Raw genomic sequence first — 56,621 nt, 5'->3', positions numbered from 1 at the left:
GCTGCACTCTCTCAACCGGCCACGGGAGTGCAGAAACAGGTGCTGCCCGCTGCCACTTCCTGCCTCGACGGCCAGCCACCCTTCGGGCGGCTGGCCGTCCCGACGTTCGCATCCACGCAGTGCCGTCATTTCTCATCCACATTCCAGAGCCGGTTGATCACGAACTGCCTCCGGAAACCGTCGACAAACGCTGTCCTTGGAGATCAACGAAGCCAACCGAGCGATCAGTGGTGGGCCAGGACTGCGATGTCCGAGCCGAAACCGACCACCAGTCGCCCGTCCGGCGCCACCACCAGGCTCCAGATACCGGCCGGAAAGGCGTACTGGCCGATCTGCTGCCCCGTGGTTGCGTCCCACAGCCGCACGGCTCTGTCGTCGCCACCGGCGGCGACCACAAGGCGGCCGTCCAGCATCCCCGCCGCCGCTGCCCACACGTCGCCGGTGTGTCCCGTCAAAGGCGGCCCTATTGGTTCACCCGTGGCCATGTCCCACAGGCGGACCGCTTTTTCTGTCCCGCAGCCGGTCAGGATGATGTTCCGGTCTTCGACCGTTTCCAGGGCCAGAGCGTGGGCGCGGTCTTGCTTCGGCTGCACTCCGATCCATTGGCTCGCGGCCAGGTCCCACACACGTCCTTCCCAGGTCACGGCAATGAAGCGGCCCTCCAGCACCGCGAAGAAATGGATACCGACGACGGTGTACTCCCTTGTCGACCGTCCGTGCAGCTCTTCCCGGCTGGCCAGATCCCAGATCCGTACTGTCCTGTTCATGTCGCGCGTGAGGAGAGTGGATCGTCCCGCCACCATCCCCACCGTCAGCAGGTCCACGGCGCCGGTGTGACCGGGCAGGTGTTTACCGAGCTGTCCCCCGTCGTCGAGGTCCCAGATCCGCACTTTTTCATCCGAGTCGCTGGTGACGATGACGGCACGGCCATCCACGACGGCCGTGGCGAACCTTCGTATGGTCTTTGCGTGACCAGTCGGCCGACTGCCCGTCTCTCTGTGACCATCGAGGTCCCAGATCCGAACCGATCTGTCGTCGCCCCCGGTGACGGCGAGGTGACGCCCCTCCACCACCGCCGTCGCCGTTCCCCGCACCGTGCTCACGTGGCCGATCAGCGGCGGGTACAGATGCTTGAGGGTGGACAGGTCCCACACCTCGACCGGCCCATGGCCGCCGACGAGGGCGACGGGGCGGCCGTGGAGCACCTTCACGGCCGCCGTTTCCACGAACCTGGCCGGAACGGGCTCGCCCACCTGCTCGCCCGTGGCCAGGTTCCAGACACGCATCTCGTAGGCGTTGGCACTGACAGCCATCGGGCACTCCAACGTCTGATCCGTGACCAGGAACTTCGCCTGTGCATTGAGGCTCAGGCTGACGCAGTGCCGTGCCTCCCCGTCACTGTCGCCGTCGCCGTCGCTGTCGGCTGCCATCGTCCGGTCGGGCATCGGGTCTGCGAGCACGGGAATCCACTCGGAACGATCACTCAGGGGGCTGAGCTACCGTCCCGTGATCAGGTCCCACACCCGGACGGTTTCCTCCCCCGTGATCGGATCCGACGCCCCGAGTTCCTCGAAGTGGCTGGTGACAGCGACCGGACGGCCGCCGAGCACCGTCGTCGCCAGAGCAGACACAAAGCCGGTGTGGATGGACAGGGGCTCACTGCGCTGGGTGAGGGCGGCAAGATCCCACACCTGCACCACGCCGTCGGTGCGGGTGCCCACCGCGACCGGGCGACCCTCGACCACGCCGGTGGCGAGCGATTTCACCCAGGAATCGTTGTCGGCGTGGAACGCGCCAACAGCTTCTCCCCCAGCCAGGTCCCACACTCGGACGGCCCCATCGGAGCCGCTGGTCACAGCGAGGGGACGGCCGTCCAGCACCGCCGTCGTCAGAGCACGCACCGCGCCGCTGTGCCTGGTCACGGCCTGGCCGAGTTTCCTGCCCGTTGCCAGATCCCACCAGTGCAGTGTGCCGTCCTCGCATCCCGCGACAGCGAGCCCGCGGCCCTCCACCACCACCGTCGCCACCACACCCACCTCGGCCGGCGCAGGCAACGCATACCGCAGCCGGGAGTCCAGGCCGCTGCCGGTCGCCCACTGCACGGCCCAGGAGCTGTCGGTTTCCTGACAGACTGTCACCTCGGCGATGCCTCTCGCCAGTTCCCGGTTTCCGTACCGGGCGGCGTCCAGCGCCAGCACCTGTCGCCGTAGCTCCGTACCGGCGTCACGGTGCACATGCCCTGACGCCCGGTACACGGCAGCTGCCAACACCTCTTTCTGCCCGGCAGCACCGTCCAACGCCGCCAGCACCTGCTCCGGGTCGCCGTTCACCAGCCACCCCGGATCGGTCAACCGCCCACCCATCGCCGCAACCTCACGGGCCGGACCATCGCTTTGGAGAGCACCAGACATGATCAGCACCGTAACGGCCCCACCCGCCCCACCGCACGCACCAAAGCAAACCTCAGTGACAACATGCGTACTTCCCCGCCCCCCACTCCCTAGGGTTCGGGAGGTCGCGGAGCCCGGATCTGAGGAGCGCTCTGACTGAGCGGCGCTGGCCAGGGTCTGGGGTGAGTCGGGTGAGGCGCCGGTCCAGCGTGGCCCGGTCGCCCTGATGACGCAGGAGTTCCGCGCGGCTGTCGCCGCGGCGAACGCCTGACACGACACGGCCCGAAGGCCTTGCAGATTCCGGCCGGCGCGACGTTTCGCACACACGGTCTGCGCGGGCGTAGTTGAGCCGATGATGTACGCGTCTCGCCAGGGAGATCGAGTCCCTCGATCGATTCTGTCTCATGCTGCGTGTCGACGCCGCGGATACCTACGGGTACCAGGCCGTCGAAATCGCTGCCGCCCTGTCGGCTGTCGCGTTCTAGCGCAGCCCGCCCCTGCGGAGGCCGGGTTCGGACAGCCAACGCTCTGACGGCGCCGGCCTCGCCCTTCACGGAACTGCGGTCAGAGCCATGTTCAAGAAGTCCCAACACCCGCTAAGACCTCCTCCTGCACCTCGGGCCGGGCCATATGTCCGGCCGGATGGTCGTCGGCGTTTACGGGACAACGGGCGGCGAACAGCGCCTCCACGCTGCCCTCGAACGGCTGCGGCTGCCACGGCCCAGGCAGGTCCAGCCCGGCCCAGGCGGCCGCCACCCGCTCCGCATCCGAGGTCGCCCGTCCCAGCCGTGTCGGGGTGCGAAGAGGCTGGTGAGTGGGACGGATATCGTCCTGGCATGACACAAGGGTTCGATCTTGCCGCGTCGCTCGCCAGAGGCGTCGAAGACCGCAGTGGTGCATGGATCTTCATCCAGGGCTTCGCCGCCCACTGGGCCGGCGCCGCCCTGGGGCAGGATGACGGATGGGCGGAAGCCGATCTCGACGCTGCCGAGGAAAGGCTGGGTCTCCGATTGCCGACGGCGTTGCGCGAGGCGTATGTGATGTTCGGACGTCGGCGGGATCTCACCAGCAACCACGATGTGCTGCTCGGCCCTGCGGAGCTGTATGTCGATGACGGCAAGGAAGCTCTGGTCTTCCGTCACGAGAACCAGGGAGCCGCCTCGTGGGGCGTCCTTCTCAACAGTCTTCAGGATGACGATCCTGCAGTGTTCATCCGGCTTGATCTTGCCGACAAGAGCGCCGAGCGGTGGGAGGACTGGTTGGAGCGTCTGTCTCTTTGTTTCGTGGAGATCGTCTTGTCCGAGTCCCTGCAGGCCGATGAAGAGCTCTGCGACTTCCTCGACCCGGATGACGACAGCCTTGAACTGCTGGAAGCGAACTCCGTCCGACTGCCGTTCCCGGCATACCCCGTCGGCGAGGAAACACGGTGGTTCCTGGGCCAGGATGTCCTTCTGCGCGATGACGACGGCGCGGCCATCCTGGCTCGCGGCCGGACGGCAGAAGACCTCGACCGCGTTCGTGACCTGATCCCGGGTGATTGGCTCAACGACTATCGCTGACTACTTCCCAGATTCCTGATCAGGGCCCTCGGGGCGGTCTCGTAGCCGACGCCGTACTTCCGCATGAGCGCGCGCGTCGCCATGCCCGTCCTGGCGTCACGGCGGATCGCCGCGTACAGGTCGACCGTGGTGGAACTGGCCGGGGGCATGTGGAGTGGATGCACTTCAACCTCCAGCACCACGGTCCGCTCACCGCGGTCCAGGACGACCGGATCGCGACCGTCAAGCCGGGCGAGTTGTTCGCCTGCGACAGCACCAGGCCCTACCGGCTCGTCGGTGCGGGCCCCAGTGACATGACCGTGCTGTGCATACCGCGGGCAAGTCTCGGCAGGCACGTGGACTCCATCAGCAAGCGCACCGCACGCCCCATACCGGTGCAGGACGGGATCGGTGGGCTCCTCGGTCACGCACTGTCCACAGTCGACGGCGGCGCCGTCCAGGACGATGCGGCTCGTGCGCATCTGGCCGACGCTCTCACCGCGCTCCTGCTCGCAGCGTTCGCCGACACGAGCCCCGAGCGAACCTCTGTCACCAGTTGTCTCGCCGACCGCATCCGGACCTACGTGCTGGCCCACCTGAGCGATCCCCATCTTAGTGCGGAGCGTGTCGCGCGCCTGCACCGTATCTCCGTCCGTCACCTCCACTCCCTCTTCAAAGGCAGCGACCTGACGTTCGCCGCTTGGGTCCGGCATGAACGCCTGCTGCGGATCCGTCTAGACCTCGTGGCCCCGGCCTGCTCCGACATCTCCACGGCCGCGATCGCGGCCAAGTGGGGAGTGCACGATCCGAAACACCTGGGCAGAGCTCTGAAACGCGAATTCGGCGTGACCGTAAGCGACTTACGAGGAGTCCCGCGACTCCCACACCGCAGCCCCAGCCAAGATCATTGAGTCCAAGCGGGAGGACGAACCGCTGCCCGAGACACCAAAGCCCAAAAGAAGCAGGGCCAGGTCCTGGACCTGATGGCCGCGCTGCAGGAGTCGGTGCGCAAGGTGGCGAGACCGATGAAACCGCCGACGGCGAGATGACGGCAAAGTCGGCGGAGCGGGCGAAGGGCAGGGCCACGCAGCACAGACCGAAGCAGTTGGCGCAGTCGGCCTGCAGGTCCTTGCGGTCCTGGGCAGACTCGCGGTTCTGGAGCGCCTTGCGGTCTTGGGGCGCCCTGCTCTCCCGGGCCTCGTGGGTCGGCCCGGCCTTGCCGGCTGTCGGCCCTTCCCGGCCCGCTGGGCCCGGCGGCCCCGGTCGGCGGCGACGCCCTCCCGGCCCTGCCCTGCGGACGCGGCACGCTCGCGGCCCTGCGCCGAGGACGGGCCCTTGCGGAGGGGCACTTGCCCCCCGAGGAAGAGGCGGCTTCGTGCTGTGGCGACACTGTGCGTGCTCCTGTTGGCCGACGAGCACCGCATCGGGCGCTCCGAGAACGCCTTCGATTTTCGCAGACGGCGCGCGTCGCCCGAGCGGTCGACGGGACCGCGGCCGTCCGGCGCGCGGTACCGGAGAGGCGGGCCGCGGCCCACGAGCCGAGGCCCCGCCCCCCTGGGCAGCGCCCGGCATCAGAGCTCGTCATGGCTCCAGTCGCCGGAGTTTCCCTGATCGGGGACCGCGGTGATGCGGTACAGCATGATCGCGATGCGGGACGCCACGTCGCTCCACTGGTTCCAGGAGATTCCGCCGGTCGTGGTGATAGGCGTGGCGGACCCGTAGTTGGTGAGGTTGTAGCCGAAAGCCGAAGCGGCGCTCCAGGCGTTTTCGAGGTTTTGCTGGTACGCGGTCAGTCCCCTGGAGCCGTAGGCGCCGAGCATGGTGGTCCTGAACACCCCGTTGATGTCGTAGAAACGTGCCGCCTCGGAGGTGGCCTGGATCAGGAGCAGCAGCGACCGTGCCGTCCATTGCTGGTCACTTCCGTTGGCCTGGCCCCCGGTCGGGTTCGTGACATGCGCCAGCTGCTCCACGGCTCCGATGATGTCGGAGTAGTCGTGCTGGAAGTTGCTGCGGTTCACGCCGGCGGAGGCAGGGAGACTCGTGTAGGCGCCGCCGAAGAAGAGTGTCTGGACATTGCCGTTGGTCGTGAAACCGCTCTGAGCGAGTCGCGTACCCAGATTGATCCTGTTGTCATTGAACTGCCAGGTCTGGTTCCACTGGTTCGAGAATCCGAGAACATAGAGGTCGCTGGGGTCGATCCAAAGGCTCGTCTCGGTGTTGGAAGCGGTGACGTGCAGGCTCAGCCGGATGAGCCCCTGGTCGCTGTACTGGGTGATGCGGGTGTTACCGCGATACGAACCCGTGAACTGCGACGACGCCTGCCGGAGGCTGTCTATCAGACCCTGGTACTGGTTCTGCTGCGACTGGCTCCCCTGATTCGCGAGGTTCATGTAGACGTGGGTGATCTGGTTGGGTCCGACGGCCGCCGAAGCCGGACCCGCCCCCGTCGTCAGGGCGAGGGCGAAGGCGATCAGTGACGCTAGGGCGAAGGCCAGGAGGCCGCGCCGCCCTCCGTGGTTGGCCCGGGCATGCAGTCGCACTCTTCGAAACCTTTCTGTGCAGTCTCTGGGTCAAGCGGACGGAGAATTCGCGTCCACGCCCCACTGTGCTGAACGTCCGCATCCGGTACATCAGTCATTTGACTGCGTGCAGGTCGGCCGCCTTCCGCAACTTGTCGCCCGGGCTGTCGCCGAGGGCGCGGCGGACCGCCTCACCGGCACCGTCCAGCGTCTCACCGGACGGCCCGCGCGAACCTTCCGTGCCTTCCTCGCAAGGGAGATACGTTGCAAGAGCTGGTATTCCAGCCGTAGATCGTCATGCGCCCTGTTCCTGGGGCTGTCTGCCGCTGACGGAAACTCAGGTGGCCTCAGCGCACGATCTGGGTAGAGTCGGGCAATGCCCGAGCTGAAGCGGCTGCACTCCGGCCACGCCCCGGCGGTTTTGGCCTTCGAGCTGTTGAACCGCACCTACTTCGCTGCCTCGATCTCCGACCGCGGCGACGACTTCTTCGACCAGTTCCCCGACGGGTACGACGCCTTGCCGGCAGAGCAGGAGGCCGGCAGCTGCGCTTTCTACGTGCTCGTCGCCGATGACGGCTCGGTTCTGGGCAGGTTCAACCTGTACGACTTGGAGGACGGCACTGCCAACCCCGGCTATCGAGTCGCGGAGCAGGTCGCCGGCCACGGCGTGGCGACCTCGACCGTCCGGGAGCTGTGCCGGATCGCGGCAGCGCGGCACGGGCTGCGCACACTGCGGGCGGCCACCTCCCACGCCAACGCCGCGTTCCGAAGAGTCTTGACGAAGGCCGCGTTCGTCCCGGTTGGCCCTGCCTCCGCGGCCGATCTCGGCGGGAAGTCAGGCATCTGGTACCAGCGCGACCTCCAGCCATAGACCTTGATCCTGCTCGCGGGCCCCCGGCTTCCCCGCGTACGCGCCCGCCGCCGAGACCTGGCTGAAGGCGCAGGCCGCCTCCGGGTACTTCGCCGGAAACCTCACAGCCCTGTCGTTGCCATCATGGGCAGCACACGCCGAGGATCACCCCTCGTACTTGGAGACAGACAGTGTCCTCATCCTCCGCCATGGCCGCCGACCTGATATCGAGCTACCGAGCTGTGGAGAACCTGCTCGCACGTTACGCAGAACTCGTGGACGACGGCGATTTCGCAGGGCTCGGTCTCCTGCTCGCGGACGCCACTTTCGTCGGCAGCGGCACGCCGGTGCGCGGCAGGGAAGCGATCGAGAAGATGTTCCAGGACACGCTGATCGTCTATGCCGACGGCACGCCGCGAACCCAGCACGTCACCTCCAACATCGCCATCGAGGTCGAGGAACAGACCGGCACGGCGGTCGCACGTTCCTACGTCACCGTGCTGCAGGCGCTTCCCGACCTGCCGCTGCAGCCCATCGCCGCCGGTCGGTACCGCGACCGCTTCGAGCGCCGCGGCGGGCAGTGGCGTTTCGTCGAGCGACACGTCGACATCCGCCTCGTCGGCGACGTGAGTCGCCACCTGCAGCAGGCTGCCGCACGACGATAGGTCATTTCCGAAGCGCGGTTTGCATTCGATTCCGCGCTTCGTCCGGCCGCCGACACGCCCCAGGCAGAGGGCCGGTAGTGGTCGACTCCGGCCCTCTGCCTGTCGCACCTCTCGCACATGTGCGACGACGCTCCTGTCAGCCGCGGTGCTCTTCCGCGGTCATCGCACTGAGCACTCCCAGCAAGCTATCGATGGCCTGGAGAACCTGCCGCCGCTCGTGCGCGGGCAACAACGGATCGGACCAGGCGCCGGCTTGACCCACCCGGTGCAGTAGCGGCACGCACGCCTTCTCGACGGCCATCACAACCGCGTGACCGCTGTAGACGTCGTAGTGGGCACTGCGGCGCCACATCGACTCTGGCAGCTTCTCCAACTTCGCCAGCAGCGCCGACATGCCGCCCTGGTCGAACTCCGCCCGGACTTCTGCGGCCACTTCCTCGAGCGTCTCACAGCAGCCGATCGGATCACCAGGCTCGGGCTCCTCGTACTCCTCCACCAAGTACCGGTATTGCGGATCGCTCGTGAGGTTCCGCGGCACGAAGTAGCAACGGTCGCAGCAGGTCTTGACCCACGGCAAGCTCCAGCCGTACTCGGCATCCAAGATCCACACCACCCGCTTACGCCCTGGCGATGGGCAGGTCTGGCACGTGGTCACCGCTTCGGTGAGCGCCTTCCGTACCAGCGCCACCGCCTCGTCGGGAGCGTCCGTCCACGGAAAGCTTATGCAGCGCAGCTCACCGAACTTCTCGCCCCAGTGCAGTGCGGGTCCGGCTGGCCAGATCCACCGGAGCTGCTCGACGGCGCGCTGGGTGATCGGGTCTCAGCCCGCCCCGCGAGCGCTGAACATGACGAAGCGATCGGATCGGCCGGACTGCACGAACCGCAGCACTTGCGTGTACTTCTCGCCCGTGCCGACCTGACGGAGACGGGCCATCTGCGCATCGGTGGACTACCTCTTGGGCATCTGCTGCTCGTTCCTGACGGTCTCCCACGCTCCCGCCGGGCGAAAGGACACCGAAGGGACGCGGGCCCCGGAGGACCTTGGCCGGTCGATCACCTGCGGCGTGGGCGCCAGTGAACGGCGGGAGGCGTGCGCGACTCGCCCGCCGCGGATCGTACAGCAGCGGGTGGTCATGACGGTTCAGCGAGCCTCGGCCACGTGCCGCGCTGGAGCCGGCCGTCCTCTGCAGCTCAGGACAGAGCGGATCGGCTACGCCGCACGATCCTCACAGAGTTGGTGCAGCTAATGCCCCGAGCCTGTCGCCTCCGGGACACCCTTCCGGTAGTTCATGCCTCCCCCACAGGATGTAGCCGAGGTTCAAGTGCTCGAGTCCGGATAGGGCGACACGACTTCGGCCAGCGGCGATCTGTATACGGGGGTGGCGGGCATCGGGTTCCAATCGGTGCGGCGGGTTCTCGCTGTCCGCTGCATACGACGGCGTTCTGCCCTTGGATGTCTCCTCGCCGCGCAGCCGTGGCGGCCGGGTCCAGTCTCAGGGAAGGCTGCACTCTCGGTGCGCGACGGCACTTTAAATGGCTCGATGGTTCGGACCGCTGTGAGCTTAGGCATCGGTGCCGAGGTCTTTATGCTTGGCATCCCGAAGGGCCTGGACCCCGGGCTCCTGGCTGCCTGCCACCCCGGGGCGGGCGTCAGCCATTCTGTGTGCCGACCGTGTTCGTGCCGCGCCGCTTCTCCGTTCCGTGGCCCGGTCCGTGTGCGCCTATCCGCTCTGTCTCCCGGCTCGACGCCCCGAGCCGGGACGCTGGAAACGCTACTGGGCCGGGCCGCGATGGGTGTCGTGCCGGCGTCGGGGAGAAGATGCGGCATGTGCCGTCGTCTGGTTGGTATCTGATACGTGGCGAGCCAACTCGGTGGCCAGGCGTTGCATCACCGTGCGGTTGGCGCGACGCATCACCGCTCGCACGACTGGGGCCAGCAGCCGCTCGGCGAGAGGGGCCTGCAACCAGGTGTACGTGAACGACAGGTGGGTCCCACCGGCTCGCAGCGGTTCGATGACGTAAGTGCCGTGGGCCAGTCGTCGGCCGGCCGCGCTGACGTTGCGTTCGACGATGCGCCGGGGCACCTCGGCCTCGACGACCTCGATGGTGACGTCGGTCTTCGCGCCACCCAGGGTGGCAGTGACCGTGGCGCACGAACCAATGCCGCGAACAGGGCCGCTGTAGCGCCAGTCGGTCAGGTAATGGTTTGTGAACCGCTCGTGGTGAGCCATGACATCAAGGAAGTCGTAGACCTGCTCGGGCGTCTGATGTACGTCGATCGACACGCTGACAGCCTTCATGTACCACACGGTACATGAAGTGCGTACCAATTGGTACACTCCCTGTGTGGTGACTCCGGACGACTCGCATCCCGAAGACGAGGCAGGGCGAGACACGGACAGGGGCCGGCGTGCGCAACTGGTGGATGCGGCTGTCGAGCATGTCGCGAAGCACGGCATCGCGGACCTGAGTCTCCGTCGCCTGGGCGCCGCGATCGGTGTCAGCCATCGCATGCTGATCCACTACTTCGGCTCCAAGGAACAGCTGTTCGTCGAGATCGTCCGGACCTCGGAGAGGCGCCAGCGCGATCTGTTGTCCCGGCTCCGTCTGGAGCCCGGTCTCTCGCCCGCCGATGTCGGGCGGCTGCTGTGGCAGAAACTGGCCGACCCTCAACTCGAAGGCCAGGAGCGGCTTTTTTTCGAGATCTGCGGGCAGGCGCTGCGGGGCCGCCCCGAGGCTGTCGCCATCCTTGATGGGCTCGTGGCGGACTGGCTGGAGCCGCTCGTGGCGGCCGAGGTCGGCGCAGGCGCGAGCCCTGTCACGGCCCGGAACCGCGCCAGGCTGGGACTCGCCACCGTCCGAGGACTGCTGCTCGACCTGCTCGCCACCGGCGACCGCGCCGGCGTCGACGCGGCAATGGAGGAGTTCCTCCAGCTGTACTACGGATCGGAGTGACGGAGACAGCGATCAGGCCACGCCCCCGGGTCAGACGTCACGCCACCGTTCGAACGGCGTCCCCAGAGGCACACGTACGCCTCGACCTGGTTCACAGCTCGCTGTCGGATGAGTGACACGCGCTGGACCGCAGCATCGGAATAGTGACGCTGCCCCGCGTCGGAAGGTGAACTGGTCAGCAGGCCCTGCTCTTCGTGGTACCGCAGTGAGCGCCGACTCATGCCCGTGCGCTTGGACAACTCGCCTATCCGCATCCCTGAGAGCCAACGCCCGCCTGCTCCAGGTTCAGACCGCCGTCGAGTCATGGACGCTCGCGGGCACTCCCACGGCCGCAGAGTTGTCCTCCGGGTCCCACGACTGAGCACGTTCGTCTGTACACGCCAGAGCACTACGCCGACAAGCGCCGTTCCACCAGCCGTTTTCACAAACTCGGGCCCTCGCCCCCTCGACACGGGAGACGGAGGCTGTCCCAGCCCAGCACCACCGCCGCCCGACGGGCACCGAGACCATCGCCTCCCGCCTCGACGGCGGCGGCGAGCAACGCCTGGTAGTCCATCGACAACACCTCGGTTCCGGCGGAAGACTGGCGGTGAGGCACCGCCCGGCGCGGGCCCACCGGCTTCCTCCGCGACACGACGGCCACGGTGGGCGCATCCTCCTCCGCCAGCGCCTCCAGTTACCGCTCCATGCCGATCACCCGGCGCCGGAGCACCTCTTCCGCCTCCGCCAGATCGGCCCGGATCCGCTCCAACTCGGCCTCGAGGTCCTCCACCCGCACCGCCGTGGCCTTCTGCCGCGCATCAACACCGCCAGCATCGATGGCACCCGCCACCCCCACGACATCTCGGCCAACAACGGACCGAGACTCCCGCAACAACTGTCTTCTCATGCCTGACCAGCAGAAACCGCACACGAGGTTCGGAAAGAGAACGACCTCTTACGCCGAGGAAAGCGACTTCGCGATCGAGCGCGCCCTGTTGGAGGGGCGGCCACACGCGACCTGTGGCGGCCGGCTTCACCCAGTTCCGCAAGGCGTTCCGGATGAATGCCGATCTCAGGCACCCGCACCAAGGACTCCGAACGCTGGCACCGGACCGCTGCCGACGATCACCCGGTTCCCCACCGGAAGCGTCGACCTCCCCGTCCAAGTGGCCGATCCAGGCGCGCTCAGGCACTTTCACCGCCTGGCAGGTGTGACCTCCACATTGCTGCGCAGGGTCCGCTCCTCTGCGTCGGCCAGCCAGAAGAAGACCGGCGGCAGGCCGAGCTCGATCACCGCCAGTGCGATCTGAAACCACTGCGGCCAGCCATGCACGGCGAGCGAGAGCAGTCGGCCCGCGCCACCCAGCAGGAAAACGCCGGCCAGCCACCGCACCACTCGAGCCGGGACCGGACGCTGCCGCACGGCCCAGAGCCAAGCCAGCCCGTAGCCGGCGAACACGGCGCCCATGAACCGGCCCCAGCTGTCGACCGTCGCACCGGCGGAGGCGGCACCGGGGATCGCCGCGTTGCCGAGTGCCACGTGGAAGAGGCCGATCGCCACACAGGTCCAGCCCATCAGCTGTGCGAGTAGACGCAGAGTCCTGGCCATGATTCCTCCAAGCCGTCCTGTACGACACTTAGTTGACACGGGTCTACTACGATGAGTGCACTAGTAGACCCATGTCAACTAAGCTCTGTGTCATGCCTCCGCGCCGACGACTCAGCCCCGCCGACCGCCGCGCCCAGCTCCTCACCGTCGGCGCACGGCTCTTCGCCGCACACCCCTACGCCGATGTGCTGATGGAGGAAGTCGCCGAACAGGCCGGTGTCTCTCGGGCCCTGCTCTACCGTCACTTCCCCAGCAAGCACGCCCTCTTCGCAGCCGTCTACCAGCAGGCAGCGGACCAACTGCTCGCCGGAACACAGCTCGACCCCAACGCCCCCCTGGCGGAGCAGCTCATCCACGGCATGGACGTCCATCTCGACTACTTCGTGGCGAACCGCAACGCCGTCCTCGCGGCGAACCGGGTCCTCGCGGGCGACCCGGTGATCCAGACGATCATGACGAACGAACTGGACGCACTCCGTGCCCGACTGCTGGCCGTACTCCCACTCGCGGACGAGAGCGCCCGCGAGGCAGTGTCCGATGTCCTGAAGAGCTGGCTTGTCTTCGTCCGGGTCCTCTGCGTCGACTGGCTTACCCACGGGACCTGTACCCGCACTCAGCTGCGCGACGTCTGCATCGGCGCAGTTCTCGGCGCCCTCCGGCCGCTGCTCGCCGAAGACCCTGCCCCCGACTGGACGCCACAAGAATCCGGCGCGGCTGCCCAGGGCTGCCCGCCCCACAACACGTAGAGAGCCCGAGGCGCCGCCAGCAGGTCGGGCTCAAAGGTCTGGATGGGGAGGCCGACGCTACAGGAGTCCCTTCCTTCCCTTGGCTTGTGCTTCACACCTGTCCGGAAGCACGGCCATGCGGGTGACGGCCGTCACCGCGGAGCAGGTCGCCCACCACCTGGACGCCGACGGCCAGGGCGTGGTGACTCACGTTCCCGAAACCCAGGACGAGCCGGGCCGGCGTGGTCGCCCCCGACGTACGGCACGTGCTCATGCCGTACAGACCGACCGACCGCTCCCGCGCCGCGGTGACGACTGCCCGTTCGTCGGCGTTTGGGCCAAGGTGCGCGACCGCGTGGAAGCCCGCCGCCAGACCGGTCACCGCGACTCCTGGGGCGTGTGCGGCCAACGCCTCCACCAGGGTGGTGCGCCGGGCCGCGTAGCGGGTACGCGCCCGGCGCAGGTGCCGGTCGTAGCGGCCGGACTCGATGAGCGTCGCCAGGGCTAGCTGGTCCAGCGTCGGGGAGCCGCGGTCGCTGAGGTGCTTGTGCTCCGCGACCAAGGCGTCGAGGCCTGGCGGGCACAGCAGCCAGCCGAGCCGCACCGCCGGCGCCAGAGACTTGCTGACCGATCCACTGGAGATGACACGGTCCGGGGCGAGGCCCTGCAGGGTGCCGACCGGATCCCGGTCGTAGCGGAACTCCGCGTCGTAGTCGTCCTCGATGATCACGGCGTCCCGGCGCACCGCCCAGTCGACCAGCGCCAGCCGACGCTCAGGGGCCAGCACGACCCCCGTGGGCCACTGGTGCGCCGGGGTGACCACCACCGCGCGGGCGTCGGTCGCGGCGAGTGCCTCGACGTCGATGCCCCGGTCGTCCACCGGAACCGGAACCGACGCCATTCCCGCCCATGCCGCAGCGGAACGCGTCGTCACGGGCGAACCCGGGTCCTCGTATGCGACCGTACGTACCCCCGAGCGGGCCAGGGCGTGCAGCGCGAGACCGAGACCCTGGGCATATCCGGAGCAGACCACCATCCGCTCCGGATCAGCCACGCAGGCACGCACCCGCCGCAGATAGCCCGCCAGGACCTCGCGCAGCACCGCGCTGCCCCGGGCGTCCCCGTAGGCGAGCGCCGAGACGGAGGCGGACCGGGCGGACTCGCGCATGGCCCACAGCCAGTCGGCCATGGGGAAGGACCGCAGGTCGGGCACGCCCCACTGGAAGTCCGCCAGCAGGGCCGGCCGCATCGTGGCGTGCTTGACCGGCAGCTGCGGTACGGGTGTGTGCGCAGCGACCCTGGTGCCCGAGCCAGCACGGGTCACGAGGTAGCCCTCGGCCTGAAGCTGGGCGTAACACTCCTGCACCAGACCGCGGGACACACCGAGACCGTGGGCGAGAGAGCGGGAGGACGGGAAGCCGCTCACCACTGTGCAGTCGGCCGGCCCGGATCGCCTCCCGCAACCGACGCTCCACCTGCGAGCGGAGCGGCTCAGGGCTCTCCCGATCGATCACCAGCAACAGATCCGGCGATGAACCGGCCCACTCAACAGGCATGGAATTGGAGCTTACTGAGGGGCCGGTCCGATTCCTAGGTTCACCTCATGACCTCATCCGTCGACGCACAGCACCGAGCAGCCGAGGCACGGCCACCGCTGTTGACCCGCGCACTGCTGATGCGTTTCGTCACGGTCGTGGAAGCCTCGGCCAGCTTCTTCCTGCTGCTCTCCGTCGTCCCGATGTACGCCCAGAGCGTGCCGGGCCGGGGTAGCGACGGGGCGGGCCTGGTCACTGGCGCGCTGATGCTGGCGACGGTCACCGGCGAGCTGATGGCCCCGTGGCTGGCGGCACGCTGCGGCTATCGCGTGGCGTTGGGTGCGGGGTTGCTGTTGCTGGGTGCTCCAGCGCTGGTCCTGACGGTCTCGCAGAGCATGGTGTGGATCGTCGCGGTGTGTCTCGTCCGCGGTCTCGGCTTCGCGTTCACCGTAGTGGCGGGCGGGGCACTGACGGTGTCGCTGATCCCGCCCGAGCGCCGCGGCGAGGGTCTGGCCATGACCGGCATCGTGGCCGGTGTGCCGTCGCTCGTGGGGCTGCCGCTCGGGACGTGGCTGGCCTCGCACACAGGATACGGGCCGGTCTGCACAGTGGCGGCCCTGCTTGCGCTGGTCTCCATCGTCGCCGTACCGGGCCTGCCCGACCGGGAGGTGGCGACGGGCCCGCCCCTGGGCGTGTTCGCCGGGGGCCGTTCCGGGGCGATCGCCCGGCCCACGGCCGTTTTCGCGGCGACGGCGCTGGGCGCGGGCATCATCGTCACGTTCCTGCCGCTGGCCGTGGCGTCGCGCAATGCCGACGTGGTCGCAGCGGCGCTGTTCGTGCAGCCGGCCGCCGCGACAGTATCCCGGTGGTTCGCCGGCCGGCACGGCGACAGGCACGGACCCGCCGGGCTGGTCCTGCCGGGGCTGCTCACCTCGGCCGTCGGCATCCTCGGCGTCGCCCTCACGGACGTCCCCGTCGCGGTGATCTTGGGCGTGGCCGTGTTCGGGATCGGCTTCGGCATCACCCAGAACGCGACGATCACGCTGATGTGCTCCCGGGTCCCGGCCTCCGGGTACGGGACCGTGAGTGCCCTGTGGAATGTCGCCTACGACGCGGGCATGGGCTTCGGCGCGGTCGGCTTCGGCGCGGTGGCGGGCCTGACCGGCTACCCCGGCGCCTTCGTCCTGACGGGCGCCCTGATGCTGACCGCCCTCGTCCCAGCCTGGTGGGACCGGGCGGCCGCGGGCAGACACCAGCCAACGGGGGCCGCGGACCCGGCGGCGCCGCGAGAGGAGAAGAAGAAGCAGTGATGAACTATCGAAAATCCACGCACACGGCAACTATCCCGGTCTCTCAACCCGCAGGGAAGAAAGAAAAAGGAGGTGTAAGTGAACGCGGTACTCGAACTGCGCCAAGCGCGAGTGTCTGATCACCATGTGATCGTCGGGTGCGTGCAGCAATGGTGGAACGACTCCCGCACACCTGATCAGGTTCGCGAACGCTGCTGCTTCCCCGGCTGTTTCCGCAGTTCCTCTCCCGCACCAGTCTGGTACTGGAGGACGATGAGGAATCAGAGCGTTCCTCATCGGCTTCCACGCCGCAGACCGCACCGCTACGCGGTCTACCTCTCCTTCATGCAGGCGGCCGCTGGCCACGCAGCGGCAACGAGTACATGGCCGCCCAACACCTCGACCGACCTACTCGAATACGCCCTGTTCAGCACCTCGCGGATGTGAACCGTGGCTGCCTGTGACCCCGTCGCGCCGGTCTCGGGGGGACGGCACCGCGCCGAAGGCTGAACCGTGGCGCGCTCTGGACATTCTGGTCGGGCAGGGGGAGCAGTGAGGACCGCGCGCCGGAGCACCGGACCGATCCACCATCTTGCAGTCTCTGGTCACGGGGCTCGTGCAGGTCGTTGATTGCTGGCTCGTGCTGGGCGTGGGCTTTTGCCGGAGCTCAAGACCGTCTGATGCCTCGGCGATCACGGATCCGTGGATTCTTCTGCGTGAGCGTGGTGTCTGTCCGTACGGTCCCGTCCGGCGAAATGCCTCAGCGCGGTGGAGAGTTCCCGCTCGTCACCGCGAACGCCGTCGAACGCCCGGATGCCGACCACGGCCACCCCGCCGGAGTGCGGCACGAAGCACTCCCGCCACCGCCACTTGGCCGGAACGGACGCGCCCTGCTTGAACCACAGCACGAGCGCGGGGGCCGGTCCGGTGAGCGTGAACTCGGAGACCCGGGCCACGGTGGCGCGACTTACCAGCGGCCACGGCACCCGGGTGCGAGACGTGGCGGTGCGGAGCTCCACCGCCTGGCCGTCGAGGCACAGTTCGCACCGTTCCCCGACCATGATCCCGGCCAGCAGGGTCAGGGCCGCCGTCACCAGGGCCAGCGTCAGCGATGCGCCGCCGTCAAGCACGCTGGCGAGGAACACCGGCAGTGCCGACGCGCCGGACAGGCCCAGCACCCAGACGGCCTTGCTGCGCGGCCCCGCCAGACGCCCGACGAGCGTGAAGTCCGCGCCGAACGCGTCGTCGCCCGGCTCGTCCGGGGCGTCCTGCCGCCCCTGCCAGCGGTGCCCGGCGAACCGGGCCAGAGCGGCGTCGAGCTCGTCCGGCGACACGGCGAGCGCGGCGGTCACCAGCGTAACGGTCCGGCTACGGGGATCGTACGGGATGGACAACCTGCCGGAGAACGGCCGATGCGCGGTCGGCCGCCGTGGGGTGCGCACATGCAGCTCGGGCCCGTGCTTGCCGGACCGGATCACCACATCTTCGACGTCCGGCCAGGCCACATCGAGCCTGCCGAGATTGGCGCGGATGCCGATGCCGTGACGGTCGATGCGCAGGCGAGCCGGCAGTAGTCCGATGGCCAGAACATACAGCCCGAGCGTTCCCCACACCGCCAGCCAGCACACCCCGAGGGCGGTCGCGACCTGCCATGCGGAGGCGAAGCCGATCAGGCCGAGGGCACCAAGGGCGGCGAAGAAGACGGCCCAGAACACTCCCGCCGCGCGCACAACCCGTCTCTTATGGAACACCGCCACAGGCAGAGTCGCGCGAAGACCGTGCGCGTCGTCCCACAGTCCGGGCGCATGCCGGCGGATGACCGAAGTCACCTCGTCCTCGGACGCGCTCAGCCATCCCAGGCGGCAGAACCACAACACGCCCCTGGCCCGGTCCATGCGCGGCCCCACCCGTTGCCGGCGCGGCGGGACGAACCCGCGGCGCGGCCAGACCACGACCCGGTTGGCCTGGATCCGTCCGGCCGCGGAACGCATCGTGGTGACGCGCTGGACGTCGTCCCAGCGGATCCGCTGGATCCCGTGATCGGCCGTCAGGCACAACCCGCATTCGTCGACAAGGAGTTCGTAGCGCCGCGGTAGTCGCGGCAAGACGATCCGCAGCAGAAGCAGCACGGCAGCGGCGACCACCACTCCCAGCCCGATGACGCGGGGGTCGGTGAGCGAGCCGCGGTCGAACGGCACGGCCGCAAGCATCACGGCGGCGCTGGTCAGCGCCGCCAGCCAGCGAAAGACAGCCACCAGGCGCCGGGCCCGTTTCAGGGCGGGGTGGACGGTGAAGGTTACCGGGCCCGCATTGGTGTCCCCAGCGGCCCGGTCGCCCTCCCCTGGCGTCCCGCCGGTTGCCTGGTCGTCCTGCTCTTCGATCCGGTGGGCGGGGTTGACCGTGAGCGCCAGCGCTGCGGCGGTGTCCGTGCCCTGCTGCCTCGGCTGCGGAGTCAGGGTACGGCGCAGCTCAGCATGGAGCGTGCCCAGCGTCAACAGGGGCCCGCCGCCCGGAACACCGGTGTCCAGCAGGTCCAGCAGCGCCCCGGTGAACAGCGTGCGCCGCTCCCCGACCGGTGCGAGCGCTGTTCTGGTGGCCGAGGTCGCAGTGAGCGTGTACGCGCCCGAGACCTCGGTCTGCGCGAACGCGATGTCCTCGGCGGTGCCCATCGTGTCGGTGATGGCCCGCCCGCTGTAGCAGCAGTCCAGGATCAGCACCCGGTTGCGGGCCCTGCTGCGCGTGATGAGGTCGCGCAGTTCGGCGAACCGCACCGAGGTGAACAGCGGATCCTGCGGATTGCTGCGGGAGAGGGCCAGGAACAGCTCCCTGCCGTCCGGGCCGATCAGGCCGTGCCCGGCGAAATAGACCAGCAGGAGGTCCTCGGCCTCGTCGGCGGCCCTGCGCACCACCTGGCACACCGCCCGGTCGTCGGTGTGGTCCAGCAGGGTCAGGCAGTGCTGTGGGCGAAGTCCGGTGCGCTCCACGAGTGCGGACATCAGTCCGTTCACGTTCCCGGTGACGCCGGGCAGCTCCGCCAGCCCGGAGGCCACGTCGTAGGCACGGGTGCCGATGATCACGGCCCGTGAGGTGTCAGGATCGGGCAACCGCACGGTCAGTCCTCCGTCGAGCCCGCGCCGTGGTCCCGAAGCGCCTCCCGGATCAACGCGTCGGCGTCTCGAGCCTGATCGGCTCTGATCTCCACGATGCTGCCGTCCGGCCGGCTCATCGTGATGTCCACGGACGAGCGCCGCTGCCGCAGCCACACCGGCAGCGAACGGGCCAGCGCCAGCGCACCGCCGGAACCGAGCATCACTACCAGCTGGTCGAAGGCGCCGCCCATCGCCCCGGGCTCCGGGGCCGTCGGGACCAGCCGCACCCGTCCCCGTAGCTCCGGCTCGTCTTCCAGCCAGGCCTTCAGACCGGCAAGGACGTCGTCCCCTGCGCCGTCCCGCACCCTGATCGCGATATCCATGCCGCCCACCCATCAGATCGTCACGCATTCAGCGCTCAGTGTCTCGCGGCTCAGCAATCCCCGGTCAGCAACGGTAAGTTATAGGGGCGGAGACTGGAAACGGAGCGGAGGCACTCCGGGCCGACCCGGTCACGCATCATCCGCTGCGCATCCTGACGGTCCCGCCGCCGAATCGGCGCGGGTCAGCGCGGTACGGGCCTGTAGACAACGGCCTGCACCAGACGGCGCTCGACGCGGGAGGCAAGCCACTGAACAGGCGCACACCCTGGCCAACCGTCTGCGCGCCAGCGGCGACACACGCGTCTCCACCCGGGAGTTGCTCACCGATCTGGCTACCCTCATCCTCCAACGCGAGCACCCGCAGTCCTCGCAGAACGGATGGCGATGAGGCCGGGACCTGGGTGGTCCCGGCCTGCGCCCGCTGGAGGGGCGAGCCACCGCCCATTCCACGAAATCCCTGTTCACTGGTTGGAGCCAGAGCAAGTCGGGGCCTGCCCCTCGGGAGGGGCAGATGTGCGGATCGGCATCCTGACCGCCGTCTCACTTCTCCGACGGCGGCAGGACACGCCCCGCGGAACGGGGGCTGAGTTCCAGCGCCCGGCCTCGGGAGCGTGGGTCCCGACCGTGATCGAAGCCCCACGCTCCAAGCTGCGCATCCGGAAAATCAGGCGCCGCTCCATCCAGACAGCGGAACTGGCCCATCCCTTACTTCACCGTCCGGGAAGTCAACGCCCACCCGCACAGTCATGCGCGTCCTTGCGGCTCTTCTTGAACGGCCGCCCGGTGCTCCTGCCCACCGGGCGCGAGCGGGTTCGCCGGGCGCCCCGCAAGTTCCCGCTGCCTGGCGGCCAGGGCCCTCGCCAGCATCTTCGCCTGGTAGGGGTTCAACCGCTCCCCTCTCCGTCCCGCTTCCCCCGCGGACGCGGCGCCGAGGCCGAAGAAGGTACGCGCACCCACGGCAGGAGAGCAAACAAGAGGCCTCTTCTTTGGTCAACGCCCCACTGTGCCTGTGGCCTGCGGCTGCCCCATTGATCAGGATGACAAAACCGGCTCCCCATTCAATCCCCGCCCCGCTGAACTCGGTGGTGGGAAGGCGGCCACGAAGCCTTTGAGCGCCTCCCGCTGCACGCACCAAACCGACTAGTGGAGACGAGAGCCCGTGTTCAAGAAGAAGATCAGTGTTCGCCTGGGGACGGCGGGAGCCGCAGCGGTCCTCGGCACCCTGGGCGCCTTCGGCGGACAGGCGAGTGCCACCCCCGTACACCCCGACGGTTTCGAACCCACCTCCGTGGTGTTCGAACCCACCTCCGTGGTGACCGACGCCAGCTGCAAGGGGTGGATGAACACAGAGAAGCAGAACGGCAACTGGTTCGCGCAAGGGCTGGTCCAGTCCTGGAACGGCCAGTCGTGCTACATGTACCTGGAGCGGCTCCACAACGGCTCGTGGACGATGGTCTCGTCGGAGCACCACGTAGCCGGCAACGCCGACAACACGGGGTGGTACTGGGACGACTCGGGCTACAAGTCACGCGTCTGCATCTGGAACGCCAGCGGCTCCCAGACATGGAAATGCGGCGGCGCCGTGTAACAAGTGACCCAGGCGGTAGGAGGGATCTCGGGCAGTGAGCGCACGAGCTCCCCGAGTTTGATCATCCAGCCGCCTCGCGGGCAGCGGCCGTCGGCAGTCCGGCCGGCGGCCGCTGCCCGCCGGCAGTCCACTCCCCCACTGACCGGCCGTTCCAGCATCACGAGATGACAAGGCATGTCTGCTCGGCAGCAGCTGCCTCCTCGCCGACGGCGGGTCACCGGATCATGGCACGCACGACCGCTTCAGCGGCGAGACCGGTCGGGTCCCAAGGAAGAGCTCCGAGGCCAAGAGGCTGCCCGAAGACACAGCAGGCCCGAAGCGCACCTTCTGCGAACTGACCGACGAGGCAACTGGCCAGCGCTGCAAAACCATTGAACGGCTGCCGGAGCAGGTGGCCACGCGCCCGTCTGGGCGGCGTTCAGGCGGTGAACAACCAATGCCACCGGGCGGGTATGCGCGCCCCTCCGAGATATCGAAGCCCAAAAGAAGGGCCACATTCACCCACGCCGCGTACGAAGGGGGCACACCACATGCATCAGAGCAAGCACGCCGTGTTGGAATTCGAGCAGTACGTCCGTGCTCGACAAGATGATCTTCTGCGCAGCGCTCGCCGGCTGGTCAGCGACCCGCTCTCCGCCCAGGACCTACTGCAGACCGCACTATTACGCGCCTACCCGCGGTGGGAACACATAGCAGACAAACAACTCGCGGACGCCTATCTGCGCCGCGTCATGATCAACATCCGCACCGAGTGGTGGCGGGCCAGGAAGCTGCACGAGCTGCCCACCCAGCAGCTGCCGGACGCCGTCTTCGACGACCCGGCCGAGCGGCACGCTGACCGCACCTTGCTCATGGACGTCCTCAGAGTGCTGACGCCCCAGCAGCGCGCGGTCGTCGTACTACGCCACTGGGAACAGATGTCTACGCAAGAGACAGCCGCCACCCTCGGCATGGCCCCCGGAACGATCAAAAGCACACTGCACCGGGCGCTCGCCCGGCTCCGCCAAGAGCTGCAGCCCCACAACGGATAACGAGAAGCATCGTGGGGCCAACCAGGCCGAGAAGCCGGCTTCCGGCGCCAGCAAGCCAGGAGCTGCCGCAGCCGGGCGCCCTGGATGCGACCGTAGTCGTGCTGGGTTACCACCTCCTCGCCGACCGGCAGCCGGGCATACGCGGGTCCCCGCCCCAACTCGGGGACGACCGTTTGCAGGTCATGGGCATAGCGGTAGCGCTGACCAAAGAAGACGCCTACGAATTGCCCTCGCGCTGCCGGCGTGCGTACCTTGTCGGGCCTTGCGCCGCATCCACGGGGGAAGCGGATGGAAGAGGGGTGAGCTGCCGATGGCAGGACGTCCAGAGAGCCCGCTCGATGCGAGCGCAGGGCCGGTGGCCCGGTTCGCTGCCGAGTTACGCAAACTCCGGGCGGAGGCCGGCAGCCCGACCTACCGAGTGATGGCGCAGCGCACAGGGCAGGGGGCAAGCACCCTGTCGCAGGCGGCTGCGGGGGAACGGCTGCCGACCCTTCCGGTGGTGCTGGCATACGTGCGGGCCTGCGGCGGCAACACGCAGGAGTGGGAGGAGCGGTGGCGTGAGGCAGCCGCAGAGGAGGCTGCTGAGCCTCCCGCCTCGGACGAAGATGCGGAGCCTCCCTACCGGGGCCTGGCCCGCTTCGAGCCCGGCGACGCCGACCTGTTCTTCGGCCGCGACCAGCTCACCGAGCGCCTGCTCCAACAGTCCCGCACCCACCGGTTCACTGCCGTGTTCGGCCCGTCGGGCAGCGGCAAGTCCTCTCTCCTGCGCGCCGGCCTCATCCCGCGCCTGCGCAGCTCGGAGACGATCCGCCCACAGCCAGCTGCCGTGCGCGTCCTCACTCCCGGGGAGCACCCCCTGCGCGTCCACGAGCAACGGCTGATACCGAAGGACGCCGACGGTGAGACCTGGCTGATCGTCGACCAGTTCGAGGAGGTCTACACCCTCTGCACCGACCCGGCCGAACGCGACCAGTTCATCGACCGCCTCCTGGCCGCCACCGATCCTGCGAGCCGTCTGCGGGTCGTCATCGCCGTGCGGGCCGATTTCCTCGGCCGCTGCGCCGAACACCCAGCCCTAACTGCCGCTTTACAGGACGCGACCGTGCTGGCCGGTCCCATGAGCCGCGACGAATTACGCGAGACCATCACCAAGCCCGCCCAGGCCGCGGGAATGATCGTGGAACGCGCCCTGACCGCGCGCATCCTCAACGAGGTCGAAGACGAACCCGGCGCCCTGCCCCTGATGTCCCACGCCCTGCTGGAGACCTGGCGCCGCCGCAAAGGCCGCGCACTGACCACCCAGGCCTACGAAGCGGCCGGCGGCCTCCACGGTGCCATCGCCCGCACCGCCGAAGACGTCCACGCCCACCTGACCCCGTCGCAGGCTGACCTCGCACGCCGCATCCTGCTGCGCCTGATCACCCCCGGTCAGGGAACCCCCGACACCCGACGGCCCGCTCCCCGCACCGAACTCGACTTCGGCAACCCCGACGACACCGCCCAGGTCCTCGAACACCTCGCCCGCGCCCGCCTGCTCACCCTCGAGCACAACACCGTCGACCTGGCCCACGAAGCCTTGATTATTGCCTGGCCGAGGCTGCGGGCATGGATCAACGAAGCACGCGACCGCCTGCGCCTTCACCGTCAGCTCACCGAAGCCGCACGGACCTGGGACGACCTCAACCGTGACCCGGGCGCGCTGTATCGCGGCACCCGGCTCACCGCAGCAGAGGAGACCTTCCTCCTCACAGACGCCGAAAGCGAGCTCACGGCACTGGAACGTGGCTTCCTCACCTGCAGCACCACAGCCCGACTTCGCGAAGAAGACGCAGCCGGCCGCACCACCCGGCGCCTACGCCAGTTCACCGTGACCCTGTCGATCCTGCTCGTGCTCGCCCTTACCGGAGGACTGATCGCCTGGCAGCAGTACCGGGCCAGCGAGCAACAGCGACACCTGGCACTCACTGCGCAGCGGATGGCGCTTTCCCGCCAGCTCGCCGCGCAGTCGTCCAGCCTTTTGGAGGCCAACCCCGACTTGGCCTCCCTCTTGGCGGTCCAGGCCTACCGGACCAGCCCCACAACGGAAGCCATCGCCAGCCTCTTCGGAGCCGCAGCACTCCCACTTCAACACCGCCTGACCGGACACACCAACTTCGTTCAGTCGGTGGCATTCAGCCCGGACGGCCACACCCTCGCCAGCGGCAGCGACGACAAAACAATCCGGCTGTGGGGTACGGCAACCGGCAAACTGCGTGCCACCCTGACCGGACACACGGGCACCGTGGAGTCGGTGGCATTCAGCCCATACGGCCACACCCTCGCCAGCGGAGGCGTTGACGGGAAGATCCGGCTGTGGGATACGGCAACCGGCAAACTGCGCAGCACCCTGCCCGGGCACGCAAATAGCGTGAACTCGGTGGTGTTCAGCCCGGACGGCCGCACCCTCGCCAGCGATGAGAGCGGCTGGGACGATGGGAAGATCCGGCTGCGGGACGCGGCAACCGGCAAACTGCGCACCACCCTGACCGGGATCCCATACGGCCAGGAGTCGGAGTCATTGGCGTTCAGCCCGGACAGCCGCACTCTCGCCAGCGGCGGGTATGACGGGAAAGTCCGGCTGTGGGATGCGAAAACCGGCAAGCTGCGCACCGCCCTGGCCGAGAACACCAACGGCGTGACCTCGGTGGCATTCAGCCCGGACGGCCACACCCTCGCCAGCGGCGGCAACGATGGGCAGATCCGGCTATGGGATGCGACAACCGGCAGCCTGCAAACCACTCTGACCGGACACACCGACATGGTGGAGTCGGTGGCATTCAGCCCAGACGGCCACACCCTCGCCAGCGGCGGGTACGACGGGAAAGTCCGGCTGTGGGATACGGCAACCGGCAAACCGGTCACCACCCTGAACGGACACACCGACAACGTGGAGTCGGTGGCATTCAACCCGGACGGCCACACCCTCGCCAGCGGAGGCTTTGAAGGGAAAATCCGGCTGTGGGATACGGCAACCGGCAAACCGGTCACCACCCTGAACGGACACACCGACAACGTGGAGTCGGTGGCATTCAGCCCAGACGGCCACACCCTCGCCAGCGGCGGGAACGATGGAGCCCGGCTATGGGATACGGCAACCGGCAAACCGGTCACCACCCTGACCGGGAACACAGCGGGTCCTGTGGCATTCAGCCCGGACGGCCGCGTTCTCGCAAGCGGCGACGGGGCGTCGGCGACAGTAAGCACCGACAGCGACACCCCTGCCAGCAGTGGCGACGATGAGAAGGTCCGGCTATGGGATGTAGCCGCCGGCAAGCTGCGCACCACCCTGGCCGGGAACGCCGACGGCGTGCGCTCGGTGGCATTCAGCCCAGACGGCCACACCCTCGCCAGCGACTGCAACGATGGGCAGATCCGGCTATGGGATGCGACAACCGGCAGCCTGCAAACCACTCTGACCGGACACACCGACATGGTGGAGTCGGTGGCATTCAGCCCAGACGGCCACACCCTCGCCAGCGGCAGCGACGACACCACAATCCGACTCTGGGACACAGCAACCGGCAAACTGCGCACCACCCTGACCGGACACACCGACATCGTGGAGTCGGTGGCATTCAGCCCAGACGGCCACACCCTCGCCAGCGGAGGCGATGACGGGAAAATCCGGCTCTGGGACGTCTCGCTTCCGGATCCGCTCTCCGCCATGAAGAAGATCCACCAAGCCGTCCACAGGGCTTTCACTCAAAGTGAGCGCTCACTGTATCTAGCGGATCAACCAACAGACAGGTGAGCAGCGCGGGCTAAGCTCGGCGGGTGCAGCGCATGACGACTCCTCACAGGCAGCTCCGTGAGGAGGGAGTCGCCGTCGTCGATTTCCTCCAGCCTTCAGCCGGTGATGTCGAGCAGCAGTCCGTCCAACGGCCCGCCCACGAGTTCGGCCGTCCCGGCTTCGGGCCCGGGCGGTCGTGGTCGACTCCGTAGATCCTGCCTGCAGCAGCTGCTCTGCGGCCGCTGCAACAACCCTGTGGCGTCGGCCGTGGCGACATATGATCGACAAGACGTCCCCTAGGCTCTCGACGGCGGCGTGGACCTCCTCCTGGATGCGGCTGTAGCCGTCGATGACGTTTCCTTTGCCTGCATGGCATCCGCCATCGGGCATCGCGGCACGTCACGCGTCGGGAATCCAGCTCCCGTGGAAGCCCAGCGGCACCCGCCCCGGCAGATGGATCCGGGCCACCGGCTCGGCCGTGAAGTCCTGGGCCGCGAGAACCACCAGGTCGCAGGCCCCGCGATCGGGGTTGTGCACATAGGCGATCGCGTACCCGTCATCCTCGGCGGCGTTCCCGTCGCAGGGGCCGGACGGCACGAACACGGCCTCGCTCGCCGCCGCCCCGCGGGGCAGCCGGTGCACCTGCGAGGTGCCCCTCAGCAGGTCGTGCTTGATGAGCGCGTTGCTGAACGCCCGGTGCGGGGGGTTTCCGTCGACCGCCTGATAGGCCAGCACCATCTCCCCGGACGCCGCCGAGTAGCCGTAGCGGTGCCGACGTGACACCAGCGCCTCGTTGACACGCGGGAACTCCTGGGGACGGTCGTCGAGTGTCCGGATCCGTACCCGACCCTGGCGCAGGTCGACCGTCCAGCGGTCCAGACGGGGGGTGCCCGCGCTGTACGGCCCGCCCGAGCCGTTGCCCGCCGCGAGGAAGGGCGCGTCGGAGTTGGTGGTGTCGATGACCAGGTGCGGGCCCTCCTCGTACGCGTTGAGGGTGTGCGAGTAGTACACCGGGTCGACCTCGAACCAGCGGACGGAACCCCCCTTGCGCGGCAGCACGCCGACCCGTGCCGGATGCCGCTCGTTCCAGACGTACGGCACGATGTCGCCGCGCTCGGCGCCCGCCGGGTCGAAAGTGACCGGCATGTCGAGGATCACGACATGGTTCTCGGTGAGCGCGAAGTCGTGGATCATCGGCGCGTCCGCCACCGGGACCCTGGTACTGGACGACACCCGGCCCGCCGGGTCCACGACCAGGTGCCGGACATGGTCCCAGGTCGGGTAGTAGGCGATCGCGTGCAGTTCGCCCGCGTGGACGTCGAACTTGGTGTGCGCGGTGAACGCGCCCTCCAGGGTGCCCCGGAAGTCGTAGGTGCCCACGGTGTTCAGCTCGTCGTCGAGCTCGTAGGGCAGAGGTCCGCTCTCCTGCAGTGCCAGGATGCGCCCCCGGTGGGGGATCACATGGGTGTTGCACGGGAAGTCGTCCGGGGGCACGGGATGCGAGTAGGGCTCGCCGAGTTTCTTCGCCACCTGGGAGGAGCGCACCCAGCGGTTGCGGTACCACTCTGCGCGGCCCTCGCGCAGCCGGACGCCGTGCACCATACCCTCGCCGAGCATCCAGTGATGGGCGCGCGGGTCCTCCAGACCCAGGACATTGGGGCCGTTGCGCAGATAGCGGCCGTTCAGCTCGCGTGGGATGCGGCCGGTGACCGGCAGGTCGAAGGCCGTCAGTTCCTCAGTCACCGGCTTGAACGCGCCTTCCAGGAACGGGAAGCGGCGCGCCGGAGTCGGGCGCGGCAGCGCAGAGGCGGGTCCCGCACCCACGCCCGTGCCGGCCAGTCCGCCCGCGGCCGCGACCGCAGCCGCGCCGCGCAGTACGTTCCGTCGTGTGGGGTCCGTCATCTTCCCTGCTCCTGACCGTGACTGTCCTCGGGTACGGTCATGAGTCTGTGGCGTAGGACGGTTCGCGTCAGGAGTGGTGGGCCCCGTCCTTGGGGGGTGCCAGCCCCCCTCTTCCTCGCCCGGACACCTACCTCTTGGAGGACGACCGACCAGCACAGCACCGGCATGGACATCCTCACCCGCCTGTGCGGGCACTCTGCGCAGCAGACCGGAGAATTGCTCGATCGGTTGGTGGCCACACCAACACGTCCACGTCCGCCGACTCGGCGATTCAGCTGCGGCCGGCACGGATTCCGGCCAGGACCGCCTCGGTGCTCAACTCGTCGAAGACCACGGTGTGAGGTATAACGATCTGCCCCTCCAAGTGGGTGTCGCTGTTGCCCATCACCGGCCGCCACGGGCCCGTGTAGATGTCGGTTGCGAGGCTCCGTCCCCACTCCGCCAGGGCCGCCTCGTTGTCGGCATTCCAGGGCCGGTCCGAAGTCCACAGTCCGTTCCACACCTCCACCGCGTCGAAGCCCCGGAAGGGAACATGAAGTCGCCCGATGGGTAGGGCGCATGCGGGTGCGCGGCCACACACAGGCCTCCTACTCGATGGACCTGGCCCAGGCACTCATCGATCAGCCCGTCCCTGACCTGGTGGTCCAGTCGACGATCTGGCCGGGGTTGATGCCGAGCGCGAGCCAGTGCCCGGTTTTCGTGGTCACTTCCTCACCGAGAAGGATCAAGAAGTCATCGGCAGCCAGATGCCCCCATACACCGGGTTCCGCAGCGGCTCGGTGCTCTGTCGTCGCGATGAAGTCGAGCCTGGCGGCGCGCGCCCGAACGGCCAACTCCTCAGGGGTGAGTTCCCCGCCCGAGTGGGCGGAGTGGACATGGCAGTCCCCGCGGTACCAGGCCGCCCCGCGTCCTACCGCCCGCACCGGCGGAAAGCTCGAACTCGACAAAGTTCTCCTCCTTCAAGGGCCTGTCGAGCGAACGCGCGAGCCGAGCAACCGGTTCCGTCGCCCCACTGAGCGTCCTCTCAGCCGAGAAGTCAGACAAAGATTTCATTCTGAAACGCTCAGTAAGCGCCGTTTCACCCCGGTGGTCACGAGGGGCCGGAACGTTGTCGGTGGCGGCCGGTACGTTGCGATCATGGGTGTCTATCTGGTGAGTGTCGCCGCGCAGGACTGGTCGCAGCCGGGTGAGGACGGGTACGGGGACGTCGCCGCCGCGCTGAACTTTGAGCTGGAGCGGCGCGGGCTGCCCCGTTACGAGCTGCGGCAGGCCGCACGGGAGGCGCCGGGCTGGTTCGAGGAGAAGGTCAGCCCGTCCATGGACGGCTTCGTGGCGCTGTGCAGGACGCGGCTGACCGACGCGGAGCTGTCGGCCCTCCTCGACTGGAGCGTGCTGGTGCCGTTCGCGCTGGAGGAGGAGATCGTGCTCCCCGTCGGCACCGCGTACTCCGGCGAACAGACAGCGGTCGCCGGGGCCCCGCGGGTGCTCGCCCTGGCCGAGCGGCTGGCCGGTGCCGTCGGACTGCCCGTGGACGCGATACCGGCGGGCGAGAACCTCGCACTGAGCCTGTGGTTCCTGGAGGGCGGGGCGGAGCGGACCGCCCGGGTGCGGCCGGGACCGTGGTCCGAGGACCGGGACGCGGCCTTCTACGTGGCGCTCTACCTGCGCGCCGCGCAGTACTCCCTGCGGTACGGCTGCCCGATGACCTACTCCTGAGCCACAGGGGCGGCCGGCCGGAGACGCCGTACACGGGTCCGGGTCGGGTCCGTGTACGCCGCGCGCCCGAGCCCGCGTCCTACCGGAACACCGCCGCGTTGCGTCGCTCTCGGGAACCCAGCGGCAGCGCTGGAATCAACCGCCTGAAGCAGAACCTGGCAGTGGCCTGCCGTTTCGACGAACTTGCGGTCCTCTTCGAGGCACCGTCCTCGTCGCGCGATCAACGAATGGCTGCCACCACCAACCAGTGGTCGTTGACCGGCACAGCCGAAGCTGGTGCTCACCTCTGTGATACCTCGTAAGCCTCGCGGATGGACGCAGGGATACGCCCACGATCGCTTACGAGATACCCGTTGGCGCGTGCCCAGAGGCATATCGGCTCGTCTTCCGCACGGGGATCGAGCCTACGGGGTCCAGCAGACCTGCCGGGGCCTCTCCAATCTCCCGAGCACACCCCTTCCAGCCGGTCCGCTGTCTCTTGGAAGAAGGCGAACAACGAGGCGTGTACGCCCTCTTCGGGACCGCATGCCTCGTCCCAGGATCCGACCGTTCCGCTGAGCGTGTCCAGAAACGTCCCGTAGAGACCGTCGCGGTCAGCGGCAATCGGCACCCACTCACGACGCCAGAACGGATGGTCGGAGTTGCGGACGGCTCCATCTCCTCCAGGCCCAATCCGGCTGAGGTAGACGCGCTGAATACCCGTCAGCCCGAGAAGGAGGTGGCCGCCGGGGATGTCTGTCTCGCATCCCAGCGCCACCAGACAGGACTGACCGTCGGGCTGCCTGCCGGCATCGATGTCGTTCGCCAGCAGCCACTGCCGCATCTCCCCCGGCAGCTCAAGACCCATCCGCAGTTCGGCTTCCCTGATGGCCGCATGGCTCCCCGGGCCGCCAAGCGCAGCGAGAGTTTCAGGGGTCGTTGCGTTCAAGCCACGAGGTTACCCGACCCCACGCCTCTCGCCATACCGGGCCAAGCCTTGCGCCAGTCGATCACGTCCCCCTCACGAGCGCAGCCCGTCGATACCCGCCGGCGGGAACGGATTGCTCGAGGTCGCCGGTCCCGCGCCCGGCGGCTGGGCCATCGGCATTCGCCCCGCGACCGACGACCGACCAGGCCCGGCAGCAAGGCCAATCTCGCTGCCCTCTGTGCTCCCATCGGGCTCAATGAGGGCAACAGGCACTTGGCTGGCCTCAGGCGCGGCGTGGGTCGGGCCGGGCGCAGTGGACACAGGTGGTCGCTGCCGGACGGATCTCCAGGCGTTCGGCCGGAATCGTTCCGCCGCAGACTTCACACTGCCCGTACTCGCCCCGTTCGAGTCGTTCCAGTGCCCGGTCCAGTTCTTCCAGGTGCTCGCGCGCCTGCGCCATCAGGGCGACAACGTGAGCTCGCTCGAAGGCGGTGGTGCCCCCTTCGGGGTCGTGTTCGTCGTCTACCGCGACCAAGGCGTTCGACGCGACAATCCCGTCGAAGTCGCGGCTCAGTGCTGCCGCCCGAGCGAGGGTGTCCGCGCGGTCGGCCGCGAGGAGGGCGCGGGCCGTCGAGAAGCGGGACGGGACGGACTCATCATGGCCCTGCTGGGATACATGGCGCATACTGGGACAACACTGCTTCATGCCTCCCGATTCCCCCTCCGCACCCCGCTGCTCTTCAACTTCGGGAGGTGGCGCTGGAGGAGTCGCTTCCCGGGCGCTCACCGTGTCATGCCAGCTGGCGACGTGCCTCTGGATCGGCCCGGCCGAATGCTGCGGCAACGAGCGCAGCCGGCAGCGCGCCGTGACCGAAGCCCGCGCCGTGTACGAGCACGGCCAGGAGAAGGACGGCTGACGTCTGCTCCTGACGCTGCGCCCGGTTGGCGCCCTGGTCCTTTTTAGCGGCAAACTGCTCGCATCACCGGGCGGCATCGAGCGCGAAGGCAAGGCCTCGGACGATGGGTGCGTGCTCAGCGCCTGGGCTGGGCATCCTCACCGTCCGTGCAGCAGTGGATGCCGGAGCAGGGCCTCGGGATCGGGCCCGCGAGCAAGGACGAGAAGGCCTCGCCCGCGCCGTACGCAGGCCTCCGAATGGGCGACCAATTACTCCGCCGCCCGCCAGTTCTACGAGCGGGAAGAGCACCTGCGGGTTCCGCGCAAGCACGTCGAGCGCATCGCCGTCATCGGCAGGAACGACGAGGACCAGGAGCAGCGGGACATCAAGCTCGGGGCGTGGATCGGCAACCAACGCTCCCGCGTCGCGGGTCGGGGGGGCACGGGTGATCGTGTCTTCCCCGCCGACACGGGGGCGCTTCGGGCGCGCGTCGGCACAGGCCTGGGCAGCGGCGCGGCACCGGACCCGGGCCAGCGCGTGCTGGCCGTGGCGACGGATCCGGTGCCGCTGAGGAGATGGTCCGGCGCGGGCGGCGGTGTACGGCCCGCGGGTGCGGTGGCCTTCTGGTGGTCAGCGGCGGCGCAGGAGGGTGATTTTCTGCCGGGCGCTGGAGATGGCCTTTGCCAGGTCGGCGCGGGCGGCTTCCTGCTTCATGGCGCTGAGCCAGTCAGTACAGCTTGTTCACCGCCATGACGGTCGTGGCCTTGAAGTCCGCCACCTGTGCGTCCTTGAAGGTGCCCATCCGACCCCAGCGGACGACCGTGACGGTGGCGCCGTCGCGACCGACCGAGAACAGGTTGATGTCGGAGGAACCCTGGGCGGAGGCGGTGTGGATGCCGTAGACGTCGGCGCCCTCCTCCACGTTCAGGTGGCCGTAGGACTTCTGCGTCGCCGTGATGTCGGGGTCCTGCCGCATCAGCGTCTTCGCGCAGCCGACGAGGTCCTTGCGCAGCAGGGCGGCGAACTCCTTCGACCACTGCTCGCTGCGCCCCTCGACCGTGAGCTGCTGGGCGTTGGTGTCGTACTCCGTCCAGTACTCGCGGTGCGAGGTGATGGACGGCAGCGCCTCGCCCACGCACATCGGCAGCGGGTCGGGCTGCCCGGCAGTGACGGGGCCCGCGTACCAGGGCGAGGACGGGTACGGCGGCAGCTCGGCCGGTTCCAGGAACCGGGGCGTGTCAGAGGCGTCCCGGCCAGCCGTGGCGGCCGGGGCGGCGGCTGCGGCGAGGCCGGCCACGGCCGCCAGCGCAGCCAGGCCGGCCAGGGTGGTACGGGTGCCTCGAGCGCGGATCTGCATGGTCTCCCCCATCGGTCGTGCCCGGCTCGCCCGGGCGGATGCGCGGGCTTGTGCCCTCGCCCCCTGTACGACCCGTCGGCGGCCGCATGCGTTGCCCGCGGGCTTGCTACGGATCCGTCCCGAATGTCACCGATCGGTCCGCCCCCGCCGCGGGCCGGGGCTCTCCTCACCCTGGCGGCCGCACCCGAGCGCGTGTGCGCCACACTGATGTCCCCCGCCCAGCTTGCAGGAGCAGCACGATGAACCGACCCCGCCGCCTGGCACTCGTCCTGGCGCGGCGGACGGCTGGGCGGAGGCGACACGGCCGCGGACACACAGCCCCCTGCCGCCGCGGAGAAACCCTTCTGGAGCGCCGAGTTCACGGGAGCGGCCGGTACCCGCCCGTCGGCCGGGTCCTGGAACACCGAGACCGGCAACCGGGAAGCCGAGGGGTGGGGCAACGACGAGCTGCAGTACTACACGGACGACGCGGCCAATTCCGCCCTCGATGCCGCGGGACACCTCCTGATCACGGCACGGCGCGCCCCTGCCGGAGCGCACCTGCCCTGCTACACACAAGAGTTGTGTCCGTGGACCTCCGCCCGGCTCACCACGGAGGGGAAGGTCGCGCTCAGCCGCGGACGGGCGGAGATCCGCGTGAAGCTGCCCACCGGCACGGGGCTGCTGCCCGCGATCTGGATGCTCGGCGACAACGGAGTCGAACGGCCCGGGCAGGGGAGATCGACATCTGCGAAGTGGTCGGCGCGCAGCCGCGCACGGTGTAGGGAACCGCGCACGGGCCGACCTACTTCGACGAGAACAGGATCGGCGGCTCCACCGCCCTGCCGGGCGACGCCTCGCAGGACTTCCACGCGTACGCCGTCGACAAGCAGCCGCACCGCGTCACCTGGCCCGTCGACGGAAGGCCGTACTTCACGCTGACCCCGTCGAAGCTGCCCGGCCGCAGGACTGGGTCTTCGAACAGGATCTGCACCACCGCGCCCTCGCCGCCCGCCGGCCGGGCGGTCAGTGCAGGATGCTGACGGCCCGGGCGATCACCAGGAGCGAGGTGAACAGGGCCGAGACGCTCTGGATGCTCATCAACAGCTTCGCGCGGGTCGACAGGGGCATCGTGTCGGTCGGGCTGAACGCCGTGGAGTTAGTGACGGAGACGTAGAGGTAGTCCACGAGGGTGGGGACCCAGTCCGACGTGCCGCTGGCGCCGTCGGCCACTTCCTGGATGGCGTCGTCGTTCTCGTCCTGGGAGAAGCGGAAGTCCGCCAGCGGCAGCGCCGAGCGGGGCAGCTGGGTGCGGCTGACCGGGCCGCCGCGGTCCAGCTCCCAGTAGGCCAGGCCGAAGACGATGATGTTGGTCAGCCACACCTGCAGCGCCGCCACCAGCAAGGACCGGCCGTCCTTCACCCCGGCGTAGACCAGCTCGTGGACCAGGATGACCAACGCCACCAGATTGCTGACGGCGATGATGCCCACGAGGGTGAGGGACAGCACCCGGAACGTCTTCGTCTGCCGGGTCAGGCGCCTGGGGTTGATCGCGACCAGCGGGACGAGCAGCAGGCACTCCAGGGCGGGCAGCACGTAGCGCGGGGCGACGAGCAGCTGCTCCGGCAGGAACAGGTACAGGGCGATCGCGGTGAGCGTCGCGACGACCGCGGGCAGCCGTACCTCGCCCCTGCGTTCGTGCCGGGGATGCCTGGTGCTCGCCTCCGCACGCGTCCGTGCCATACCGACTGGTCCTTCCCCTCGCCACCGCCGACAGCGCCAGGAGGCCCGCGTCCCTCATCCGGTGCAGGCTACCTGGCACCTCCAGCATTTACCCCGAGTACGGCGCTCCCCCGCCACCGCGCCCGGCGCCCGGTGCGGCAAACGCGATCGCGTTCGTCGACTCCTCGGGCAAGACGGTCACCGCGGTGGCCTTGGCGCGGGAGGCGGCGCAGGGCAAGGGCGTGCGGCTCGGCGGCGGTGCGACCGTCGTCCGGGAGTTCCTGGAGGCCGGTCTCGTCTACACCCTGCACGTGGCGGGCGGTCTCGCCGATGAAACCCGGCTCCGGCACCTGGTTGTGGGAGTCGCCCGAGGAACTGCTCGACCGGTACCACCTCGACGTCGTGCCCAGCCCGAGCGGTGTGACGCACCATCTGTTCTGGCGCCGGTGACCTGCCGGAGCCACCGCGGGCGGGGTCGCGGTGGCTCCGGCGGGGGGGAGGGTGGGGCGCGTGCAGCCCGGCCTGCCCGGTGTCAGGGCGTGGCCAGCAGAGCCTCCAAGGCGTCGGCGGTGTCCGGATGGCGGGCGAGCAGGGCCGCGCCGGCCAGGGCCGGCTCCGCGGACTGCCAGGTGCCTACGCAGCCGAGCAGGTCCGCCACCGCGTCGCAGGTCGCCGGGTGGGCGGCGAGCAGGGCCAGGCCGCGGGACGCGGAGGCGTGGTCGCGGGCCGGGCGCGGGTCTGCCGAAGCCGGCTCGGCCCGCCACGGCGGTGTCCACGCGTCCAGGTCCGCCAGTCGGCCCGGGAAGACGCGGCCGGCCTCGCGGATCAGCAGGGGCGCGAGATCGGCGCCGCTGCCGCGCAGCGTGGTGATGAGGGTCGGCAGCCAGGGCAGCAGCACCGGGTCCGGCAGCTGCGCGAAGGCGTGCGAGACCGCCTCGACGACGAAGTCGGCGAGGCCCGGCACCGGCTCCAGCGCGTGCAGGAAACCGCTGAGATAGCGCGGGTAGGCGGGCACCACCAGCGGGTTGCCGAGCAGTTCCGCGCACCGCGCCCGCAGGTCGGCGCGGGTGAGCCGGCCCAGCTGTGTCCTCGCCGCCCACAGCAGCGCCGTCTTGGCGGGGTCCTCCGGGTGCGACTGGGCGACGGCCAACTCCAGCTGGTTGCGGTCGCAGCCGAGGGACAGGGCGAGGCCCTCCATGCTGAACAGGAAGCCCAGCATGGCCGCCACCTGGCGCACGCTCGCGTCGTCGTCGGCGAACGCCGTCGGCAGCAGCGTGCAGTAGTGCGCGTATCCGGTCGTGACGAACGACTCGATCCACGCGGGCAGCGTCGGCTCGCTGGTGCGGTAGTACGCCAGCAGGCCGCGCACCCGGCGCAGCACCTCCGGTGCGCCGTCCACGCTCCGCTCGGTCGCGAGGACCTCCAGCGAGCGCCGGCCCAGTTCGTCGGCGAGGCGGCGGCTGCGCAGGTAGAGGGTGGCATCTTCGACGGCCTGGAGGACGGTCGCCGTGGTGGCCTGCGGGCCGTACGCGGTGCGCCGCAGCCGCTGCTCGAGCACCTGCTCGATGCTGACGCCCTCGTAGCCCAGCTCGATCAGGGCCCGCTGGTGGGTGCCGAGCGCCAGGTCCCAGGACTCCTGGATGGGGCGCTCGCCGAGCCGCCGTTCGCCCATGATGGGACGGGCCGCCCCGTGCGGCAGGAGGTGCCGCAGCATCCACAGCACGTCGGAGCATTGCTCGAGCTCCTGCCGGGAGGCCATGTCGAGCAGGGCCCGCTGGACGCCGCGCTGCTGGAGCTTGAGGTTCAGCGGGGCGAGCCGGTCGTGGACGTCCCGGGCGAGCGGGGGCAGCGCGTCGTAGCCGACCTGGCCGACCCGGTCGCCGCCGAGCATGATCTCCACCAGGCGGCGCACGTCCCGCCGGCCCGGCACGCTGTCCTTCTCGATGCAGGTGACCGCCGCGTCCTGGAAGTCGTACGGCGTCGGCTTGGCCCGCTCGCGCAGTCCGGCCAGCAGGATCGACGTCTCGAAGACGGCGATGGCGTCGGCGGTGGAGGCGAGGTAACCGTTGCGGCGGGCGGCGCGCACGATCTCCACCGACCAGCCGAGCAGTTCCGCTTCGTCGAGCCGGTCCAGGACCGGGGGCCGCCGCAGGAAACCGGTCAGCTTGTCGGACGCGTCGGGCGGGGGCGCGGGGACGGCGGCGGGCACGGCCTTGGCCGCTTTCTTCGACGTCCTGGTGCCCGCCTGCCCGGCGAGCCGGTACGGCGTGACCCGGGTGCGTCTGAGGTTCTTCGCCCACTCGCTCGCCGCGATGGACACCGAACCGGCGGCGAGGCCGAACTGCACCTCGATCGCCGCGTGGCTGGAGGGGATCAGGCCGTGCTGCCACTTGGTGGCGCTGGGCGGGGTGATCTCGAAGGTGCCGGCGCCGTGGACGCCGAACTCCTCGACCCGGCTGGCCGCGTGGAAGGCGCCGCAGACGTACAGCGCGTCCGCGGGGTCGGTGCCCGTCCCGGCGAGGTGCGCGCGCATCCGCGTCCACATGTACCGCTCGCGGTCCTCGTCGATCCGGACCCGGTGCGGATCGCCGGGCGCCAGGCGGCGGAAGAGACTGCCGATCAGCAGCATGACCTGGCGGTAGGTGTCGTGGTCCGCGTCGCCGAGGGGCAGTTCGACGTACTGGTGCCACCACTCCGACCAGTGCCGCACGTGCCCGTGCCGCAGCAGGTGCTCCTCCAGTTCGGCGAAGCGGGGGCGCAGGTCGCCGATCTCCACGCCGACGGCGTCGCCGTGCAGCGCGGCCTCTTCCTGGGCGGCCGGTGCGTCCGGATCGGCCGGTTCCGCGGCGTCGCCGGGCTTCTCCTGCCACTGGAAGACGTGGTCGGAGGAGCGGTCGACGAGGACCAGCTCGACGCCGGGGGTGTCCAGGGCGTAGGCGATGGCCTGGTACTCGGCGGACGCCTCGGTGATCGGGGCGACCACCGACAGCGGCGTCCACTCGGCAGGGAAGCCGTCGACCTCGGTGGCGAACGCCTGCACCGCGACGGGCAGCCGGCAGTTGCGCAGCTCGGTGAGGATCGGCGCCATGTCCTCGCACAGCTCCAGGTACACCACCTTCGGCTGCTTCTCGCGCAGCCGGCGCGCCATGGCGAGCGCGGAGGCGGGCGAGTGGTGGCACACCGGGAAGATCTCCAGTGGTTCGCGCACCGCGCGGTCGACGTCGTCGACGATGCCGAGCAGGATGCCCTCCAGGGCGTCCGGCCCGTCGGCCAGCGCCGCCGCTGCTTCCTGGAGCTGCCCGCGCAGCGCGGCGAAGGTGCCCTCGGTCACGGCGTTCACGACAGGGTCGCGATCGCGTCGCGGCCGCCCTCGTAGAACTCCGGCCAGGAGCCGCCCTCCTCCTTGCCGCGCGGCTCGACGACGCCGTGCAGGTACTTGTTGAGGATGGCCAGGTCCTCGGGCTCGCGCCGGGCGAGCGAACCGACCAGGGAGGAGGCGAGGGTGCGGGCCGTCAGGGCGCGTTCGCCGAAGAAGTTGCTGTGCAGGATGGCGTCCTCCAGCACGCCGATCTGCTCGGCGGTGGACAGCGCGGACTCCAGCTTCTCGTCATCGCTCGCGGCGGCCGCCGCGGAGGCGCGCAGGTCGGCGAAGCTCTGCAGCAGCACGTCCAGCAGCGTCGGCGGAACGTCCAGCTCTATCCGGTGGCGGCGCAGCAGTTCCTCAGTGCGGAAGCGGACGATCTCCGCCTCGCTCTTCTTGTTCGTCACCACGGGGATGCGGACGAAGTTGAAGCGGCGCTTGAGCGCGGAGGACAGGTCGTTGACGCCGCGGTCGCGGCTGTTGGCGGTGGCGATGACGGTGAAGCCGGGCTTGGCGAAGACGATGTTGTCGCTGTCGAGTTCGGGCACCGAGACGTACTTCTCGGACAGGATGGAGATCAGCGCGTCCTGCACGTCGCTGGTGGCGCGGGTCAGCTCCTCGAAGCGGCCGATGACGCCGCCCTCCATCGCGGTCATGATCGGCGAGGGGATCATCGACTCCCGTGACTGTCCCTTGGCGATGACCATGGACACGTTCCACGAGTACTTGATGTGGTCCTCGGTGGTGCCGGCCGTGCCCTGCACCACCAGCGTGGAGTTGCGGCAGACGGCGGCGGCCAGCAGCTCGGCCAGCCAGCTCTTGCCGGTGCCGGGGTCGCCGATGAGCAGCAGTCCGCGGTCGGAGGCCAGGGTGACGATGGCCCGTTCGACGATGCTGCGGTCGCCGAACCACTTCTGGGGGATCTCCCGGTCGAGCCCGTCGGCGCGCTCGGAGCCCAGGATGAACACCCGGATCATCTTCGGCGACAGCCGCCATGAGTACGGCTTGGGGTGGTCGTCGACGGACTCCAGCCAGTCCAGCTCCTCGGCGTACTTGATCTCGGCGGGGGCGCGCAACAGGTCGGACACGTCAATGCCTTTCGATGAGGAAAAGGAGGAAAAGGAAGGGAGCGAACGAAGAAGAAGGCGGGGCGGCGAACCGGCGCTCTCAGGTCAGGAACGACTTCAGCTCGTGCACCAGCTTGGCGATGTGGCCGGATATGACCGGCGTCCCGAGGTCCTTGAACCGCTCCTTGAACCACGGGTTCACGCTGCCGCGGCCGGCGCTGGTCACCGAGCCGACGGGGATGAACTTCGCGCCGGAGCGGTGGATGGCCGCCATGCTCTCGAACAGCGGTTCGCAGCGCCATTCGTAGAAGTCGGAGATCCACACCACGACCGTGTTGCGCGGTTCGGCGATCTTGGGCTGGGCCAGGGCCATGGCGACCGTGCCGTCCGTGCCGCCGCCGAGTTGCGTGCGCAGCAGGGTCTCGAAGGGATCGCTCACCCACGGGGTGAGGTCGAGGGCCTGGGTGTCGTAGGCGACGAGATGGACGTCGACCTTGGGCAGTCCGGCGAAGATGGACGCCAGGATGGTGCAGTTGACCATCGAGTCGACCATGGAGCCGGATTGGTCGACGACCACGATCAGCCGCTGGGGTGTGGTCTTGCGGGCGGTGTGCCGGTAGTAGAGGCGGTCGACGTAGAGCCGCTCCTCCTCGGGGTCCCAGTTGGTGAGGTTCTTCCAGATGGTGCGGTCGAGGTCGAGGTTGCGGAAGACCCGCTTGGGCGGGACGGACCGGTCCAGGGCGCCCACGGAGGCCTTCTCCACCTGGGTGCGCAGCACCTCGGCGACCTCGTCGACGAAGCGGCGGATGAGCGCCTTGGCGTTGGCGAGGGCGACACCGGAAAGGTTGTTCTTGTCGCGCAGCAGCTGCTCGATGAGCGACATGCTGGGGGTGAGCCGGGCGGCGAGCTGCGGGTCGGCGAGGACTTCCCGCAGCTGCATGCGCTGGACCAGGTCGGCCTCAATGGCGCCGAGTTCGGGGCCGATCGCCGGGATCAGCGTGGAGAGGTCGGGGGTGGGGAAGCCGGCTCCGGTGCCGGTCGGGCTCACTCCCCTGCCGCCGCCCGCCGGGGCGGTGCCCCCTCCCCCGGCGCGGCCGCCGCGCAGGTCGCCCGGGGCGCAGCCGAGGGCGCGCTCCAGCCAGCCGGCGTCGGCCTGCCAGCGGGCGAGCTGCCCGGCGGTGACGGTGCCGGGTGCGGAGGCGAAGACGTTGAGCAGCACCTTGGAGGCCAGGGCGGCCCGCCGCACCTCGGCGGCCCGGTCGCGGCCCTCCTCGTCGGGTTCGGGCACCATCAGGCCCTCGAACTCGGCGGCCAGCTCCGGGTGGCGCTGCACGAGCGCGTCGACGGAGGCCTGCGGGTCCAGCAGCGCTGGCGGCAAGCCGATGTCCTCGACGACGGCGAGGGAGGCGGACTCCAGGGCGCCCTGCTCCTCGGGGTCGAAGAGGCGGGCGAGCAGCCGCCAGTACAGCACCTGCCGGCGGTTCTCGTCGGCGCTCGGCGGCACGGCCGGCCCGGTGGAGGGGGCGGCGTTCGTGTGGTCGGTCATGTCCGCAGCAGCCTTCCCGCGCGTTCGCGCAGCACGGCCACCGCGTCGGTGGCGGCCTTCTCCGCCTTGACGCCGGCCTTGTCGGTGGTGCCCCCGGCCCAGGCCCCGGCGTGCACCGCGACGGTCTTCTTGCGCACGGTGGTCTCCACCGCGAGCGGCTGCAGGACGTACTGCCCGGCGTCCCAGCGCAGCAGCCCGATGCACGCGGTGGAGGCGGCGACGGCCTGCGGGGTGAGCGGACCGGCGGCGGGGACGCGGTCGGTGTCAACGGCCAGCCGGTGCCCGGCGAAGGTGAACGTGACCGTGTCGCTGTCCTGTTCGGTGCCGTAGCCCTCCAGGAACACCGGGTGGGCCAGACGGACGGGGTGCCGGTCCAGGGGTGCGGCGGACGGGGCGAGCGCGGTGGGCAGGGCGACGCGGGCGGTGGCGAAGGGGTCGGCGCTCTCGCCCGCGCGTGCCTGCTCCTCTTGCCAGATCAGGTCGCCTTCGGCGGTCACCGGCATGTCGGTGAGGTCCATGGAGCGGCCCTCGCCGGCGGCGGCCAGGAGCGTCAGGTGCGGGCGCAGCAGCTGCCAGACGCCGGCGCCGAGGACCGTGTCGGGCTTCGGCACGGACACGCTCGCACGGACCAGCCGGGGCGCGGAGCCGTCGGCGGGTTCGAGGACGGCGTGGACCTGCGCCTGGGCGGCGGTGGCGTGCTCCTGGACGTCGACACCGAGGGGCAGCAGCCGGCCGGTGACGGTGTCCGTGGCGGGGGCGCCTGCGGCGCCGGGCACGGTCAGGAGCATGCCGCGCGCCCACAGGTCGGCCCAGCGGCGCACTGGGACCCGCTCCAGGGAGGCTCCCGGGCAGGACGCGGCGAGTTCGGCGGCGAAGCCGTCCAGCAGGGTCGCCAAGCGCCGCAGCGCGGGGTGCGGCAGCATCGCGGAGACCACCTGGGCGGAGCCCGCCACCACGTCGTGGTCGAGGCCCTGCCGGCCGGTGCGGGCGAGGTCGCAGAGCCAGGAGCGGGCGGCGGCAAGCAGGTTCGGCGCCTGCTCGCCGGCGGCGGGCGGGGCGGGCGTGTCGGTGCGGGTGCGGCCGGTGGCCTCGTCGGCCCGCTCCGCGAGCGCGTCGTGCGCGGCGCCGAGCAGCGCGGTGCGGGCGGCGGCCAGGGCGAGGAAGTGGTCCTCGCTCGCGGCGCCGGCCGCGGCCTTCTCGGCGGCCTCGGCGACGCGGGCGGCGAGCGGGCTCGCGGCGACCGCGTCGGCGAGGGCGGTCAGGCCCGCGCTCTGGGCGGGCTGCGGGCGCAGGAGGCCGCCGAGCAGGGTCCGGTCGAAGGCGTCGACGGCGGCCAGGGTCTCGTCGAGGCCGTCGACCGGTTCGGTCAGCAGGTCGATCCGCATCAGGCCACCGCCCTGGTCGGCGGGAACCACTGCATCTCCGGCAACGGCGCGGTGCTGTGCGCCAGTTCCAGGTAGGCGAGGTGGCGCAGGAACCGGCTGAACACCGACGCAGCCGCCGTGCCGTCCGCAGGTGCCGGGCGGGTCGCGCTCATGGCGAGCCGGATCGGCTGCGCGCCGGGCTCACCGTCCGCGAGGTCGACGCGCAGATAGCGGGCGACGCGCTCGGCGCCGTACTGCAGGACCGCTTCGGTGATCAGCGCGCCGATGTGGTTGCAGAAGCCGCCGCGGGCACCGCCGCAGGGCCGGTTGTTGTTGGTGCTGCACGCGTAGGCGTACGTCCCGGCGGCGACCGAGGAGACGTAGACCCGCTCGATCGCCGAACCGCTGGAGACGACGCCCTGCAGGCGTCCGTCGGCCAGCTCCACGAACGGGACCTTGGCCAGCTTGCGCGGCCGGGCCGGCGGGATCACCCGCGCCGTGCTCGACCTCTCGACGTCGGACAACGCACCATCTCCTTCGCAGCACAAGGGAAGCCCATCGCCGGACCGGCGGGACACCATCGAACTTAGCGGGGACCACTGACAACGCCCCTTGCGAGCAGGGCGGGTGGCGTCCTGGGAGACGGCGGGGCGGGGCCTAATGAACACGCCCTACAGCCCGACCAGTTCCTCTCGATCCTGACCTGGGCCAACGATGCCCAGGGATTCGAAACAAGGGCGACGGAGGGTACGGTCGGGATCCCGGCGCTGAGGACGAGGCGCAGGCTCCCTGCACACCGGCAGGCGCTCAGGCTTCAGCCTCCGAGGCTCGGCGGGCCCGTGCGGCGGCATGTTCGTCGTGGACGAAGAGCACCAGTCCCAGCGCGAGAAGGCCGGCGAGCGCCCACACCGCGTGGACACCCTCCCAGTGCGTGAGGAGGCCACCTGCGATCGCACCGGCGAGGAAGCCGCAGATGACGGCGGAGAACCGGCGGGCCCGGCGTGCGGCGTCCCAGTCGCGCTCGATGACCGCCAGATAGGCGCTCTGCGTGGCGGTGCGGAGGTTGCCGGTCGTCATGGCCGTGCTGTAGGCGGTATCCACCAGCTTGCGGAACGTGGCTACCTGCAGAGAGGCGGTGAAGGCCACCAGCACGGTGGCGGCGGTGTCGGCGGTGCCTGACGGCAGCAGGCCCACGCAGGAGAGGACCAGGATCTCCAGAACGAGGGCCGCTCGGGCCGGCCACCTCACTCTGGCGGCCACCCGGGGCCGCTTGAGGGACTCCGCGACGAGCACGCCCAGGACGAAGGCGATGATCGGCGGAATATGACGTAGAGCCTCCGACCACTGGCGGCCCGCGGCGGCGACGCCCAGCAGGACGATGTTACCGGTCTGCGCGTTGGCGAACACGCCGCCCCGCCCGACGTACGTGTACGCATCGAGACCCCCGCCGACAATGGCCAGCAGAACCCCCAGACGCACCGAGTGTGCCGTGGGAAGGTGTGGTGATCTTTGTTCGGACATGCCTCCTGTTTCCCACTGCCTCCGGCGCATACTGACGTGATGTCTGGGCCGCCGGTCGAATCCAGTCAGCCCCGGGAACTGCGCACGACCAAGATAGTCGTCACGGCACAGAGGCTCGATGCCGGCGGGTGATCCTGCAGTCGCGCGGTCGGGTACCCGCGGGCCCACGTCAAGGGATCCCCTTCGATCAGAACCGTCCTTGTGACGATTCCGGGATGCTTCGCTCTCTCAGCCATTGGCAGCCGGGCAAGCGCGGCACATATGTTCGGCACGGGCCGCTTCGAGCAGACTGCGCCAGGACGTCACAGTGGGCCGCCGGCGCAGCAGGGCGCGGCGTTCTCGCTCGGTCATGCCTCCCCAAATGCCGTGCTCGATACGGCGATAGAGGAGGCCAGGCAGTCCGTGCGTACCGGGCAGCCGCTGCACACAGCTTTCGCTGTCGGCGACGACTGAAAAGTGGCTCTGGATCACTACCCGTGCTGGAGCCACGATGCACGCGTCGCCGACAGGGGGGCGAGCTGAGCGGTATGACGGTCGTGTTCGCGGCGGCGTGTGCGCTGTGGCTGGTGCTGTGGCGCAGGCGCACCGGGCGCGGCCGGCCGGCATGGCCGCTTGTGGTGCTGCTGTTCGGTGCGGCTGTTGCATTGGTCGTGGCGGCCATGGCCGGGTGACTGGCGCAGGCAGGCCTCCACGGCCGCGAGTGTCTCTTCCCCACGACCACACCAACTAGCAGACAAGCCGACAGTCACATGATCAAAAGGTTTTGTTAGAGCCCCTTGGCGCCGGAGTTCCTCACCGACACCCAGATCCTGGGCGCGGCCGTGGAAGCCGACATCGACACCAGCCACTGGGAAGAGCTCCGCGAGAAGGCACGCACCTACGTCCATGAGGCCCATGAGCTGCCCCCGCGATTCGACCCGGACCCCGACGCCCGCAGGCTCTGGGCGTCACTGTTCGAGCACTACCGGCCGATCGCGGCCGCCCTGTCCGTAGGCGCGACAGCTGTCCCGTCTCAACCGAACCGAAGCGGATCGTCGTGACAGCCCTTCGGCCTTCGGCGCTCATTCGACCTGGGCGACCTTGTAGGCGATCCCACCTTCGATGAGGTAACCCGCTCCGACGCAGACGATGTCGTTCAGCCATGCGTACTCCTGCGATCCGGTCTCGAAAAGCGGGTTGGTGCGGAAGTAGTACCGGGCCGGGTCGATGTCGTACCTCTTGGCCGGATCGGCGATGTCGGCCCGCAATTCGGGCGGGGTGACCCAGCGGCCGCCGTAGGTCATGTACACCAGGGCGCCGTCGTGGGTGCGCAGGGTGAGGCGCACGTCCAGCGACATCGTCCCGTCGGGACGGAACAGTGCCCAGTCGCCCCCGATGGGGAGCACGTCGCCGTGCAGGCGCGGTCCGTGGAAGGTACCTCCCGTGTCGCCGAAGAGGGTTCTGCGGCCGAGCGGGCCGGTGCCGAAGTCCAGTCGGGGGCTCAGGTCGATGACGAGGTCGAACAGGTGGCACGTGGTGATCTCGCCGAAGGACTTCGTGCGGGGGTCGGGGGTCATGCGCTGCCTCCCAGCAGGGTGTGCCGGACCTGGTCGGTGGAAACGCCCGACTGGGCGCACAGCTCCGCGAGGTCGAGGAAGAACCGTTCGCCGGCGATCAGGCCGTCAGCGAAGGTGAACCGGAGGAACACCGGCAGTTCGGCGCGCCTGCCGTTGGGCGTCACGCCGAACCGGTCACCGGTCATGGTCATGCGTGCCGTTCCCCAGCAGGCCAGGGTGTCGTCGTTGCCGGCGTGCCCGTCGAGGGTCACCTCGTAGTCGGGGAAGGAGGCGAAGAAGCGTGCCAGCGCCCTCTCATTGGCGGGCAGGCCGCGGGCCTTGGTGCCGAAGGGTGGCGACTCCAGCAGTACGTCCTGGTGCAGGAGCCGCAGCGCCGCAGGCAGGTCCTGACGGCTCTTGGCGTGCGCCAGCGCCTGGGCGAGCTCGAACATCTGATGGGTGTTCACACAGAAAACGTACGGTCGTACGTACGTATTTCGCAAGGGGGGTGGCACAATGAGAACGGTGAGCGAGGATGTGCAGGACGGGCGCCTGCTTCGAGGTCTGCGGTCGCGACGGACGATCGTGCGGCACGCCGTCGACACGGCGTCGTTGGAGGGGCTCGACGGGCTCAGCTTCGGTCGGCTCGCGACGGACCTGAACGTGGGCAAGAGCAGCGTCCAGACGCTCTTCGCCACGAAGGAGAAGCTCCAACTGGCCGTCATCGAGGCGGCGCGCGAGGCCTTCGAGGAGGCCGTGATCCGCCCCGCGCTGGCCCGGCCCCGGGGTGCCGAGCGGCTGCGCGCCCTGGTCGAGCACTGGCTCGCCTACGCCGAGCAGCCGCTGTTCCCGGGCGGCTGCTTCTGGGCGGCAAACCTGCCCGAGTTCGACAGCCGGCCGGGCCCGGTGCGGGACATGTTGGCCGGCCAGCAACGAGCCTGGCGCGACCGCATCGCCGCAGAGCTGCGACACGCCGTCGATGATGCGGGGACGAGTGCCGACCTCGATGCCGACCTCACAGCGTTCCAGATCGACGCCGTGCTCACCGCCGCGAACACCGCGATGCGCCTGGGCGACGACACGGCGGCCGCGAAGGTCCGCCGCGTCGTCGACAGCCTCCTCGCGCCGCTGGCCGCACCCGGCTGAGAAATGATCACTCGTTCTTGAGGTCGTCAGCGAGGCGGCTGGCTGCTCCGGTCTCGATGGGACCGCGTGGTTCGATCTCCTCGCCGACGAGGCGGGCGGTCGTGAGCCGGATCATCACAACCTGGGCCGGATCATACCTGTACTCAGCGAAGCGGACGACCCTCAGTACTGGCGCCGCCTGCACGAGATAGCTCGACGTGTCGCGGATTCCCCGCACGTAGCCACCAAATGAGATGACCTCCTACTAGAGGTCGTTCCCTTTTCGAACCTCGTGTGCGGATTCCGCTGGTCAGACATGGGATTGCGGCTGTCACGGAAGACTCGAGTCGTTGTTGGTCGAGTTGCCGTGGGGGTGTCGGATGCCGTCGATGCGGGCGGTTCTGGAAGCGCGGCGGAAGGCCGCGATGGTGCGGGTGGAGGAGCTCGAGGTCGAACTCGAGCAGGTGCGGGCGGACTTGGCTGACGCAGAAGAGGTCCTCAGACGCCGGGTGATCGGGCTCGAGCAGTATCTGGAGGCACTGGCGGAGGAGGAAGCACCCGCCATGGTGGTCGGCGGTCCATCGCGGAGGAAGCCGGTAGGCCCGCGCCGTGCGGTGCCGCATCGGGAGAACGCGGCCGGGGTCGAAGACCCGCCGCTCGACTACCAGGCGGTGATGGCCGCCGCGGCGGAGGCCGGAGACGACGGGCTGGGCGCCCGGCGGGCGGCCGTGGTGCTCGGCTGGGACAGCGCCTCCGCCTCACACGTCGAGGGTGCGAGAGCACGGCTGAAGAGGCTGGTGGAACGGGGCTGGCTGGTGGAGACGAAGCCCGGACGGTTCACACCCTGCCGGCAGGGCAGCAGGCCGATGAGCTCGTGCGGCCAGGCGGCGGTTCATGAGTGCGATCATCGACCACCGCATGACGGCTTCGCTCGTGTCGGTGGTGTCGGTGGACGTGAGCAGCGAGACGGTTCGGCCGAGCCGGCTTCGCACTCCTGAGGAAGCGGGTGCTCCTCGCTCCATGACGATGCAACACGTGAAACGCTTCCGGCATCGATCAACCCCACCGCAGGAGCCGCGAATGTCCAGGACCGCCGACATCGATCTCGTGTTCGCACGTGCCGTCACCGTGGGCGCCGTGGTGCGATCCCTGGCCGGTGAGGGGTGGTCGCTGCAGGAACCGCTTGGTATCTCCTACGTAGTCAACAACGACGACCTGTTCGACTGGCAGTCGACTTCGACCGACCAGGCAGCCGAGGTCCTGACCCTGGTTGATTCACCGGCCAACGTCGACCACGACGTCGGTGTCTGCATCTATCACTCAACTGCGGAAACCGGTGGCCAACTGCTTTTTCATGCTGGCCGATCGCACTGTTCCTTCATCCCGACGATCGACCGGCGGAGCCTCTCCGGAGCACCAGCCCTCACGGACATGGCCTGGTATCTGAACGCACTGGTGCCGCCCCTGCTTGCCCTGGGGCTGGCCAGCTACGAAGCGAGAGACCTCGCTGACTGAGACTCGTTCGTCAGCAGCTCTCGGTCGACATCCGGACAGCACGCGCATACGGAGCGGACCTACGGGCTTGCCGTTGGGCCTTCCTCACCGATCAGGCCGTGGGCACGCTCGCCCGCCGCGACCCCGCCGCAGCCGAAACCATCGCCGCGCCGCTCTCAGCCCCGGAGTTCCTCCACGACACCCAGATCCTGGGCGCGGCCGTGGAAGCCGACATCGACACCAGCCACTGGGAAGAGCTCCGCGATACAGCACGCTCCTACGCCCATGAGGCCCATGAGCTGCCCCCGCGGTTCGACCCGGACACCGAGGCCCGCAGGCTATGGGCGTCGCTGTTCGAGCACTACCGGCCGATCGCGGCCGCCCTGGCCGGCCACCTCCGTGAACTGCCGCCCACCTGGCAGGAAGACCTGTTCACCCCCAGCCCCTACTCCCCCGCCGGCCACCGGCCGGACCCGGAGCAGCCGGGGCCGGAGACCGCCCCGTACGACGTGTCCTGGGAAGATTGCCCCACCTGCTTCGAAGCCCAGGACCAGTGCCGCTACCACGCAGGAATCATCGCCGGCATGGAGTACCGGCGAGACCTGATCACCACGGCCCTGACCGACCACACCGCCTTCGACCAACTCCATCATCGCCACGCCGAACGCGAAGCCAGCCGCGCGCAGACGGCGGCCGCCGACACGAGCACTCCCGCCACCGCATGACGCCCGCCCCGGGCGTCGACTCCCCGTCCGTGGCCGCCCCGTCGCCCCAACCCGCCCGTTGAAACGGCCCGCTACACCGCCGCGGTCACCACGCGGAGGCAGACCGTGCGGCAGCGCTTGCACCCTGCCGAGCTGCACGCCCGGCTCACCGAGGGCGGCTCCCTGATCATCGACGCGGTCGACGAGCTCACCCACCCGTCGGCCGCGCAGCGATGGAGCTGAAGCGCTGGCTGCGCACAGGAGCCGTTCCAGCCGCCTTTCTGGGAGAAGCCCGGCCTGGCGGGCGCATGCGGTGGCCAGCGTCTCCCGCCAGCCTGCGGTGGAGTAGACCGGAAGCCTGCCCTTAAGCGGCTGATAGGGCATCTCCATCGTCACGCGACCCACCTGAGGGAGATCGTGCCCTGTCGGGCACCGGCCTGGTCAAGGCGCGGGGCCGGCAGACGACTTGTCTGACGGCTCGAATCCGCTCGCCTCGGGCGACCACGTTGAGAAAACGGCTTCCCAAGCAAGTACGCGTCGCCAGGATGGGCCAGCCCTCGCACTTGCAGGCAAGCACTCTGTGCGATCCCTTGACCCTGTACCGCAAGGCTTCTACGTTGTGCGCTGAGAAAACCATTGCGCTGTTACGCAGCGGTTCGTGCCCCACACCGGTCGGCGTGGCGCCGTAGGACAGACGGCCTCCTGCTGACGGTGTTCTGTGCTGTCGCAATGCTCAACCCCCACCCCTTTGGAGGGCATTTCGTCATGCGTGGATACGAGCATCACCGACCCGCCCGACCGCTGACCGGAGCTGCCAGACTTGCAGCCGCGTTACTGGCCGTGGCTTCAGCCATGTTCGCCGGGGCGCCCTCCGCTCAGGCGGCCGCGCCTCCGTCAACCACCCTCGTGGTCAACACCAACCAGATCCTGCGCCCGGTCACGCACGTGGCGACAGGCAGTTTGTACGGTCTGGCGAACGCCACGGCCCCGGCCGACGACCTGGTGCAGGCGATCAAGCCGAACACCTTCGTGCAAAAGCCGCAGGACGGTCATCAGCAGCCGACCGGCGACATCCTGACGGTGGCACCGAAGGCGGCCAGAGCCGGAGCGAAGGTGGTCAACCGGTTGTCGGACTACTACGCGGGCTGGCCGTACCAGTTCAGCTGGAGCAACTGGCTGAGCGTGGTCGACGACCAGATCGCGCGGACCAAGGCGTCGGGCATCACGAACCTGGCCGCGTACGCGCCGTGGAATGAGTCCGATGGCACCTGGCGGTCCTCCAACGGCACGTTCGAGGACTTCTGGACCAGGACCTACCGGGAGATCAGGTCCAAGGACACCACGACGCCGATCCAGGGCCCGAGCTTCTCGGACAACATCAGCGACATGGACAACTTCTTGAGGAACGCGGTCGCCACCAACACGGTGCCGGACATCATCGCCTGGCACGAGCTGTCGAGGTCCTCCAAGATCGCCGGTGACGTGGCGACGGTGACCGGTCTGGAGCAGAAGTACGGCATCAGTCCGCGGCCGATCGCGATCGAAGAGTACGCCGCCCCCGCCGAGGTGGGTGTTCCTGGTGCTCTGGTGGGCTACATCGCCAAGTTCGAGCGCCTGGGCGTCCACGACGCCGAACTCGCCTTCTGGAACCAGTCCGGGGCGCTGGGCGACCTGCTGACCGGCCAGGGCGGCAGCCCCAACGGCGCCTACTGGCTCTACAAGTGGTACGCCGACATGAGCGGCAGCATGCTCGTGACCACCCCGCCCGCGCAGACCGGAATCGACGGAGCCGCCTCCCGCAACAGTGCAGGCAACGAGATCGACGTCGTCTTCGGCGGCAGCTCCGGCGGCTCGGCCGTGACCGTCACCGGACTGGGCTCGCTGTCGGCCTTCGGGTCCACCGTCCACGTCAAGGTCGAGTACACACCTTCTCCAGGACGCACGGTAGCCGTGTCCGGGCCGACCACCCTCTCCGAGTCCGACTACGCCGTGAGCAATGGCTCCATCACGGTTCCGGTGACCGCGAACAGCACCTACGGCTACCACATCGTGATCACGCCTGGGAGCGGCAGTGGCTCCCCCCATGACGGCAGTTACCAGATCACCAACAAGAACAGCGGTCTGGCGCTCGACACCCAGAACGGGGCCACCAGCCAAGGCACGCTGGTCGACCAGGCCACCTTGGGCGGCTCGGCTACCCAGACCTGGACGCTGGTGTCCGCGGGTTCGGGCCTGTCCAAGATCCGCAATCAGGCCAGTGGCCTGCTGCTGGGAATCACCAACCAGAGCACCTCGGCCGGCGGCACCGCGCTGATCTGGGGTGACAACGGCACCCCCGACCACTTGTGGCGGGTAGTGTCCGACGGCACCGGCTACTACAAGATCGTCAACTACAACAGCAACCTGCTCCTGGGGGTCCAGAACATGAGCACCGCCAGCGGCACCCAAGTCCTCCAATGGGACGACAACGGCACCGCCGACCACCTGTGGAAGCTCAACCCGCGCTGACCCCTGGTCGCACCTGCAGGTTGTCGCCGCCTTGACGGACAAGGCGGCGACAACCTGCAACGCGCGTTCTGTCCTGCCCCGGACGGTCGGCGAGCGAAGCGGCGAACTGCGCACCATTGAGGGATGCAAGCGTGACCACAGCGCTCGACGAACGCGGCCCGCACGGGCCGGATCGCGCGCACAAAGGCGGGAAGGCGTCGATCCAGGCAAGCCGAGGGCGGCACGTGGAGCGCACCCACGCCTGGCAGCACGCCTTCCACCGCCTCGCTCGCTGCTACGAGCGCTGGGCCACCGTCATCGACGCCTTCTTCGACCTCGCCGACACGATCACCACCGTGCGTAGCCTGATCCGGCGGGCATGGACGACTCACCGCTGGGACACCCGTTCCCGGCGCCGCCCATGACTGGTCGCCAATCACCAGGGCACGGGCGTTCCGTCCCAGGAGAAGAAGCCACCGGTGGGGCCGTCGTCCGGCAGCAGGGCCAGGCGGAGGGCACCGTGAGCGGCCTCGGCCGGGTCGCCGCCGGCAGCGGCGGCCCGGGGGTTGAGTTCGGTGGCCCGTATGCCGGGGGCGAGCGCGTTGACCTTGAAGCCGTCCTCGGCCAGCGTCTGGGCGTAGAAGACGGTGAGGGCGTTGAGGGCGGCCTTGGACGACCGGTAGGCGGCACCGTTGCCGCTTCCTGGGGTGAATTGGGGGTTGGGGTTAGTGCTCCAGGTCAGCGACGCGGTGCCACTGGAGATGTTGACGATGCGGGGGCGCGGGGACCGTCGCAGGGCGGGCAGGAAGGCATTGGTCACCGCCACCACCCCGAATACGTTGGTCTCGTAGGTGCGCCGGTATTCCTCGATGAGGGTGTCGGCCGGCGGGGCGAGTGACGGTGAGATGCCGGCGTTGTTGACCAGCACGTCCAGGTGTTCCATCTGAGCTGCGGCTTGTGCGATGCCGTCGGGATCCGTCACGTCGAGGACCAGCAGCCGGGCGCCGGCACCGATCTCCTCAACGGCCCGCTGTCCGCGCCCGGGGTCGCGCGAGCCCACGTATACGGTGAGGCCCTCGGCCGCGAGCAGCCGGGCGATGTGCTTGCCGATGCCCTTGTTGGCACCGGTGACCAAAGCTGTGCGATCGTTCATGGGAACAACGGTCCCCTGGCCGTGGGCGCCCTGCCAGGGACAACCTGTACCAGGCAAGTGGCAGGAGGTGGCATGGCGCGGCAGGAGATGGCCTGCTTTCTACGGGACCGTCGTGCGGGCCTGCGTCCGCACGAGGTCGGCCTGACGACGACGGGCACCGCCCGCCGTACACCGGGCCTGCGCCGCGAAGAGGTCGCGGAACTCGCCCACATGTCGGTCGACTACTACACGCGACTGGAGCAAGCCCGCGGACCGCGGCCATCGCCCCGGATCCTGGACGCGCTGGCCCAGGCCCTGCGGCTCACGCCGGCCGAGCGCAGCCACCTCTTCCGCCTGGCCGGATCGAACCCGCCGCCCGGCAGCAACGCGGTGCGGCGGGTACGCCCGCACGTGGCCCGGATGCTGGAGCGGCTGCCCCAGACCGCTGCCATCGTCACTGACGCGGCGTACGGCGTCGTCGCCTGGAACCCCCTGGCCCAGGCACTGCTCGGCGGCGACCTCGCGCGCGGGACGACGAACCTGGCCCGGCGCCGCTTCCTGGGCCAGGGACGGATGTATGAGAGCTCCGGCGCCGAGGAGTTCGGGCACATCGTGGTGGCGCGGCTTCGCCGGGCCGCCGACCGCTACCCGCACGACCCGCAGGTGACCGCCCTGCTGGCCGAATTGCACGTCGGCAGCGAGGAGTTCCGGCAGATCTGGCAGACACATCCGGTCCATGCTCCTGGGCACCGCACCAAGACCCTAGACCACCCGGAAGTCGGCACGCTGCGGTTGAACTGCGACGTCCTGCTCGTGCCCGAGGATGACCAGGAAGTCGTCCTGATCACGGCCGACCCCGGATCACCTGCCGTGCGGGCCCTGCACAGACTGGCCAGGCAGGCGACCTGAAACCAAAGACGCGGACAAGTCTCTCTCCAGCAGTCACAAACCGTCGCAACTACATGAAGTCACGGGCTGCAGGATGCGGATAATCACCGATGGTTGCCACATGAGGAGGTCGCAGGGCCGAGAGATCGTGGTCAGGTCTGTGACAGACGGTCATGTAGTCGGGCGTGGCGGAACTGGTAGACCGAGCCGGTTTGACGCAGCACGCCACTGCGGTGGGCGTCTTCGAGGAATCGGTTCAGCCGCAGGGGCGTCCGCCCGAGAAGCGCGAGCCAAGCCCGGCTGAGCAGGTAGACGCCCCACGATCGAGACAGTGTCGTGGTGAGTCCGATGGCGAGTCCGAATACGTGGCGATCTCGGTGACTGGCTGCTTTTCGGCCGCTGGACGTTGCGCCGTGGAGAGGGAGCGCAGCAGGGTGGCGGCGAGAAGGAGAGCGACGGCGACGATGCCCGAGCCGATGCGGAAGGCAAGCTGGTAACCACTCGTGAGTGCCGAGGTGGTGCTTGCCCCGTCGCCCAGGAGGGCGTCCGTGTGCGAGGTGGCGAGCGTGCTGAGGGCCGCAAGACCGAAGACACTGCCGATCTGCTGCATGGTGTTGAACATGCCGGAGGCGGTCCCTGAGTCCTGGGGCGTGGCCGCTGACATTGCGAGCGTGGCCAGTGACGGCATCGCGAGGCCGAAGCCGATGCCGAGCGGCAGCAACGCGGGCAGGACGTCCACGACATAGCTCCCGCCTGCCGGTACGCGGCCGAGTCCGGCGAGACCTGCCGTGATGAGCGCGAGTCCTGGAAGGAGTACGGCACGGGGGCCGAAGCGCGCGATCAGCTTGGGCGAGAGGCCGAGGGACAGCGCACCGATCGCGACCGAGACCGGGAAGATGCCGAGGCCGGTGTGCATCTCGTCGAAACCTAGCACCTTCTGCAGGTAGAGCACGCACAGGAATTGGAAGCTGAACATCCCGGACACCATGAGGGCCTGGATTCCGAGCGCTCCCGAGACGTTGCGTGAGCGGAACACACGCAACGGCAAGAGCGGGTGGGGCGCCTTCGCCTGGCGGGCGACGAATGCGAGGAGCAATGCGAGTGCCGCGGTGCCGAAGCCCAGTGTGTGTCTGGAAGTCCAGCCGTAGTTGGTGGTCTCGACGATCGCGTAGACGCCGAGCATCAGCGCGGATGTGCCCAGGAGCGCGCCCACGACATCGGTTCCCTTGTCGAGTCCGACACCGGGTTCGAAGGCGAGCGTGCGCCCGGCCGACAGCGCGGCCACGATGCCGATCGGGACGTTGACGAAGAAAATCCAGTGCCAGCTGATGGTCTGCGTCAGGGCGCCGCCGGCGAGGAGGCCCATCGAACCGCCGGCGGACTGGACGAAGCTGTAGACGCCGATGGCCTTGGCCCGTTCGTTCGGCTGCGGGAACAGGGTCACGACCATGCCGAGAGTGACGGCAGATGTCACTGCGCCGCCGATGCCCTGGACGAACCGGGAGGCCAGCAGCATCGCCGGGTCCTGGGACACGCCGCACAGCAGCGAGGCGGTCGTGAAGACGCTCAGGCCGGCGATGAAGACACGCTTACGCCCGATGAGGTCGCCGAGCCGTCCGGAGAGCAGTAGCAGGCCACCGAAGGGGACCAGATAGGCGTTGACCACCCAGGCCAGGCTCGACGAGGAGAAACCAAGGTCCCGCTGGATGGACGGCAGTGCCACGTTCACGATGGTCCCGTCGAGGATGACCATCAACTGTCCGGCGCAGAGCACGGCCAGTGCCGACCATCGTGATGTCTGTGCTGATGTGTCGGTTCTCCGCACGGGAACCCCTTCCAATGGTGCACGACTTGTTACAGCGGTCATCCTCTGTAACCATGACGTGCGGTGGAAGGAGGCACTTTCATGTCACGCAGTCACACCGATGTGTCCGACCAGGTCAGCAACGAGGCGTGCCCACTCACCGAAGTCCTCGACCGCGTCGCGGGCAAGTGGAGCATTGGAATCCTCGTCGCCGCCGCACACGGGCCGGTCCGGTTCACCGAGTTGGAACGCGCCATTACAGGCATCAGCCGACGCATGCTCACCTTGAACCTGCGCAAGCTGGAACGCGACGGCTTGCTCATCCGGACCGTCTACCCCACCGTGCCACCCAAGGTGGAATACAGCCTCACGCCCATGGCCCGCGAACTCCACGCAACCCTCGCTGGGCTCGTCGGCTGGGCAGAACGCCACCGAGCCGACATCACTGCTGCCCGCGCCACCTACGACGCCGCCACGGCATCGGCTACCTGACGCCTGCGGCAGATCTGGCAGGCGTTGAGCGATCTCCTACTGGCGGACGCTCTAAGAGAGAACAGGTCATGAAGAGCCCCGGCGCGGGTGTGACGCTGGAGCTGATCAGGGGTGCCGCGCCCGGTCGGCGTCGGCCGTAAGACGCCGCCCAGCCGTGCCTTCGCTGCGGCACGGTCCAGCCGGTCTCGGTGACGACTCGGGGCCGTTCGGTGTTCATGACGTGCTGGGCCCTTCCTGCGGTCGGCAGGACGAGTCGGGGAGGTCGGCCAGGCGCCGCGCCCAGAACGAGCGGTCGGTCCAGCGGGCCTCCTGGGCGTGGATGACACGATGGCCGCGCAGATACGCGCTCCGTGCGGCCGCGACCTTGTCCGCGTATGCGGCGAGGGCCGAGTCCGCGCCGTAGGGGGCGCGACCCAGGCGGGTGTCGACGGCCAGTCCCGCGCCCAGCCCGGTGTAGAGAGCGGTCAGCACGCCCTGGGAGGAGAGCGGGTCGAACGCGACCGCCGCGTCCCCGGCGGCGGTCCAGCCGTCTCCGTACACCGTGTCCAGGTGCGCTGTGTGCGCGGCGGCCCGACGGGGCGCGGCAGGTGACATGGGCGGGGGTCCGTCCCGGTGGACCCATCGGGACACGTGGCGGGTGGCCGTCATCCGTCGGCGGAAGTGGCGTGCGGTGTGGGAGGCGGCGGGCAGGTCGGCGTCGGTGAAGTAGGCGACCAGTCGCCCGCCAGAGGGCTGCGGGGCGGTGTACCACCAGCCGTCCTCGTCGGACTCGACGAGGGAACGGCGGTCGGTGTCCAGCGGGTCCGCCTCCAGGGGCACGTACAGAGCTGTGAGCCGGTCCCGGACCCGCCGCCGGGCCCCGCAGCGGACGGCGATCGCGGCGGCGCGGCCGGTGGCGTCGATCACCCAGCGGCAGCGCACCAGACGCTCGCCACCGGACCGGGTACCGGCAGGTCCGGTACCGCCGCGCAGGACCAGGGTCCAGCTGCCGTCCGGCGTCCGCGCGGTGTCGCGTACGGCCGAGCCCTCGGCGACCTCGGCCCCCGCCGCGCGCGAGGCGTCGCGCAGACGCCGGTCGAACAACCGCCGGTCGAGGTGCCAGCCATGGCCGTGCGGGTCGTTGATGAAGTCCACGGCGTGCAGGTCGGCCGAACCCCACGCCGAAAGACTGCCGTAGCAGGGCAGATGCCCCGAGTCGAGAACACGGTCGGCGACGCCGAGGTCGCCGAGCAGAACCCGCCCGGCGGGCACGAGCGTCTCGCCGACCTTGGGCGGCCCGGTGCCGGCATCCGCCAGCAGAACCGTACGGCCGGCACGGGCGAGCACGAGCGCGGCGGCGCAGCCGGCCGGGCCGCCGCCCGCCACCACGACGTCGTAGGTGTCCGTGCCGGGAGCGAGTGCGGCGCTCACCGCGCGTCACGGAAGGGGTCGAGTATCTCGAGATATCCGGCGGTGATCTCCTCCTCGCGGTAACCGGTCGCCCGGGCGGCCTCGCCGATCACCCGTGCCGCGGAGGCGGCCTCGGCGGTTTCGGGGGAGAGCCTTCCCTCGGGCAGGATGCCCGCCGCCGCGGACAACACGTGCGGACCCGCCTCGGGCACGTGCAGGTTGACGAGGTTCGCCGTGTCCGGTGCCTGGTCGAGCGGTTGTCCCGGGCGCGACTCCACCAGGATCCGTTCCGGGAACTTCCCGTCGCCCACTGTGT

Annotated in this window: 52 protein-coding genes and 7 pseudogenes (1 of these 59 only partly in view); 26 read left to right on the top strand and 33 right to left on the bottom strand. The window is 69.3% G+C overall.

Annotated elements, in window-relative coordinates; translation table 11 throughout:
• Nucleotides 1-224 precede the first annotated feature (224 nt).
• The gene (locus tag ACFY0F_RS26705; RefSeq protein ID WP_388799192.1) at nt 225-1,460 is read right to left on the bottom strand and encodes a WD40 repeat domain-containing protein; all 1,236 of its coding nucleotides are present in this window, start codon (nt 1,458-1,460) and stop codon (nt 225-227) included.
• Between the two features lie 36 nt (nt 1,461-1,496).
• A complete protein-coding gene (locus ACFY0F_RS26700; RefSeq protein ID WP_388799189.1) occupies nt 1,497-2,420 on the bottom strand; it encodes a hypothetical protein in 924 nt (307 codons plus the stop codon).
• An 806-nt stretch (nt 2,421-3,226) separates the two neighbouring features.
• On the opposite strand from ACFY0F_RS26700, the gene ACFY0F_RS26695 reads away from it, so the two are divergent.
• Together ACFY0F_RS26695 and ACFY0F_RS26690 are read left to right on the top strand one after the other, a co-directional pair.
• The gene (locus ACFY0F_RS26695) at nt 3,227-3,949 is read left to right on the top strand and encodes an SMI1/KNR4 family protein (RefSeq protein WP_388799186.1); all 723 of its coding nucleotides are present in this window, start codon (nt 3,227-3,229) and stop codon (nt 3,947-3,949) included.
• Nucleotides 3,950-4,107: 158 nt separating this feature from the next.
• The gene (locus tag ACFY0F_RS26690) at nt 4,108-4,839 is read left to right on the top strand and encodes a helix-turn-helix domain-containing protein (protein ID WP_388799183.1); all 732 of its coding nucleotides are present in this window, start codon (nt 4,108-4,110) and stop codon (nt 4,837-4,839) included.
• 124 nt (nt 4,840-4,963) lie between these two features.
• On the opposite strand, the pseudogene ACFY0F_RS26685 reads toward ACFY0F_RS26690, so the two are convergent.
• Both ACFY0F_RS26685 and ACFY0F_RS26680 read right to left on the bottom strand, forming a co-directional pair.
• Nucleotides 4,964-5,053, bottom strand: a pseudogene (locus tag ACFY0F_RS26685) (pentapeptide repeat-containing protein); the annotation flags it as partial.
• Between the two features lie 446 nt (nt 5,054-5,499).
• On the bottom strand, nt 5,500-6,468 hold the full coding sequence (locus ACFY0F_RS26680; RefSeq protein WP_388799180.1) for a ribosome-inactivating family protein: 969 nt from the start codon (nt 6,466-6,468) through the stop codon (nt 5,500-5,502).
• A 139-nt stretch (nt 6,469-6,607) separates the two neighbouring features.
• On the opposite strand from ACFY0F_RS26680, the pseudogene ACFY0F_RS26675 reads away from it, so the two are divergent.
• The 3 genes and pseudogenes from ACFY0F_RS26675 to ACFY0F_RS26665 form a co-directional block, all read left to right on the top strand.
• Nucleotides 6,608-6,706 (top strand): annotated as a pseudogene (locus ACFY0F_RS26675) (ergot alkaloid biosynthesis protein); the annotation flags it as partial.
• A gap of 117 nt (nt 6,707-6,823) precedes the next feature.
• Nucleotides 6,824-7,318 carry a GNAT family N-acetyltransferase gene (locus tag ACFY0F_RS26670; RefSeq protein ID WP_388799177.1) on the top strand — a complete coding sequence of 165 codons (495 nt, stop codon included), beginning with the start codon at nt 6,824-6,826 and terminating at the stop codon, nt 7,316-7,318.
• A gap of 188 nt (nt 7,319-7,506) precedes the next feature.
• Nucleotides 7,507-7,962, top strand: a complete 456-nt coding sequence (locus ACFY0F_RS26665; protein ID WP_388799175.1) for a nuclear transport factor 2 family protein — start codon at nt 7,507-7,509, stop codon at nt 7,960-7,962.
• Nucleotides 7,963-8,098: 136 nt separating this feature from the next.
• Here the strand turns inward: ACFY0F_RS26665 and ACFY0F_RS26660 are convergent, their stop codons facing one another.
• The gene (locus ACFY0F_RS26660) at nt 8,099-8,563 is read right to left on the bottom strand and encodes a hypothetical protein (protein ID WP_388799173.1); all 465 of its coding nucleotides are present in this window, start codon (nt 8,561-8,563) and stop codon (nt 8,099-8,101) included.
• Between the two features lie 1,171 nt (nt 8,564-9,734).
• Complete coding sequence (locus ACFY0F_RS26655; protein ID WP_388799170.1) at nt 9,735-10,262, bottom strand: SRPBCC family protein; 528 nt, start codon at nt 10,260-10,262, stop codon at nt 9,735-9,737.
• A 46-nt stretch (nt 10,263-10,308) separates the two neighbouring features.
• Between ACFY0F_RS26655 and ACFY0F_RS26650 the strand changes: the two genes are divergently transcribed.
• Entirely contained in the window at nt 10,309-10,917 is a 609-nt protein-coding gene (locus ACFY0F_RS26650; RefSeq protein WP_388799167.1) for a TetR/AcrR family transcriptional regulator, read from the top strand.
• Between the two features lie 101 nt (nt 10,918-11,018).
• On the opposite strand, the pseudogene ACFY0F_RS26645 reads toward ACFY0F_RS26650, so the two are convergent.
• The 3 genes and pseudogenes from ACFY0F_RS26645 to ACFY0F_RS26635 all read right to left on the bottom strand — a co-directional run.
• Nucleotides 11,019-11,171 (bottom strand): annotated as a pseudogene (locus ACFY0F_RS26645) (MerR family transcriptional regulator); the annotation flags it as partial.
• A gap of 422 nt (nt 11,172-11,593) precedes the next feature.
• Nucleotides 11,594-11,749, bottom strand: a complete 156-nt coding sequence (locus tag ACFY0F_RS26640) for a hypothetical protein (RefSeq protein ID WP_388799164.1) — start codon at nt 11,747-11,749, stop codon at nt 11,594-11,596.
• A 345-nt stretch (nt 11,750-12,094) separates the two neighbouring features.
• Complete coding sequence (locus tag ACFY0F_RS26635) at nt 12,095-12,508, bottom strand: DUF4345 domain-containing protein (RefSeq protein ID WP_388799161.1); 414 nt, start codon at nt 12,506-12,508, stop codon at nt 12,095-12,097.
• A 92-nt stretch (nt 12,509-12,600) separates the two neighbouring features.
• Here ACFY0F_RS26635 and ACFY0F_RS26630 point away from each other — a divergent pair, with 92 nt between their 5' ends.
• Nucleotides 12,601-13,254: a TetR/AcrR family transcriptional regulator gene (locus ACFY0F_RS26630; RefSeq protein ID WP_388799158.1), complete on the top strand. Its 654-nt coding sequence runs from the start codon at nt 12,601-12,603 to the stop codon at nt 13,252-13,254.
• Nucleotides 13,255-13,345: 91 nt separating this feature from the next.
• Here the strand turns inward: ACFY0F_RS26630 and ACFY0F_RS26625 are convergent, their stop codons facing one another.
• On the bottom strand, nt 13,346-14,614 hold the full coding sequence (locus ACFY0F_RS26625; protein ID WP_388799155.1) for a PLP-dependent aminotransferase family protein: 1,269 nt from the start codon (nt 14,612-14,614) through the stop codon (nt 13,346-13,348).
• 222 nt (nt 14,615-14,836) lie between these two features.
• On the opposite strand from ACFY0F_RS26625, the gene ACFY0F_RS26620 reads away from it, so the two are divergent.
• Nucleotides 14,837-16,078, top strand: coding sequence for an MFS transporter (locus ACFY0F_RS26620; protein ID WP_388799152.1), 1,242 nt, complete (start codon nt 14,837-14,839; stop codon nt 16,076-16,078).
• Between the two features lie 671 nt (nt 16,079-16,749).
• Here ACFY0F_RS26620 and ACFY0F_RS26615 read toward each other — a convergent pair.
• Nucleotides 16,750-19,161, bottom strand: a complete 2,412-nt coding sequence (locus ACFY0F_RS26615; protein ID WP_388799149.1) for a caspase domain-containing protein — start codon at nt 19,159-19,161, stop codon at nt 16,750-16,752.
• Nucleotides 19,162-19,169: 8 nt separating this feature from the next.
• Entirely contained in the window at nt 19,170-19,529 is a 360-nt protein-coding gene (locus ACFY0F_RS26610) for a hypothetical protein (protein ID WP_388799146.1), read from the bottom strand.
• Nucleotides 19,530-20,688: 1,159 nt separating this feature from the next.
• On the opposite strand from ACFY0F_RS26610, the gene ACFY0F_RS26605 reads away from it, so the two are divergent.
• The 3 genes from ACFY0F_RS26605 to ACFY0F_RS26595 all read left to right on the top strand — a co-directional run bounded on the left by ACFY0F_RS26605 (nt 20,689) and on the right by ACFY0F_RS26595 (nt 25,938).
• Nucleotides 20,689-21,117, top strand: a complete 429-nt coding sequence (locus ACFY0F_RS26605; protein ID WP_388799143.1) for a hypothetical protein — start codon at nt 20,689-20,691, stop codon at nt 21,115-21,117.
• Nucleotides 21,118-21,647: 530 nt separating this feature from the next.
• Nucleotides 21,648-22,148 carry a SigE family RNA polymerase sigma factor gene (locus tag ACFY0F_RS26600; protein WP_388799140.1) on the top strand — a complete coding sequence of 167 codons (501 nt, stop codon included), beginning with the start codon at nt 21,648-21,650 and terminating at the stop codon, nt 22,146-22,148.
• 310 nt (nt 22,149-22,458) lie between these two features.
• Nucleotides 22,459-25,938, top strand: coding sequence for a hypothetical protein (locus ACFY0F_RS26595; RefSeq protein WP_388799137.1), 3,480 nt, complete (start codon nt 22,459-22,461; stop codon nt 25,936-25,938).
• 378 nt (nt 25,939-26,316) lie between these two features.
• On the opposite strand, the gene ACFY0F_RS26590 is transcribed toward ACFY0F_RS26595, so the two are convergent.
• From ACFY0F_RS26590 to ACFY0F_RS26580, 3 genes are all read right to left on the bottom strand, one after another.
• The gene (locus ACFY0F_RS26590; RefSeq protein WP_388799134.1) at nt 26,317-27,819 is read right to left on the bottom strand and encodes a carotenoid oxygenase family protein; all 1,503 of its coding nucleotides are present in this window, start codon (nt 27,817-27,819) and stop codon (nt 26,317-26,319) included.
• Nucleotides 27,820-28,090: 271 nt separating this feature from the next.
• Nucleotides 28,091-28,327 carry a hypothetical protein gene (locus ACFY0F_RS26585; protein WP_388799131.1) on the bottom strand — a complete coding sequence of 79 codons (237 nt, stop codon included), beginning with the start codon at nt 28,325-28,327 and terminating at the stop codon, nt 28,091-28,093.
• A 112-nt stretch (nt 28,328-28,439) separates the two neighbouring features.
• A complete protein-coding gene (locus ACFY0F_RS26580) occupies nt 28,440-28,652 on the bottom strand; it encodes a hypothetical protein (RefSeq protein WP_388799128.1) in 213 nt (70 codons plus the stop codon).
• Between the two features lie 304 nt (nt 28,653-28,956).
• On the opposite strand from ACFY0F_RS26580, the gene ACFY0F_RS26575 reads away from it, so the two are divergent.
• Nucleotides 28,957-29,535, top strand: a complete 579-nt coding sequence (locus ACFY0F_RS26575; protein ID WP_388799125.1) for a hypothetical protein — start codon at nt 28,957-28,959, stop codon at nt 29,533-29,535.
• A gap of 280 nt (nt 29,536-29,815) precedes the next feature.
• Here ACFY0F_RS26575 and ACFY0F_RS26570 read toward each other — a convergent pair whose 3' ends face one another.
• Together ACFY0F_RS26570 and ACFY0F_RS26565 are read right to left on the bottom strand one after the other, a co-directional pair.
• A complete protein-coding gene (locus tag ACFY0F_RS26570; RefSeq protein ID WP_388799122.1) occupies nt 29,816-30,463 on the bottom strand; it encodes a histone-like nucleoid-structuring protein Lsr2 in 648 nt (215 codons plus the stop codon).
• Nucleotides 30,464-30,725: 262 nt separating this feature from the next.
• Nucleotides 30,726-31,127 (bottom strand): TraR/DksA family transcriptional regulator, encoded by a 402-nt coding sequence (locus ACFY0F_RS26565; protein ID WP_388799119.1) that lies wholly within the window; start codon nt 31,125-31,127, stop codon nt 30,726-30,728.
• A gap of 103 nt (nt 31,128-31,230) precedes the next feature.
• On the opposite strand from ACFY0F_RS26565, the gene ACFY0F_RS26560 reads away from it, so the two are divergent.
• The gene (locus tag ACFY0F_RS26560) at nt 31,231-31,359 is read left to right on the top strand and encodes a hypothetical protein (protein ID WP_388799116.1); all 129 of its coding nucleotides are present in this window, start codon (nt 31,231-31,233) and stop codon (nt 31,357-31,359) included.
• A gap of 111 nt (nt 31,360-31,470) precedes the next feature.
• Entirely contained in the window at nt 31,471-32,091 is a 621-nt protein-coding gene (locus ACFY0F_RS26555) for a helicase associated domain-containing protein (protein WP_388799113.1), read from the top strand.
• On the opposite strand, the gene ACFY0F_RS26550 is transcribed toward ACFY0F_RS26555, so the two are convergent.
• The gene (locus ACFY0F_RS26550) at nt 32,066-32,707 is read right to left on the bottom strand and encodes a hypothetical protein (protein ID WP_388799110.1); all 642 of its coding nucleotides are present in this window, start codon (nt 32,705-32,707) and stop codon (nt 32,066-32,068) included. The two genes, ACFY0F_RS26555 and ACFY0F_RS26550, sit on opposite strands and share 26 nt — an antisense overlap.
• A 791-nt stretch (nt 32,708-33,498) precedes the next feature.
• Between ACFY0F_RS26550 and ACFY0F_RS26545 the strand changes: the two genes are divergently transcribed.
• The gene (locus ACFY0F_RS26545; RefSeq protein WP_388799274.1) at nt 33,499-33,717 is read left to right on the top strand and encodes a family 16 glycosylhydrolase; all 219 of its coding nucleotides are present in this window, start codon (nt 33,499-33,501) and stop codon (nt 33,715-33,717) included.
• Here ACFY0F_RS26545 and ACFY0F_RS26540 read toward each other — a convergent pair.
• Nucleotides 33,701-34,417 carry a hypothetical protein gene (locus ACFY0F_RS26540; RefSeq protein WP_388799107.1) on the bottom strand — a complete coding sequence of 239 codons (717 nt, stop codon included), beginning with the start codon at nt 34,415-34,417 and terminating at the stop codon, nt 33,701-33,703. The two genes, ACFY0F_RS26545 and ACFY0F_RS26540, sit on opposite strands and share 17 nt — an antisense overlap.
• Before the next feature lie 152 nt (nt 34,418-34,569).
• Between ACFY0F_RS26540 and ACFY0F_RS26535 the strand changes: the two are divergent.
• A pseudogene (locus ACFY0F_RS26535) lies at nt 34,570-34,846 on the top strand (deaminase); the annotation flags it as partial.
• Between the two features lie 82 nt (nt 34,847-34,928).
• Here ACFY0F_RS26535 and ACFY0F_RS26530 read toward each other — a convergent pair.
• The 7 genes and pseudogenes from ACFY0F_RS26530 to ACFY0F_RS26500 form a co-directional block, all read right to left on the bottom strand.
• Nucleotides 34,929-37,736, bottom strand: coding sequence for a hypothetical protein (locus tag ACFY0F_RS26530; RefSeq protein ID WP_388799104.1), 2,808 nt, complete (start codon nt 37,734-37,736; stop codon nt 34,929-34,931).
• Nucleotides 37,733-38,845: an AAA family ATPase gene (locus tag ACFY0F_RS26525; RefSeq protein WP_388799101.1), complete on the bottom strand. Its 1,113-nt coding sequence runs from the start codon at nt 38,843-38,845 to the stop codon at nt 37,733-37,735. Before ACFY0F_RS26525 ends, ACFY0F_RS26530 begins: the two co-directional genes overlap by 4 nt.
• A gap of 79 nt (nt 38,846-38,924) precedes the next feature.
• Nucleotides 38,925-40,370, bottom strand: coding sequence for a VWA domain-containing protein (locus tag ACFY0F_RS26520; protein WP_388799098.1), 1,446 nt, complete (start codon nt 40,368-40,370; stop codon nt 38,925-38,927).
• Nucleotides 40,367-41,785, bottom strand: coding sequence for a hypothetical protein (locus tag ACFY0F_RS26515; RefSeq protein ID WP_388799095.1), 1,419 nt, complete (start codon nt 41,783-41,785; stop codon nt 40,367-40,369). Before ACFY0F_RS26515 ends, ACFY0F_RS26520 begins: the two co-directional genes overlap by 4 nt.
• On the bottom strand, nt 41,755-42,258 hold the full coding sequence (locus ACFY0F_RS26510; protein WP_384214218.1) for a hypothetical protein: 504 nt from the start codon (nt 42,256-42,258) through the stop codon (nt 41,755-41,757). Before ACFY0F_RS26510 ends, ACFY0F_RS26515 begins: the two co-directional genes overlap by 31 nt.
• Before the next feature lie 283 nt (nt 42,259-42,541).
• A complete protein-coding gene (locus ACFY0F_RS26505) occupies nt 42,542-43,213 on the bottom strand; it encodes a YoaK family protein (protein WP_388799092.1) in 672 nt (223 codons plus the stop codon).
• A gap of 270 nt (nt 43,214-43,483) precedes the next feature.
• Nucleotides 43,484-43,683 (bottom strand): annotated as a pseudogene (locus ACFY0F_RS26500) (WhiB family transcriptional regulator).
• A gap of 99 nt (nt 43,684-43,782) precedes the next feature.
• Between ACFY0F_RS26500 and ACFY0F_RS26495 the strand changes: the two are divergent.
• Entirely contained in the window at nt 43,783-43,926 is a 144-nt protein-coding gene (locus ACFY0F_RS26495) for a hypothetical protein (RefSeq protein WP_388799089.1), read from the top strand.
• 105 nt (nt 43,927-44,031) lie between these two features.
• A complete protein-coding gene (locus ACFY0F_RS26490; RefSeq protein ID WP_388799086.1) occupies nt 44,032-44,295 on the top strand; it encodes a hypothetical protein in 264 nt (87 codons plus the stop codon).
• 21 nt (nt 44,296-44,316) lie between these two features.
• Here ACFY0F_RS26490 and ACFY0F_RS26485 read toward each other — a convergent pair whose 3' ends face one another.
• The gene (locus tag ACFY0F_RS26485; protein WP_388799083.1) at nt 44,317-44,811 is read right to left on the bottom strand and encodes a DUF3237 domain-containing protein; all 495 of its coding nucleotides are present in this window, start codon (nt 44,809-44,811) and stop codon (nt 44,317-44,319) included.
• Complete coding sequence (locus ACFY0F_RS26480) at nt 44,808-45,257, bottom strand: ester cyclase (RefSeq protein WP_388799080.1); 450 nt, start codon at nt 45,255-45,257, stop codon at nt 44,808-44,810. Before ACFY0F_RS26480 ends, ACFY0F_RS26485 begins: the two co-directional genes overlap by 4 nt.
• Nucleotides 45,258-45,306: 49 nt before the next feature.
• On the opposite strand from ACFY0F_RS26480, the gene ACFY0F_RS26475 reads away from it, so the two are divergent.
• Nucleotides 45,307-45,936: a TetR family transcriptional regulator C-terminal domain-containing protein gene (locus tag ACFY0F_RS26475; protein WP_388799077.1), complete on the top strand. Its 630-nt coding sequence runs from the start codon at nt 45,307-45,309 to the stop codon at nt 45,934-45,936.
• A 7-nt stretch (nt 45,937-45,943) separates the two neighbouring features.
• On the opposite strand, the gene ACFY0F_RS26470 is transcribed toward ACFY0F_RS26475, so the two are convergent.
• Nucleotides 45,944-46,153: a hypothetical protein gene (locus tag ACFY0F_RS26470; protein ID WP_388799074.1), complete on the bottom strand. Its 210-nt coding sequence runs from the start codon at nt 46,151-46,153 to the stop codon at nt 45,944-45,946.
• A gap of 151 nt (nt 46,154-46,304) precedes the next feature.
• Between ACFY0F_RS26470 and ACFY0F_RS26465 the strand changes: the two are divergent.
• From ACFY0F_RS26465 to ACFY0F_RS26445, 5 genes and pseudogenes are all read left to right on the top strand, one after another.
• Nucleotides 46,305-46,813: pseudogene (locus ACFY0F_RS26465) on the top strand (hypothetical protein).
• Nucleotides 46,810-47,430, top strand: a complete 621-nt coding sequence (locus ACFY0F_RS26460) for a hypothetical protein (protein WP_388799071.1) — start codon at nt 46,810-46,812, stop codon at nt 47,428-47,430. Before ACFY0F_RS26465 ends, ACFY0F_RS26460 begins: the two are co-directional and overlap by 4 nt.
• Nucleotides 47,431-47,528: 98 nt before the next feature.
• Complete coding sequence (locus ACFY0F_RS26455) at nt 47,529-48,134, top strand: hypothetical protein (protein WP_388799068.1); 606 nt, start codon at nt 47,529-47,531, stop codon at nt 48,132-48,134.
• 819 nt (nt 48,135-48,953) lie between these two features.
• On the top strand, nt 48,954-50,621 hold the full coding sequence (locus ACFY0F_RS26450; RefSeq protein ID WP_388799065.1) for an RICIN domain-containing protein: 1,668 nt from the start codon (nt 48,954-48,956) through the stop codon (nt 50,619-50,621).
• A 143-nt stretch (nt 50,622-50,764) separates the two neighbouring features.
• Nucleotides 50,765-51,025, top strand: a pseudogene (locus tag ACFY0F_RS26445) (IS5/IS1182 family transposase); the annotation flags it as partial.
• A gap of 11 nt (nt 51,026-51,036) precedes the next feature.
• Here ACFY0F_RS26445 and ACFY0F_RS26440 read toward each other — a convergent pair.
• Complete coding sequence (locus ACFY0F_RS26440; RefSeq protein ID WP_388799062.1) at nt 51,037-51,753, bottom strand: SDR family oxidoreductase; 717 nt, start codon at nt 51,751-51,753, stop codon at nt 51,037-51,039.
• A 72-nt stretch (nt 51,754-51,825) separates the two neighbouring features.
• On the opposite strand from ACFY0F_RS26440, the gene ACFY0F_RS26435 reads away from it, so the two are divergent.
• Nucleotides 51,826-52,641 carry a helix-turn-helix transcriptional regulator gene (locus ACFY0F_RS26435; protein ID WP_388799059.1) on the top strand — a complete coding sequence of 272 codons (816 nt, stop codon included), beginning with the start codon at nt 51,826-51,828 and terminating at the stop codon, nt 52,639-52,641.
• 235 nt (nt 52,642-52,876) lie between these two features.
• Here the strand turns inward: ACFY0F_RS26435 and ACFY0F_RS26430 are convergent, their stop codons facing one another.
• Complete coding sequence (locus ACFY0F_RS26430; protein WP_388799056.1) at nt 52,877-54,487, bottom strand: MFS transporter; 1,611 nt, start codon at nt 54,485-54,487, stop codon at nt 52,877-52,879.
• Between the two features lie 39 nt (nt 54,488-54,526).
• Here ACFY0F_RS26430 and ACFY0F_RS26425 point away from each other — a divergent pair, with 39 nt between their 5' ends.
• Nucleotides 54,527-54,916: a winged helix-turn-helix transcriptional regulator gene (locus ACFY0F_RS26425; RefSeq protein ID WP_388799053.1), complete on the top strand. Its 390-nt coding sequence runs from the start codon at nt 54,527-54,529 to the stop codon at nt 54,914-54,916.
• A gap of 213 nt (nt 54,917-55,129) precedes the next feature.
• Here the strand turns inward: ACFY0F_RS26425 and ACFY0F_RS26420 are convergent, their stop codons facing one another.
• Nucleotides 55,130-56,326, bottom strand: a complete 1,197-nt coding sequence (locus tag ACFY0F_RS26420; protein WP_388799050.1) for an NAD(P)/FAD-dependent oxidoreductase — start codon at nt 56,324-56,326, stop codon at nt 55,130-55,132.
• Nucleotides 56,323-56,621, bottom strand: partial view of a LodA/GoxA family CTQ-dependent oxidase gene (locus ACFY0F_RS26415; RefSeq protein WP_388799047.1) — the end only. 1,723 nt of this gene lie beyond the right edge of the window; 299 of the gene's 2,022 nt are visible here — the last part of the coding sequence; the start codon falls outside the window, past its right edge; its stop codon occupies nt 56,323-56,325. Before ACFY0F_RS26415 ends, ACFY0F_RS26420 begins: the two co-directional genes overlap by 4 nt.

Source organism: Streptomyces sp. NPDC001544 (assembly GCF_042894285.1).
In the GTDB taxonomy this organism is placed as follows: Bacteria; Actinomycetota; Actinomycetes; order Streptomycetales; family Streptomycetaceae; genus Streptomyces.
The sequence above is the reverse complement of the archived record's forward strand: the minus strand, read 5'-3'. Positions and strand labels throughout refer to the sequence as shown.

Coding starts and splice junctions, on each gene's coding strand:
- ACFY0F_RS26695 (WP_388799186.1), top strand. CDS start 3,227: ATGACACAAGGGTTCGATCTTGCCGCGTCGCTCGCCAGAGGCGTCGAA.
- ACFY0F_RS26690 (WP_388799183.1), top strand. CDS start 4,108: ATGCACTTCAACCTCCAGCACCACGGTCCGCTCACCGCGGTCCAGGAC.
- ACFY0F_RS26670 (WP_388799177.1), top strand. CDS start 6,824: ATGCCCGAGCTGAAGCGGCTGCACTCCGGCCACGCCCCGGCGGTTTTG.
- ACFY0F_RS26665 (WP_388799175.1), top strand. CDS start 7,507: ATGGCCGCCGACCTGATATCGAGCTACCGAGCTGTGGAGAACCTGCTC.
- ACFY0F_RS26655 (WP_388799170.1), bottom strand. CDS start 10,262: ATGAAGGCTGTCAGCGTGTCGATCGACGTACATCAGACGCCCGAGCAG.
- ACFY0F_RS26635 (WP_388799161.1), bottom strand. CDS start 12,508: ATGGCCAGGACTCTGCGTCTACTCGCACAGCTGATGGGCTGGACCTGT.
- ACFY0F_RS26630 (WP_388799158.1), top strand. CDS start 12,601: ATGCCTCCGCGCCGACGACTCAGCCCCGCCGACCGCCGCGCCCAGCTC.
- ACFY0F_RS26620 (WP_388799152.1), top strand. CDS start 14,837: ATGACCTCATCCGTCGACGCACAGCACCGAGCAGCCGAGGCACGGCCA.
- ACFY0F_RS26610 (WP_388799146.1), bottom strand. CDS start 19,529: ATGGATATCGCGATCAGGGTGCGGGACGGCGCAGGGGACGACGTCCTT.
- ACFY0F_RS26600 (WP_388799140.1), top strand. CDS start 21,648: ATGCATCAGAGCAAGCACGCCGTGTTGGAATTCGAGCAGTACGTCCGT.
- ACFY0F_RS26595 (WP_388799137.1), top strand. CDS start 22,459: ATGGCAGGACGTCCAGAGAGCCCGCTCGATGCGAGCGCAGGGCCGGTG.
- ACFY0F_RS26590 (WP_388799134.1), bottom strand. CDS start 27,819: ATGACGGACCCCACACGACGGAACGTACTGCGCGGCGCGGCTGCGGTC.
- ACFY0F_RS26575 (WP_388799125.1), top strand. CDS start 28,957: ATGGGTGTCTATCTGGTGAGTGTCGCCGCGCAGGACTGGTCGCAGCCG.
- ACFY0F_RS26565 (WP_388799119.1), bottom strand. CDS start 31,127: ATGCGCCATGTATCCCAGCAGGGCCATGATGAGTCCGTCCCGTCCCGC.
- ACFY0F_RS26550 (WP_388799110.1), bottom strand. CDS start 32,707: ATGGGGGAGACCATGCAGATCCGCGCTCGAGGCACCCGTACCACCCTG.
- ACFY0F_RS26540 (WP_388799107.1), bottom strand. CDS start 34,417: ATGGCACGGACGCGTGCGGAGGCGAGCACCAGGCATCCCCGGCACGAA.
- ACFY0F_RS26520 (WP_388799098.1), bottom strand. CDS start 40,370: ATGACCGACCACACGAACGCCGCCCCCTCCACCGGGCCGGCCGTGCCG.
- ACFY0F_RS26495 (WP_388799089.1), top strand. CDS start 43,783: ATGACGGTCGTGTTCGCGGCGGCGTGTGCGCTGTGGCTGGTGCTGTGG.
- ACFY0F_RS26485 (WP_388799083.1), bottom strand. CDS start 44,811: ATGACCCCCGACCCCCGCACGAAGTCCTTCGGCGAGATCACCACGTGC.
- ACFY0F_RS26475 (WP_388799077.1), top strand. CDS start 45,307: ATGAGAACGGTGAGCGAGGATGTGCAGGACGGGCGCCTGCTTCGAGGT.
- ACFY0F_RS26460 (WP_388799071.1), top strand. CDS start 46,810: ATGAGTGCGATCATCGACCACCGCATGACGGCTTCGCTCGTGTCGGTG.
- ACFY0F_RS26440 (WP_388799062.1), bottom strand. CDS start 51,753: ATGAACGATCGCACAGCTTTGGTCACCGGTGCCAACAAGGGCATCGGC.
- ACFY0F_RS26435 (WP_388799059.1), top strand. CDS start 51,826: ATGGCGCGGCAGGAGATGGCCTGCTTTCTACGGGACCGTCGTGCGGGC.
- ACFY0F_RS26430 (WP_388799056.1), bottom strand. CDS start 54,487: ATGACCGCTGTAACAAGTCGTGCACCATTGGAAGGGGTTCCCGTGCGG.
- ACFY0F_RS26425 (WP_388799053.1), top strand. CDS start 54,527: ATGTCACGCAGTCACACCGATGTGTCCGACCAGGTCAGCAACGAGGCG.